The sequence below is a fragment of the Pseudofrankia coriaricola genome (genome assembly GCF_032027725.1).
Lineage (GTDB): Bacteria > Actinomycetota > Actinomycetes > Frankiales > Frankiaceae > Pseudofrankia.
In genome coordinates this window covers 56110-112835 of the sequence record NZ_JASNFO010000048.1, presented here as the reverse complement: position 1 = coordinate 112835, position 56726 = coordinate 56110, and the positions used below count along the sequence as shown (strand labels likewise).

Below are 56726 nucleotides of genomic sequence, written 5' to 3'. Positions count from 1 at the left end.
CATCGGCTGTCGCCGGCAGGGCCCGGCGCACGATCCTCGCCGGCCCGATCAGGAAACCCGGCCTCCGGCGCGGGCGGTACCGTCCACGGCCCGTCCAATGGCAACCAGCCGATGACGGAAGGTAGCGGCCTCCGATAGCCTCATCCTGGGGGTTTGAGTCATCCGCAGTCTGATCAGTCCGGAGGGGTTGCGTGCCGATCAGATCGGTGTTCTTCGACGTGGGCGAGACGATCGTGGATGAGTCCCGGGAGTACGGGACGTGGGCGGATTGGCTAGGGGTGCCTCGGCACACGTTCTCGGCGGTGTTCGGTGCCGTGATCGCGCGTGGGCTGGACTACCGGGAGGTATTCCAGGTGTTCCGGCCCGGGTTTGACCTTGGGTTGGAGCGGGAGCGGCGCGCGGCGGCCGGGCAGCCGGAGTCGTTCGGTGAGGAGAACCTGTACACCGATGCGCGGCCCTGCCTGGCAGCGCTGCGCGCGGAGGGTCTGCTGGTCGGCTTGGCGGGCAATCAGACCGCCCGCGCTGAGGGCATCCTGCGGGCATTGGATCTCTCCGTCGATGTGATCGGCACGTCGGACGGCTGGGGTGTGGAGAAGCCATCGGCGGAGTTTTTTCACCGCGTCGTCGTCGAAGCGGGTTGCCTGGCTGGGGAGGTGCTCTATGTCGGTGACCGGCTCGACAATGACATCCGCCCCGCGCAGGCCGTTGGTATGGCGACCGCTCTCATCCGTCGGGGCCCGTGGGGCCACATCCTTGAGGACCCCGCAGTCGCCGACCGCTGCCTGTTTCACCTCGACTCTCTGACCGACCTACCGGATCTGGTGCGCAAGCACAACGAGGCGAACTGACGCTCCGCAGACGGGAGGTCACGATGCTGGTGACAGTGCTCTGATCTGTCCGTCGATGTGTCGACCGTGCTTGCTGTCTCCCAGCAGTGGCCGGACCGCGCGTACGCGGTCCATCCCGGTCGCGTACCAGTCGGTGGCGAGCGTTTCGACCGCTTGGCCAAGATAGTCAGCGACGCGGTCGCCATCCCGGCCGTGTGCTCCGGCAAGATCGGCGAGGATGACGCTGCGCTGCTTGCTTCCCCGAGCGCCGAGTTGGTCAGCCGCTGCGGCCAGTCGGCGGGCAGCTTCCCGATGATCACCTGTTGTGAGGGCGGCGTAGCCGGCGAAGGAATCGAGACGGGTCGCGTCGTAGAAGTCGAACCATGCGAGATCGCCGGCGTCGTCGGGCAGCGATGCTTCGGCGAGGTCGATCTGGTGGCGGCTGGTTGCCGGGGCGCCGTTTCTGGCTTCGATCTCGGAGGACACGCAGTGCAGCCAGGATCGGACGATGGGGTGGACGCCGTGCCAGCAGTGCTGGAGCGCGGCGGTGATCAGGTTTCGCGCGCCGTCAGGGTCCTGGGTGAAGCCGGGGATGAAGGCCATGTGGCCGAGGACTGTGGCGGCGAGCGCGTGGTCGCCGGTCTCCTTGCTGGCGGCGAGGGCGACTTCGTAGCAGCGGGTGGCGACGGCGGGCTGGCCGAGGTCAAAGAAGGCGAGGCGTCCGGCGAGCAGCGCCGACTGGACCAGCCCGGCGGCGAGAGCAGCGCGTTGCGTGCCGCGAGTGCCGCGTACCAGTGCGACGCCCAAGTGGGTGTGCGCGAAGGACGCCTCGAAGAGCGGACGCGGAGGGCTGTTCCAGTAGAGCTCTCGCTGACCGTTCGCGATTTTCGTGTAGGTCTCGGGGTCCACCTGGGAAGATCCAGCGTGCGGGTCGCCCTCGGCCGATGTTACGGACAGCAACGGGCTAAGCAGGGGTAGCGCCCCCGCTCCGAGCAGCGCGCGAAGGACGGTGGCCCGGTCCCAGTTCACGTCGCCGGCCGCGCCAGACGGCATACCATCCACCCTCCCCATCGTGACGTCAGGGCGCATCGTTAGCTCGGCTGGCGTGAGCAGGCCGAGTTCGCTCGCGGGCTTTCCGAACACGGTCACCAGGTGTTTGCGGTAACGAGGCTCTGGGCGTCGCTCGCCGGTCTCCCATCGCCTGACCGTGTTGGCGCACAGACCGGTGTACGTCTCACCGGCGTGATCCATCTCTATGCCGACACGGCGGGCGACCTCGTCGTGTGACCAGCCACGTTGGAGTCGTTCCCAGGCCAGATTCCGATTCGGGGGATGACGGTTACTCGCCACGCCGCACCTCCAACGCCTTATCGGGCAGGTGTCGTCGACCAGGATGAAGCTATCGGACGCTGCTACCTTCCGTCATCGGCTGGTTGCCATTGGACGGGCTGTGGCTGGTACCGCCCGCGCCGGTGGCCGGGTTTCCTGATCGGGCCGGCGAGGATCGTGCGCCGGGCCCTGCCGGCGACAGCCGATGCGGGCCACAGCGACCAGGGATGTGTGGTGTACACGTCGAGCAAGAACGGTGGCACGCCAAGCGACAGCGCTGACGGCGATGAACAGGGCTTCCGGCCCGCTGGGCCTGCGGCGGCAGTCCGATGAACCGGGCGATGGTCACCGGCGCGGCCGGCTTCATTGGATCCCATCTCGTCGAGAACCTGGTTGCCCGAGGAGTCACGACCGTCGCCGTCGACTGCTGCAAGGTGGCACGGTCGCGTTTTCCGGTCGAGTCCGTCAGACCTGGCTGTGGCTGGAAGCAATGTGGTGCGGCTGTGGGGCGGTCGCTGACCGGCCTCCTGCCCAGTCTCGGCGTACGTCCGCCTGAGATAGGGAGCACGATGGCTACGGACACCCGAAGAGGACGTCCGTCGCCGGTTCTAGTTGCGGGCAGAAGGTGGCCTGGTCAGAGAGGGGACGGAGTCATCCCCCCCAGGGGGAAATTGATGTCCCCCCTATCATCAGTCACCTGCGGCGTGTGTCATACATCGAGCTCTCCTCCCACGGCTCCCTGACAGAGAAGCTTCCCAGGAGCTGCCATGATCCGTGGACCGGTGTTTCCGACGTTCCAGAGTGCCTATCTGGCGGTGCTCGCTGAGGTTCGGAACAATCCCGAGTATTCGACGAGCACACGTGGGAAGACGGCGGTGGAGTTCGCGAACGTCAGTTTCACGATCGCTGATCCGGTCGATCGCACACCCTACCTTGCGGCCCGCAGGACCAATGTGGTCTTCAATCACGCGGAGACGCTGTGGTATCTCACCGGCCGCGAAGACCTCGAGATGGTCGCGCACTACGCGCCCGCGCTAGAGAAGGTGTCCGGCGACGGCCGTACCCTCACCGGCACGGCGTACGGGCCGCGTCTGTTCCGTCCGGGCGGTCCGGACAGGCGGAGCCAGTTCGAGCGGGTGCTCGACCTGCTGCACGCGGATCCCGACAGCAAACGCGCCGCGATGCCGATCATGCGTCCGGACGAACTCGTCGACCCCGACAACCCTGACGTGGCCTGCACCATCGCGCTGCAGTTCATGCTTCGGGACGACCGGCTCCACCTGACGGCCTACATGCGGGGCAACGACGCGGTCATCGGCCTGCTCGGCGACACCTTCGCGTTTACCCTCATCCAGGAGCTCGCCGCACGGCGGCTGGGCGTAGGCGTGGGCACCTACACCCATCACGTCGGCTCGATGCATATCAACGTCCGTTCAACGTCCGTGATCTGCCTCGGGTCGACGCGATGCTGGCCGAGCCGTCGAGTCCGACGTTCGAGGCCGCGGCGATGCCGCCCACGAGCGACGCGGCGCTCGGTCAGGTCGCCCGCTGGGAGCAACGCCTCCGCACGAACGAAGCCGCGTTCACCCCAGGCGACGGCGGCGAGATGGATCTCTACTGGCGTCAGGTGGTGGCGCTGTTCGAGGTCCACCGGCAGATCACCTATGGCGAAGGTCGGGCGATCGCCGCCGAGACGTTGGCCATGCTGCGGCCTGGGCATCGGTGGCTGGTCGAACAGCGCTGGCCCTCGCTGGTTCCGTCCTCGGCCGACCGGTGACCGCCGTCGACTGGACGGCCTGGTCGGTTGTCCTGCTCAAGCCGGACTGTGTGGCCCGGGACCTCGTGGAGGAGGTGCTGGGCTGGATTGCCGCCGAGGCGACGATCGTCGACCAGCGGATCGTCCTCCCGTCCGAAGATCAGATATTCGCGCACTACGCCGACCTGCTCACGACCCGCCGTGCCTACTTCACCTGGGTCGACGTGCCGGCCGACCTGCGCCGCACCTACGTAGGCCAGAGCGTCGGCATCGCGCTCGCGCATGGGCCCGACGTCGCGCGCCGGCTTCGCGAGCTGATCGGCTCCTTCGACCCGTCCCGCGCCGGCGACCAGACCGTCCGCGGCTACTTCGGAACCGACTCGTTCCGCCAGGCCAAGTCCGAAGGCCGCCTGATCGCGAACATCATTCACACCTCCGACGACCCCGCCGGCGCCGAACGCGAGTTCCAGATCTGGTACGGCGCCACCAACGTCCACCTGCTGGACCCCACCGCGCTGGAAGGAAGGACCCAGCCATGACCCTCGGGCCGCTAGACCTCGCCGCTGGACCTCGCCACCTGCCCCACATGCCGGACGCCGACCGGGCATCCCTCGATCCGTACATGGCACTGATCGTCGGCTACCGAAAGTCAGGCCTGTCGCTCAACCACATCATCGGGTGCCCGCTCGACTGCGGGTACTGCGTCCGCCACTTCTGGGGCAACTTCGAGGCCAAGACGCCCCAGCTGCTCTGCTCCACCGACGAGGCCATCGAGCAGCTGGTCGGCCACCCGGCCTTCCGACCGGGCGTCACACCCCTGCAGCTGTTCAACAAGGCGACCGACCCGTTCCTACCTGGCGTCAAGCCTCACCTGTTCTAGGTCCTGGAGGCGCTCGACGACCTCGGCTACACCAACCACGTCCTCGTCATCACCCGGTTCCACGTCGGCGAAGACGACATGGCCAGGTTGGAGAACCTGAAGCATGCCCGGGTCACGCTGCTATTCACGTACTCCGGCATCACCGACGGCCGCGTCGAACCGATCTCCAAGAGCGACATCACCGTCCGCTCCATCCGGATCGCCGCCGAGCACAAGCGCCGTACCGGCGTCCTCCTCTACTGGCGGCCCATCGTGCCTGGCTGGAACGACAGCCCCGACACCATGGCCCAGGTCCTCGACGTCGCCCGCGACGTGGACGCCATCGTGTTCACCGGCTACTACCACAAAGAGCAGAACGCCCACTACCTCCGCGAACTCGGCGTCGACGTGCCATACGCCGACGGCTACGCGCGCCGCAAGGTCATGCCCGACGGGCTTGACGCCCGCGTCGTCGCGGCCTGGCAAGCTAGCGGGACGACCACGCCGCTGTTCCGTAAGACCTCCTGCGGGGTCGCCTACGCTCACAGCGCCCCGGACTACAACGGTCACCGGGGCGTCCGGGAGCTGTGTGACATCTGCCCGGCAGCCCAGGTGCGGCGCTGTGTCGAGGACTACTCCGAGCCCACCGTCGAGCAGGTCGACACCGTGCTCGCGCAGCTCGGGTACGAGTCTGACTACGTGATCGAACCGGGACACATGTGGACCCACGGCCTTGGAGAACAGCGGCGTTACGCTGTGCAGCACACCTTGCGCCATCAGATCTGGGAACTCGACCAGCCGCACCACCTGCACGCCCACGGCCGGTCGCTGCTCGGGCATACCGTCGACCCGGCCCAGAGCGAGGCTTTCCGGACCGTTCGGGCTCAGTTCGAACGAGCCGCACGGTACGAGGATGACTAGCCACCCCCGGAGAGGTCCGGCCCGATGACCGCCCAGCCCTGGCACCAGACGCTCCTCGTCGCGCTCGACCTTGAGGGCACCGGAGCCCAGGACCGCGACGACGAGGCGATCCTTGAGGTGGCAGCGGTGCCGCTGCACGACGGCCATCCAGCTCTCCCGGAAGCGTTCGCGACGCTGGTCAACCCCGGGCGCCCGGTTCCGCGGCGGCCGTGGATCTCCCCCGGGATCAACGACGAGACCCTGCGTACCGCGCCACCCTTCGACCGCATCGCGGCCGAGCTAGCCGCGCGGATCGACGGCCGGTGGATCGTCGGCCACAACGTCGGCGTCGACTGGCGGCTCCTCCGCCGGTACCTCCCGAGTGTCCGGCCGGCGGGACTGCTGGACACGCTCGCGCTCGCCCGGGCCGCCGGCATCGACGGCGGCAGATCACTTACCGCTCTGATCAACCAGGCGGGCCTCGACGGCGGGCTGCGCCTCGCGCTGCCTACCGGACAGCCGCACCGGGCGCTCTGGGACGCGACCGCCGCGGCGTGCCTCCTGGCTTGGCTCGTGGCGAGGTGCTGGCCGCAGCGCTGCCCCACGGTCGACGACCTGCGCATGCTCGCCGGGATCGAGGTCGCTCCGCCGTCGGAGCAGACCAGCCTGTTCTGAGCCCTCGGGACCGCTGAACGACTCGATGACGCATCCCCTCGGACGCGGTACCCGCTCAGTTCGAGCGGGCCGTCAGGCAGCCTTGGGTTCGGGGCCTGGATGGGGGACGCCGGCCACGCGACCCCATGTGTCCAGCATCCGGACGATCTGCCCAGTGACTAGGTCGATGTCCCAGCCAACGTGGGGAACAACGACTCGACCATGCAGACCGCGGCGAGCGGCGCCGCCATCAGCCGCTGCGCCGCACCCTCGGCCCTGAGACCCGGCAGCACCTCCGTCATGTTCCCGTCTCCGGGGCGGGTGTCGACGAGGTGCTGGGCCAGGCCGTGGGGGCGGCTGTGGGCAACGGCCGACAGCGACTTGTAGTACACGTCACCCATGGCCGAGTTGTCCCGTCCCAGCGCATGTGGGGTGCAATTGGACGGTCAGGGGCGCTGAGCTGCGCGGACGAGCACGTCGGGGATCATGACGGGCATGGTGTCGACCGTGGTGTTCTTGCTGGTGCGCAGGCTTCTCGGCGTCGTCGGGCTGGGTTTCCGGCCTGACGAGAAGGACGTCGAGATCGCCGTCCTGCGCCACCAACTGACCGTGCTGGGTCGTCAGGTCGCTCGGCCGCGGTACACCCCGTCCGATCGGATGCTGCTGGCCACCCTCGCCCGGCTCTTGCCCCGCCCGTGCTGGTCGGCCTTCCTGGTCACACCCGTAGCCCTGCTGCGCTGGCATCGAGACCTCGTCCGGCGCCACTGGACATACCCGCAGCGCCGTCGTGGTCGCTGTCTCGAGGATGCGACCGTGCACCTGGTGCTCCGGCTCGCCCGGGAGAATCCTCGGTGGGGCTATCTGCGGATCGTCGGGGAGTGCCGCAAGCTCCAGGTCCGGGTCTCGGCTACCTCCGTGCGCAACATCCTGCGCCGTCACGGCCTTGGCCCGGCCCTCGCCGCGGCGGCGGTCCGAGCTGGTCGCAGTTCCTGCGCGCCCAAGCCCGAGGCGTGTTGGCCTGCGACTTCCTCGTTCTTTAGGTTGGTGGTGGTCCGGCCATGTCTGGCTGGTAGATGACCAGTCTGCCCGCCCGCTCCTGCTTTGCCGCATACATGGCCAGGTCGGCTTGGTGGAGCAGGAGGTCCGGGCTGGCCGGCGCGGCGGCGGGGTCGAGGGTGGCCAGGCCGAGGCTGGCTCGGGGCGTGTAGGGCCGCCCTGCCAGCAGGCAGGGCGCCTGGACCGCGGCTGCGAGCCGTTCACCGACCCCGCGGGGACTGCCGGGGCCGCCGCCGCCGTCGAGGATGACGGCGAACTCGTCCCCCCCGAGCCGGGCGACGGTATCCGCCAGCCGCGTGCCCGCCCGTAGCCGCTCTGCACTGATCTTGAGAAGCTCGTCCCCGGCGGCGTGCCCGAAGGTGTCGTTCACCTGCTTGAACTCATCCAGGTCCAGGAACAGGACGGACAGCGGCTGGGCGTCGCCGACGTAGCCCGTGTCATGAACATCGTGCCCGAGTGCCTGCTGCAACTGCCGGGTGAACAGCGCCCGGTTCGCCAGTCCGGTCAACGAATCATGGAAGGCCTGGTGATTCAGCTGCCGTTCCCGTTCCCGGACCGTGGCCAGCAGCCGGGTGTTCTCGGCCAACGTGAGCATCTGCCGGACCAGCGCCAGCAGCAGCAGCCCGGTCATGCCGTACGTTTCGAGCCGGTCGAGCCGGTCGCCGGTTACCAGCTTGGCGAGAACCAGCAGCCCAGCCGCGCCGAGCACGGCATAGGGCAGGGCCGCGTGTACCCACATCGCCCGCGGGCCCGGCGAAGCAGCAGGGGGGTCGAGCCGCGCGGAGGGCCGGATCGGAACGAGTGCGGCAAGGAAGATCAGCAACCAGGCGGCGAGGAACCCGATCAGGATCCCCGGCGGAAGATCGAGCCTGCCCTGCGCGACGTGGTAGACGTGGGCGTTGCTGGTGAGCGCATAGGCCAGCAGGCCCCCGCTGAGCAACGCCAACACCGCCGGGGAGCGCGGCTGGCGGAAGCTCGCGATCAGCAGGACCGCCGCGGCCAGGATCAGACTGGCGACGAGGTGGGCTAGTGCGAGCAGGAACTGCATGAGGTTAAGTCCGCCGGTGTGGACAAGCACGCCGAGCACCGTTCCCCACTCCAGCAGGACGATCGAACCGACGATCAGGAGGCAGTCCAGCAGGGTGATCGCATGCCCGCGGTACGGCCTGCCCACACTCCCACCCCGGCCCTCCACCGGGTGGGTGGGCAAGGACAGCAGACCCGCCAGCGCCGCCGCATAGGTAGCGAAGAGGACGGCATACCCCGAGGACGCTTGGGAAGCGGGAGAGCCACCGTCCAGCAATATCACCGCCGTTCCGGCGCTGGCGAGCATCGCGCCGCCAGCGGTCAAGCCAATGAGCACCCGCCAGCAGCGCTCCGCCCCGCGAACCCGCCGAACGGTCCAGAAGCAGGCGACCGCGGCGGCGCCTTGGACGGCGGCGTTGACGAGAACGACGGCGATTCGGGCAGGCTGCGCGTCCAGCAGCACCACGAACGCGCTGCCCAGCCCAAGGAGCACCAAAGAGGCGCCGACGGCACACCGGAACAACCGTGGCGTCAACCCCACGGCGGTCGAACGCCACGGACTCGACAAAGCGCTGACGACACTGCGGAGTCCGAACATCACTCGAATCCCCTGGCAAGAGCTTAGCGCAGCCATCCGGACTCGCGCAGTGAGAGCCGGGTGCGAAGGCTGAGGTCGGCTCAGGCCACGGGGTCAGGGTGGCCCGGCCGGTTCAGGCGGTTTGGGTAGAGCCCTCCCGGGAGAACAAGTCGACGATGCGGTCATCGATGCCGGGTAGCTCGGCGAGCAGGTGCCGTTCGTGGTCGGGATCGTGCTGCGTCGCGGCGCGCAGCGGGCGTAGGTCACCCTGTGAAGGCCCGGCGGGCTGGCCTTGAGTCGGCGGGGGAGGAGCTGGGCGAGGCTGGCCAGCAGCATCCGGTCGGACGGCAAAGCCGAACAGTCGACAGTGGCGATGCGCGGCGAGCCAGCCGGGCGGAGGTGGCCAGACCCACGAGTCCCAACCCATGAGCGGTCGTAGTCAGCGCACTAGCCTGCGTCTATGCAACTACAAGGCGCGGACGCCGAGGACGACCTCTCCGTCGCCCGCACTGGGGGGGCCACGCGCCAGGCGTTGCTGGTGACGGCGGAGCGGATGTTCGGCGATCTCGGTATCGACGCCGTGTCTCTGCTGGCCATCGTCAGAGAGGCCGGACTGGGTAACAAGAACGCGATCCAGTACCACTTCGGCAGCAAGGAAGGGTTGATCAAGGCGATCATCCGCTCCAGGGCCGAGCGGATCGAGCAGCGCAGGGCCGAGCTCTTGGTGGACGCCGCGGCGGCGGGACGGCTGTCTGATGTCGGGACGCTCGTCGAAGCGATGTTCCTGCCGGTCGCCGACCAGGTCGACGCGGCCGGCCAGTACACGTTTGCCCGGTTCCTGCTGCAGTTCCTCAACCATCCTGGTTTCCCGGAGGCGATCCCCGGGCCGATGGAGGTTCTCGAGAACCAGCCGGTCACCAGCCAGCTGAAGGTGCTGCTGCATCGGGTCCTGCCGCATCTGACTCCGGAGTTGATCGACTGGCGGGTGATGATGGAGCTTCGCCTGCTCGTCAGCTGCCTGGTCGGGCACGAGAAGGCGAACGAACAGCTGGGCGTGTCGTTCACCCGAGAGCAGCTCGTCCAGGAAAGCCTGAACATGGTGGCGGCCGGACTTGCCGCCCCCGCCTACGCCGACGGCGCCGACCTCGCTCGCGCCCGATCGGGTGCGGCCGGGTCCTAACGACGGAATCGCCGCGGAGCGAGGCGGCGTACCCGACGGATGACGACTTGTCGGCGTGGACGGCTCCGCGCACTTTGAAGTCTGCCCGTCGCGTTCTCCGGCCCGTCGCGGTCCTCGCCACGCTGGTGATCGGCCTCGGCGTGACAGCTCCCGCCAACCCCCGCCGGAGGCCCTGCTCGGCGCGCGGCGACCGACCTGAGTCTGGTCGACGTCTGAGCCGTCGCGACCTCCGAGCGCGAGCGGCGAGCCGAAGCGACTGGCGGTCCATGGCTGGACGCCCAAAGGGCCAGATCAGCGGGCCAGCTCGACAGGTTTCCCTTGATGAGTCGAGCAACCCTATGTTTAAGTAGCACGACTGACCAAAACGGTCGTTCTACTGAAAACCTGGGGAGATCGTCTTCATGGCTACACGCTTCACCACGCCCTTCGGCCGCGAGAGCACCAGCGACGATGTCCTCGCGGGCGTCGATCTGTCCGGTCAGCGGGCGGTCGTGACGGGGGCTACGTCCGGCATCGGCACGGAGACCGCGCGGGCTCTGGCCGCGGCCGGTGCCGAGGTAACCGTGGCGGTGCGAAACGTCGAAGCCGGCAAGCAGGTCGCCGCCCAGATCGCGGCCTCGACCGGAGGCGCCACGGTGAACGTCGCTCCGCTGGATCTCGCCGACCGCTCGACCATCGACGAGTTCACGAGCAGCTGGCGGGGCCCGCTGCACATGCTCGTCAACAACGCCGGCGTGATGATGCTGCCCACCCGGCAGCTCACGCGAGAAGGCGTGGAGTACCACTTCGGCGCCAACCACCTTGGCCATGTGGCGTTGACGCTCGGGCTCTATGCTCCGCTCGCCGCCGCCGGGGGCCGGGTAGTCAGCGTCACTTCCGACGCGCACGCGCACGCCCGCGGCGTCGTGGACTTCGACGACATCAACTTCGACCGCCGCGACTACAACGGCGGTCTCGCCTACGCCCAGTCGAAGACGGCCAACGTGCTGTTCGCCGTCGAGCTGAACCGCCGTTGGGCCGAGGACGGCGTGACCGCCAACGCCGTGCATCCCGGCCAGATCCGGACCAAGCTGCAGCGCCACGTCGAGGCCATGGACCTCCCCGCCGAGGTCAGGGCCGGCATGGACCGGCTGCCCTGGCGCAGCACCGAGCAGGGCGCGGCCACGTCGGTGCTGCTCGCGGCCTCGCCGCTGCTCGAGGGCATCGGCGGTCTGTACTTCGAGAACTGCAACCAGGCGATCGACTTTGACACCGAGAACCCGCCCGCCGAGTTCGACGCTCCCGGCGTCGGGAGCTGGGCGATCGACCCCGAGACCGCGACACGCCTGTGGCGGGTGTCGCTCAAGCTGCTCGCCGGCTGAGCCGCGCCTCCAACGATCCCGAGCAGGTACTCATGCAGCCGCTTTTCTCCGTCAACTCCCACATCGTCGACCCGCCTGATCTCTTCGAGGGGCGGATGCCGGCGAAGTTCGCCGACCAGGCTCCGCGCTACCAGGACAGCGACTTCGGCGGGTTCTGGAAGTTCGAAGACCACATGTCGTTCCTGCACCGGACGTGCTGCATGGCGGGCGCCAAGGACGAGGCGAGCTGGCGCGCCGACGTCGAGGGCTTCAACACCCTAGCCAGGCGCGATCAGCTCCGGCCTGGCTGCTACGACGCCACCCAGCGGGTCGCGGACATGGACATCGACGGCGTGGCCGTCGCGGCCAGCACCTCCGACCCGGCGGGGATGGGGTTCGGCGGCGACCTGTTCGCCAAGACCACGGACCAGGAACTGGGCTTCGCGGCCCTGCAGGCCTGGAACGACTGGTACCACGAGGAGTGGATCTCGGCCGCGCCCGATCGGCTCGTCCCGGTGGGCTACACCTGGTACCGCGACCCGGAACTCGCCGCCCGCGAAGTCGAACGCAACGCCGCGCGCGGGTTCCGGGCGGTCGCCATCCGCAACCCGGCCGATCTCGACGAGCCATGGTTCGGCACCGGCCACTGGGATCCGCTGTTCCGCGCGTGCGAGGAGACCGGGACGGTCGTCGTGCACCACACCGACTCGTTGCCGTGGTGGCCGAAGCGGGGCGGGCCGGCCGGGAACGCCTACCCGTACGGCATGGGCCTGACCATCTACCAGTCAGGTGCGACCGACTTCTGCGCCCAGATCCTCTGGGGTGGTGTGGCCACCCGGTTCCCGGGCCTGAAGATCCTGGTCGCCGAGTCCGGCGGGTCGTGGCTGCCGCACTTCGTTCGCCGGCTCGACTGGAACCTCGGCCACTCGCCGCTCACCCGCGCCGGCTGGCCCGACCCGAACGCGACGCCACTGGAGCTCGTGGCGCGGTCGTTCGCGTTCGGCACTCAGGAGTACGACCTCATCGGTCCGTACACCGAGGAGTTCGGCCTGTCCCGGTGGCTCTTCGAGGACGACTACCCACACATCGAGTCGGTGTGGCCCAACACGCGGGCTGACTTCGCCGCCGGCACCGCCTACCTCGACGAAGCGGTCCGCCAGCAGGTCGCCTGGAAGCAGGCGGCCGAGCTGTTCCGGTTCCCACTACCGGCGAAGCTCCTCGCCGACACGACCGCACGGGGAGCCTGATGAGCGAGGCCGGGCGGCTGAAAACCGTGGGAGTCGTGACGGGAGCCGGCCGGGGCATCGGGCTGGCGTGCGCCGAGCGCATGCTCGACACGGTCGACTTACTTCTGCTCGTCGACATCGACGAACAGAACGTGACAGCCGCGGCGGCGGCTCTGTCGGCCCGAGGGGGGAGCGCGGTCGAGGCGTTCGCGCTTGACGTCACGGACGTCACGGGCCTCGATCGGCTGGCCGCTCGCGCGGCCGAGTCCGGTGAGCTCCGGGCCGTCGTGTCCGCGGCGGGGATCTCGCCGGTGATGGGGGACTGGAAGCGCGTGCTCGACGTCAACCTGGTGGCGAGCGCGCAGCTCAACCGGGTGCTGAGCCGTCATGCCACCCGTCGCACGGTGTTCGTGCACTTTGCCTCGTTGATCCCGTGGATCGGGATCGCGGCGTCCGACCCGGCGACCGACGCGGCGCTCGACGCCGCGATCGAGGACGACTTCCTCGAACGCATCCGCGCCGCACTCGGGCCCGACATCGAAAACGCCGGCCTCGCCTACGCCTGGGCGAAGCGAGGCATTGTCCGCCTGGTCAGACGCGAGGCGGTCCGGCTGGGTCCGGTCGGCGCCCGGGTCTGCTCGGTGTCGCCCGGCACGATCGAGACCCCGATGGTGGCCGCCGAGGAGGCCCAGGACATCAAGGTCGACGCCTTGGTCGAACGCACGCCGCTGGGCCGGCGGGGCCGGCCCGAGGAGGTGGCCGCGGTGGTGGCGTTCCTCGTCTCGGACGAGGCCAGCTTCGTCAACGGGACCGACGTGCTGATCGACGGCGGGATCTGCGCCTCTTACGCCGAGCCTTCCCTGTTCGCCCGGGCAGTGAAGCAGCATTAGGGGGGAGGAGAGTAATGAAGGCGGTTCGAGGGCATGAGGGCCGGCCGGTGGTCGTCGACGTCGACGATGCGCCCGGCTGGGACGACGACGAGCTGCTGACCATGGCCGTGGCCGGGATCTGCGCCTCCGACCTCAACTACCTGCGGCTCGGGACCCGGTTCATCCTCGGCCACGAACTCGCTGGGCGGAAGGCGGACGGGACGCCCGTGCTGGTGGAGGGCCTGTTCGGCTGTGGGGAGTGCGGCTTCTGCCGGGAGGGCCGGAACAACCTCTGCGACCAGTCCACCAGGAAGGCGCTCGGCATCATGCAGAACGGCGGCATGGTGGAGCAGTTCCGGGTGCCGGCCCACAAGGTCCTCGACCTGCCCAAGGGGCTCGACGTCTCGAACGCGTCGCTGGCCGAGCCCGACGTCACCAACGCACCCACGTAAACCGGCTGGCGAGTGACCGCCGGTAGTTCGGCCATGGTTGGGCGAACTCGGCGTCCTGCCCGACGCCATCCCGACGGAAATATCCTTCTGAATATCGTGACGTCACGGTGATGGTTCGACCGAATGTCCTGACCCATTCACGTCCCATCGGTTTATCGTGCGCACATTTCATCGTAACCACATCCCGTCGAATCGAGTCGGGTTCGGTGAATGTGTCGGCCGAATTGCCGACCGTCGTGTCCTTGCGTGGCATTGTTCTTGAGCTGCGCCGTCGGCAGGAACAGGACCAGCATTTCCACGGAGCCGGGCCGTCGCCCGGCAGCTCACCTTTCTACGAAACATGACCATGAGATGAGGGAACATGCAGCATCTGATGACCCCGTCAGGCAGAGCGACGGGGAGTCGGTGGCCGCGGCGGCAGATCGGCGCGTTCTTAGCCATTCCGCTGGCCCTGCTCGTTTTTGTCGCCGCGTGCGGGTCCGACGATTCCGACACCCCCGCGACCGGGGACACGGGCGCGAACGCAGACGTGCTCGGGCCGGTGCACAGGGCGGCCGGCGAACCGGTGAAGATCGGGATCATCTCGGACGGTAAGTCGGCCGCGGTCGACAACTCGGTCCAGTTCGACGTGGCCGCCGCCACGGCCAAATGGCTGAACGAGCGCAAGGGCGGTATCGGCGGCCGGCCGATCGAGCTGGTCAAGTGCGAGACCCAGTCGGACCCCGGCAAGGGCGCCGACTGCGGCAACCAGATGATCGAGGCCGACGTGGTGGCCGTGGCCATCGCGGAGTCGTCGGTCGCCGAGAGCGTCGCGCGGCCGCTCGCCGATGCGAACATCCCCGCGATGTTCTTCGGCGTCGGAAACCCGTCGATCCTGCAGGACACCGAGTCGATGTACACCCTGGGCGACCCGACCTACACGACGCTGCAGCTTCCGATCAACCTCGCGAAGGAACAGGGCACGGACAAGGTCGCGTCGGTCGTCATCGACGTGCCCGCCGCGCTGGACCAGCAGAAGATCGCGCCGGGGGTGTACGCGGACGCGGGACTCGGCTACCAGCTCGTGACCGTGCCGCCGGGCACGGCCGACATGACACCGCAGATGCAGCGGATCGTGGACGGCAAGGCGGGCCTCGTGTTCGTCGTGGGTAACGACTCGTTCTGCATCAGCGCGTTCAACGGGCTGAAGGCCGTCGGGTACGACGGAACGGTCAGCGCGATCTCACAGTGCATCACCGACGCCACCCGCAAGGCGGTGCCGGCCGACGTCCTGCGCGGGATGGTCGTCGCGGCCGTCACACCAGCCGGTGGGAACGACCCGACCAGCGTCCTGTTCACCACCGTCATGAAGGCCTACGGCAAGGACATCGACCTCACCGCGACCAGCCCCAGGACCATGTTCATCACACTCTCGGGCCTCCAGACGGCGCTGGAAGGAATCTCCGGCGATATCACCCCGGCAACCGTCAACGCCACCATCAAGGCGATGCCGGAAAAGGCGCTCCCGGGCGCCGCCGGGCTGCGATTCCGCTGCAACGGCAAGGCCGTCGCCGGCTCACCGGCCGCCTGCGTGCGCGGCGGGCTGTCCACGACCCTGGACACCCAGGGAAAGCCCACCACGTACCAGGTCCTCGGATACTCCCCGATCACGGACTGACCAGCGGCGACCGAACGGCCGAGCTCCCGATCGTATAAGCGGCTCCTCTTCTGACCAGATGGCCCGGCGGACGGCCGACGCGACCGCGTCTCGACGAGGTCGCGTCGTGCCCGTTCTCCCCTAAGACGCCGCCATACAACAGCAAGGAGAGCGTTGATGAGCGCACCAGCGGGACCCAAAGGCCCGCTCGACGGTTTACGCGTCATCGACTGGACGGTCTGGCAGCAGGGGCCGGTCGCCGCCATGATGCTCGGCGACCTCGGTGCCGACGTCATCAAGATCGAGGAACGGCGGGTCGGCGACGGTGGGCGGTCAATCTACGCCCTGGCCGGAACCGCGACCAGTTCCTACTTCGAGACCAACAACCGCAACAAGCGCAGCGTCGCGGTCGATCTGAAGACACCGCGAGGCGTCGAGATCGTCCGCTCCCTGGTCGCGGACGCCGACGTGTTCCTGCACAACTTCCGGCCCGGCGTGCCCGAGAAGCTCGGCCTCGACTACGACGCCCTGCGCGCCGTGAACCCACGCCTCATCTACGGGGAGGCCAGCGCCTTCGGCTCGGCGGGGCCCGACCTGTCCGTGAGGCGGGCCGTCAGCTTGGTGTGTGGAGTCGCGGCGCGGTTTGGAGGGGAACTTCCGGGGCGATGCGGCCGGTGAAGGTGTGGGTACCTGCCCCGACGGTGGCCTCCTTGGCGCCGGGGACGCGGACCAGTGCAGTGGTTCCGGGTGGCACCGTGGCGTCAAGGGTGAGGTCGTTGCCGTCTCGCCGCCAGTGCACGGACGCGCGGCCGTGGGGGGTGTCGAGTTCGGTCTTTGCCCAGGTGAGCCCGCCGCCGGGCTGTGGGGCGATGAGGAGTGTGCGATAGCCGGGCTCGAGTGCCGAGATGCCTCCGACGACGCGGTGCATCCAGTCGCCCACGGCTCCGAACGCGTAGTGGTTGAAGCTGGTCATCTCGCCGGGATTGATCGAGCCGTCCGGCAGCATCGAATCCCACCGCTCCCAGATGGTGGTGGCGCCCATCGTCACGGGGTAGAGCCAGGACGGGCACTCGCGTTGCAGGAGTAATTGGTAGGCGTCGTCGAGATGGCCGGTCCGGGACAGCGCGTGAGTGAGGAAGGGCGTGCCGGCGAAGCCGGTGGTCACGTGGTGGCCGGCCTCGGTGACGAGCTCGGCGAGGCGGGCACCGGCGCGGGCTTCGTCCTCAGGCGTGAGGAGGCCGAAGGCGATGGCCAGGGCGTAGACGGCGCTGGCGTCGCTCTGTAGGCGGCCGTCCGCGCTCACATAGTGCCGGTTGAAGGCCGTCCCCAGGTCGGCCGCCATCGTCTCGAACTCCTGCTCCTCGGCGGGCAGCCCGAGTGCCGCGGCGGCTCGCGAGACGAGGACGGCACTGCGGTAGGCGCAGGCGGTGGCGACGACGTAGGGATCGGACTTCCCCTGCAGGGGATTGTCCGGCGGCGCTGTCGGATCCAGCCAGTCCCCGAGCTGCAGGCCGCCCTCGAGCAGGCCGCGTTCGGACAGCTGGGAGCGCACCAGTCTGGCGTGGGCGGTCATCGACTCGAACTGGTCGGCCAGTACGCGGCGATCCCCGTAGGCCTCCCACACCGCCCAGGGCACCCAGACAGCGGCGTCGCTCCACAGCGCGAGGACGGTGATCGCGGGACAACCGTCCGCTGCTGGCGGTTCGGCCAGACTGGCGAGGTTCTCGTACTTGAAGTTGTCAGGCACGACGATGGGGACCTGTCCGGCGGCTGCCTGTTCGACGGCGAGGTCGGCCAGCCAGTCGCGCAGGAAGTCGTTGACGTCGAAGAGGTAGGTGGCGGTCGGGGCGAAGGCGGCCAGGTCGCCGGTCCAGCCGAGGCGTTCGTCGCGCTGCGGGCAGTCGGTGGGTACGTCGACGAAGTTGCCGCGCATCGACCAGACGATGTTGTCGTGCAGCTGGTTGAGCAGCGGTTCGGAGCATGCGAAGTGTCCGGTGCGCCGTAGCCGCGAGCCGACCACCACTGCGGTGATGTTCGCGGCGAGGTCGTCGGTGGTTCCCGGCCAGTCGGCGACCTCGGCGTACCGGAAGCCGTGGAAGGTGAAGGTCGGCTCGAAGAGGTCGTCGCCGCCGCTGCACACGAACCGGTCGGTGGCCTGCGCGGTCCGCAGCGGGCGGGTTCCGAGCTCGTCGTGTTCGAGCACCTCGGCGTGGCGGATCGTGATGCGCCGTCCGGCGGCGCCGGTGACCCGCAGCCGCGTCCAGCCGACGAGGTTCTGGCCGAAGTCGACCAGCGTTCTTCCGCTGGGTGAGATCCAGACCCGCTTCGGTGCGCATTCCTGCTGGCGGCGGATCGGGGGGCCGATGTAGGGGACGAGTCGTTTCTCGTCGAATCCTTCCAGGACGCGGACGCCGCCCCAGCCGTCTGATCCGGCCTCCGGTGTCGACCAGGCGGGGTCGAGCCGGCGGGTGTCGATGGTCTGGCCGTCGTACAGGTCGTCGTCGAGGATCGCGCTCGGCCCGGACTGCCATCGGGTGTCGGTGGCCACGGTCTGGGTGAATCCGTCGGCATAGGAGAGGTGGAGTTCGGCGAGCGCGCCCCGCTGGTCGCCGTACAGAGCCCGGCCGCCGGCGAATCCAAGCCTGCCGCGGTACCAGCCGTTGCCCAGCGCTATCCCGAGGACGCAGGACGGCGCGACGAGCCTGGTGACATCCCATTCGGCGTACCGCAGGCGCCACTCGTAGGCGCTCCAGCCGGGGGTCAGCACGTCCTCGGAAGCGCGGACGCCGTTGATCCATGCCTCGCACACGCCGAGCGCCGTGATGCGCAGGACCGCCGAGGTCAGGCCCCCATGGCCTGTTTCCAGAGTGAAGGTTCGGCGTAAGAGCGGCGCGCTGGCCAGCTCTCGGTCTGGCGTGATCATTTTCGCGGTCCACCCGCGGGTGATGCTCATCGTGGTTCCTGTCCTCCTGGCCCGACGACGGGGACCGGCTCACCGCGCGTGATGCCGCTCCCGTTGAAGGCGTCGACGGCCACCCAGTAGTCCTCGCCAGCCGTGAGTGCGGAGAGATCGAGTTCGGTGCGGCCGTGAACCTGCCAGCAGTGGTACAGCCGCTTGGAGCTAGGCCCGAACCGGACGTTCGCGCCGTCGGCGTCATCCGCGCCGGTCCAGACGACGCGCGCGTCGCGGTCGGTCATCCGGGTCGCGCGCGCGATCGCGGGACAGGGCGGCGGGCCGTCGCGGTGCCCGAACACCCGCAGGCCGCTGACCGCGATCGGGCCGTCCCACGGCTGGGCGTGCGAGGTGAGCCGGAGGTAGCGGGCCTGGGTCGGCCGATCGGTCACGACGAACGCGTGCGGGCTGTCCAGCTCCTCGCCGCGGCGGTCCGTGAGCAGGGTCCAGAAGGATCTGTCGGTGGAGCACTCGAGGACGAACTGATTGGGCTGGGGGCGGATCTCGATCGCCCGGGAGATGCCCATGGTGGTGGTCGACTGGCCGCGCCTGGGCCGCGGCTTGTGCCGGCCGGCTTCGTGGTCGGCGAAGTTGACCTGGACGGCGTGGACGGTGGCGCCGTCGCCCAGGTCGACGGTCAGCCGGTGGCCGGGGGCCCGGTCGGCGGCGACCCACCAGGTCCGCACGTTCTCGTCGACCGCGAGCTCAGGGCCGTGGCCGGGCAGCGCGGACGTGGCCGTTACGGGCCTGCCGTTGGACAGCAGCATCCAGCCGGGTGACGCCTCGGTCCAGGGGTCGAACGGTCGGTCGTGGACCAGGATCGGGTGGTCGGCCAGTTCCTGGTTCGTGAACAGGGTGCCGTCCTCGTCGAACCCGGCGGGGAACAGGCCGATCCGCCGCTCGAACGCGTGGTTGACCGACACGCGCATCGTCGAGGCGTGCCACCAGTTTCCGTGCCTGTCCTGGAACGTGCTTCCGTGGCCCGCTCCGGTGATGAAGCCTCCGGGCTTGAACGAGAAGGGACTGTCCGGGGCGTAGGCGAACGGACCGAGCGGCGACGAGGACGTGTAGTAGCCGTCGGCGTAGGTGTTCGCCTCCGTGGCGGGGGCCGCGTACTGGAGGTAGTAGATATCCTGGTGCCTCGTCATCCACGCGCCCTCGATGAAAGGCGCGGGGCCGATCAGCTTCGCCCGCGGGCCGGTACGGGTCCGCGGGTCGTGGTTCTCGCCCGTGCGCTCCCAGCCGTGTCGCCCGGGGTCGCCGCCGAAAAGCCGGACGGGTTCACTGACCGGGGTCAGCGTACGGCGGTCGAGTTCGACTCCCCGCAGCGGCGCCCGGTTGGAGCAGCCCCAGTACAGGTAGACGCGCCCGTCGTCGTCCTGGAACAGGTTCGGGTCCCAGAAGGCGAACGTTCCCGGCACCTCCTCGAAATGTCCGGACAGCGGGTCGTCGGTGCGCCAGAAGGAACACCGGCCGCGCATCCGCGAGGCCGTGAACACCAGTTTCCCGTCGATCTCCCGCACGTCGGGGGCGTAGTCGTGGACCGGGAGGCCGGCGGTCTCCTGGAACTGCCAGGCGGTGAGATCGTCGGAGTGCCAGAACCCGCCCGACATGGATGCGAACAGGTAGAAACGGTCGCGGAAGAGCACGATTCTGGGATCCGCGGCCTCTCGAAAGACCTTCCGGCCGAAGCCGGCCGTTCGTACGTCCTGATAACGGTAGGGCAGATCGATCGGGTTGCAGATCGCTGTGGTCATGCGCGTTCTCCCGGGACACCGGCGGCCGCGGCCGTGGCCGGCCCGTCCGTGGCCGGCCCGCCCGTGATGCCGACGCCTGTCATCGTGGGCGGGCGGTTCGTCGGGCCGGTTTGAGACCGCGTGACCTGCTCGGCCAGGCGCCGGCGGGCGGCGCGTCGCTCGGCCTGCAGCCGCGGGTCGGGAACTGGCGCGGCGAGCAGGAGGCGCTGCGTGTAGAGGTGCGTGGGCTCGGTGGTGACCTGGCGGGCGTCGCCGATCTCGACGATGTCCCCCCGGCGCAGCACGGCCACCCGGTGGCTGATGCGGCGCACCACGGCGAGGTCGTGGGTGATGAACAGGTAGGCGACGCCGGTGCGTTCCTGGATCTCGATGAACAGGTCCAGCACGCGGGTCTGGTTGGTCAGGTCGAGAGCGCTGACGGGCTCGTCGCAGACGACGAGACGGGGGGAGCGGGACAGCGCCCTGGCGATGGCGATGCGCTGGCGCTGACCGCCGGAGAACTCGCGCGGCAGCCGTCGGGCGGCGTCGGCCGGCAGGTGGACCTGGTCGAGCAGGTCGCGGATCCGCTGGTCTGCCTGGCTTCTGCTCACCCCGGCGACCAGGAGCGGCTCGGTGAGGATGTCGCCGACGGTCCGTGCCGGGTTGAGGGAGCTGTACGGGTCCTGGAAGACGACCTGGATGGCGGCGGAGAGGTCTCTGCGTTCCTGGCGGCCGAGGCGCGTGATGTCCCGTCCGGCGAAGACGACGGTGCCCCCGCTGACCGGGACGAGGCCGAGGATCGCGCGGCCGAGGGTGGTCTTGCCGGAGCCGGACTCGCCCACCAGGCCGAGCGTCTCCCCCTGCCGTACCGACAGCGAGACCTCGTGCAGGACACGCTGGGGCCTGGCGCGGAACCCGGTCCCGGGATACTCGACGACGACGTCCCGGCAGGACAGCAGCGGCTCGGTCATGGCGCGCTTCCGTCGACGGCCGCGGCGGCGGGGTAGGGCCCGCGCGGGGGAGCGTTCTCGAGGGTGGAGCCCAGCAGCGACCTGGTGTACAGGTGCCGCGGACTGGCGAACAGCTCGGTCGCGGCCGCGGTCTCGACGATCCGGCCCTGGTGCATGACGGCGACGGTGTCGCAGATGTCGGCGACGACGCCGAAGTTGTGGGTCACCAGGACCACTCCCATGTTCCGCTCCTTCTGCAGGGAGCGGATGAGGTCGAGCACCTCCGCCTGGATGGTCACGTCGAGGGCGGTGGTGGGCTCGTCGGCGATGAGCAGGTCGGGATTGCAGGAGACCGCGCCGGCGATGAGCACGCGCTGGGCCATTCCGCCGGAGATCTGGTGGGGGTAGGCGTCGAGGACGCGCCGCGGGTCGACGATGCCCACCCGGTCGAGCAGGTCCAGCGCGGTCCGCGTCGCCGCCCTGCGGGACAGGCCGAGGTGGCGACGCAACGGCTCGGCGAGCTGGCTGCCGACGCGGAACGACGGGTCGAGGTTGCTCATCGGCTCCTGCGGGACGTAGGCGATGCGCCGGCCGCGCAGGTCGTTGAGGTGCCGCTCGTCCAGCGCCCGCAGGTCGGTGCCGTCGAAGTGGATGCCGGTGGCGGTGACGATGGCCGTGGTGGGCAGCAGTCCGAGCACGGCGAACGCCGTCTGTGTCTTGCCGGACCCGGACTCGCCGACCAGGCCGAGCACCTCACCCCGGCGCACCGACAGGGTGACCCCGTCCACGACCGTCGACGTCCCGGCCGGTGCCGGGTAGGCGACCCGAAGGTCCCGCACGACGAGAAGCCGGCCGCCTTCCGGTTCCGGCGCGGGGGCCCGCGTGGCCGTGGCCACGGCGCCGCTCTCGCCGCCGGTGGCGCCGTCGCCGGCCCGGCCGTCGCCCGTGGCCGGCCCGCCCGTGGCGCGACGGCCGGTGAGCGTCGCGCGGGACGGGTCGAGGGCGTCGCGCAGGGCGTTGCCGAGCATGGCGAACGCCGCGGTCGTTACGGCGAGCGCGACACCCGGCCAGAGGATGAGCGCGGGCCTGTCGTAGATGCGGGTGAACGCGTCGTTGAGCATCGCGCCCCAGCTGGGCTGGGTGGGCGAGCCCAGGCCGAGGAACTCCAGGCCGGCCTGCAGGGCGATGCCCACGCCGAGCATGTAGGCGGCTTGGATGATCGTCGGTGCCTGTACCACCGGAAGGATGTGCCTGCGGATGATCCGGGCGTCCGAGAGCCCGGCCACCCGGGCCGCGTCGACGTAGGCCTCCGTGCGGACGGCGCTCGTCGAGGCCCGGACGAGATGGAACACCCCGGGGGCCAGGAGCACGCCGAAGATCGCCATCGCGAGGTAGGTGTTGGGCCCGGCGACGGCCAGGACGACGAGCAGGATGATGATCGCCGGCAGGGCCATGACCAGGTTGACCAGCCAGCTGGCAACGCTGTCGAACCAGCCCGCGAGGTAACCGGCCGTCAGGCCGGTCGGGACGCCCACGGTCAGCGCCACGGCGGTGGCCAGGAGTGTGCCGAGCAGGCTCGTCCGTCCGCCGTACAGCAGGCGGGCGAGTACGTCCCGCCCCACCCCGTCACCGCCGAGCGGGTGCTTGGCGCTGATCGGCGCCAGCGTGTCGGCGATGTCCGCGGACGACGGGTCGGCCGAGGTGAGCAGGGGAGCCGCCGCGCTGGCGACGACCACCAGCCCGAGCACGACGAGGCAGACGACCGCCGTGCGGTCCCGCAGGAGCCGGCGCCACAGTCCCACCCGCGCCGCCGGCCCGTCGGGGGCGGCAGGGGCCGGCGTCGGCGTCGGAACGACGGGTTCGACGCTGGACACGCTCATCGCACACGCACCTTCGGGTCGAGCAGCCCGCGCGCGATGTCGAGAAGGATATTGACGACCACGACCAGCACAACCGTCACCACGACGACACCCAGCACGATGGGCTGGTCCCCCTGGGAGGCCGCCGTCGTGGCCTGGCTGCCCAGGCCGGACAGGCCGAACACCCGCTCGACCACGACGGAGCCGCCCAGCAGGCCGATGAACAGCAGCGCCAGCACGGTCAGGGCCGGCGGTGCGGCGTTGCGCAGCGCATGTCGAAACAGCAGGCTGCGCGAGCTCAGGCCGCGGCTGCGCAGCGTGCGGATGAAGTCCTTCTCCAGCACGTCGAGCATCGAGCCGCGGATCTGCAGGGCCATCGAGGCGGTCGCCAGGATCGCCAGGGCCACCGCCGGCATGGTGACCGAGCGCAGCCAGTCGAGCGGCGCCTCGGTGAGGGGCACGTAGCCCGTCGCCGGGAGCAGCTTCCACCTGACACCGACGAACAGGGCCAGCACCAGCGCCACGAGGAAGCTCGGTATCGCCGCGCCCACGACCGCCGTCAGCTGCACGGCCTTGTCGAGCCAGCCACCCCGGACCGCCGCGGCGACCCCTGCCACGGCGCTCACCACCGCGGCGAGGACGAGGCCCACGAGGACCACCGACAGGGTGACCGGCAGCTCGTTGCCGAGCAGCGTGCCGACCTGGTCCCCCGTAAACCACGAGGTGCCGAAGTCCCCCCGCACCGCATGGGACAGCCAGTCGCCGTACTGGGTGACCAGCGGCCGGTCCAGGCCGAGCTCCCGCGACTTCTCGGCGACCTGTTCGGCGGTGGCCTGCTGGCCTGCGGCGGCGCGGGCAGGGTCACTGCCGGTGATCCGCAGCAACAGGAAGGTCACCGTCACGACGACGAGGACCAGCACGATGCCGGCGACCGCGCGGCGGATCAGAAAGGACAGCATCGTTCCTCCTCGCGGCCAGGGAGGGCGGCACGGGATGCGGTCGCTCGTCGATCCCGTGCCGCGCCGCGGTTCCTTCTCATCCCGCCGGGGAGATGCGGTACAGGGGCGGGTTGGACATGAACGCCTCCGGCGTCACGGACAGGGACTTCTTGAGCGCGTAGGCGGTCTGCGGAACGCTCCAGGTGGCGCTCCAGGCCTGGTCGACGAGGTATTTGTTCAGGCTCTTGAACGCCTTGTCCTGCTCACCGCCGGTCAGCCGCTGGGTGTCGGCGATCAGGCGGTCCACCTCCGGGTCGCTGTAGTGGTACGGATTCCACGCCGCGTCCTTGGCGATGGTGGACCGGACGGTGTCCCACGGCCGTCGCGCGCTCAGCCGGAAGTAGCTGAGCGGGACCTCGGCGCTCTGCAGGGACGTGAGGATCTGGGCGACCGGGATGCTCTTGGGGGTGAGGGTGATCCCTACCGCGGACAGGTACTGGGTGATCGCGGCCTGGGCCGCCGGGAACAGGGTGGAGAAGTCGAGCTCGTCGCAGCTGAAACCGTTCGCGTACCCGGCCTGCGCCAGCAACTGCTTCGCCTTCGCCGGGTCGTACGGGTACCTCTTGTCCAGGGACTTGTCGTAGGCCGAGCTGTCGGGGTGGAACAGCTGCTCCGTGGGGGTGGAGAAACCTCCGCCGAGCTGCTTGGCGATCGTGGCCCGGTCGAAGGCGTAGTTGATGGCCTGCCGGACCCGGACATCACCGAGCGGCTTGCAGACCGTGCCTCCGCGGTCCCACAGGTAGAGGCCCTCGATGTCCCCGGTGAGGACCGGCGAGGCGTTGAAGCCCGCGCCGCGGAGGCTTTCCATCCGGCCTGGCGCGACCTCGGCGGCGTCCACCTGCCCGCTGCGCAGCGCGTTCTCCCGGGCGGTCTGGTCGGCCAGGACCTTGATGACGACCTTGTCGAACGGGAATGCCTTGGCGTTCCAGTACTTGGGATTGCGTATGAAGGTGTACTGACTGCCCACGGTGGTACCAGGCCCGCTGAGCGTGTACGGGCCGGACCCGACAGGCTTCGTCTTGATCGACCCGTCGGAGATCGCCCTGGGACTCGCGATCATTCCAGGGCTCTGTCCCAGGTTCCCGAGGAAGGACGGGTCGGGCTCGGAGAGCGTGATTCGCACCGTGCCGGCATCGACGGCCTCGGCCTTCCGCACGTCCCGCAGCGCCGCGGCGGCCTCGCCCGTGCCGTCCTTGGTATGCAGGAGGTTTGTCACCACCGCCGCGGCGTCGAGCGGGGAGCCGTCGGTGAAGGTCACTCCCGAGCGCAGCGACAAGGTGAGCACCGTGTTGGTGGCGTCCCATTCCCAGCGCGTGGCCAGGTTGGCCGTCGGGTTCGCGTTCGGGTCCAGCCGGATGAGCGAATCGTAGACAGCCTCGTAGTACTGGAGTTCGGCGCCGTTGAGACCGGCGCCCCGCAGATCCCACGGATTCGGGGCGATCGTCGCCCCGAGAGTGAGCGTGCCACCGGACGCCCTGCCGCCCGATGACGTGCCGCCGCCGCTGCTGCCGCCGCCGCCGCAGGCGCCGGCCGTCAGCGCCAGCGCCGCGACCAGTGCCACCGGTAAGAGTCTCAGCCTTCGCATGTGATCTCCCTCGAAGAGTCTCGGTGCCGTGCGACGTGGGTGGGCGATGCGGGGCCGCGGTCCCGGCGGGGCGGTGGGGCTGGGCCCCCGCCCCAGCAGGGAGCCGACGGGTTCACCCCGGCACCGCCGTCAGGTGGCCCTGCGCGATGCGGCGGATGTTCTCGACGTTGCTTGCCGGCAGAACGGAGCCGAGCGTCTCGATGAACTGGCGCAGCGGCATTCCGTGCAGGCCCTTCGATCCCTCGGCCTGCGCGGTCATGCCCATCTCGGCCAGCAGCGGCGCGAGCGCTGTCGCCAGCGCTTCGTCGAGCTGTGGGCCGACGTCGGGATGCGCCGCCCATTCCCCGATCAGCGAGTCGATGGACAGGTCGGGGACGAACCGGTCGCCCTCGAGCGTGATGCGGCGTTCCACCAGCACGTTCTCCGCGTCCCGGCAGACCTGGATCCAGTGGTCGCCGGGGGCCACCACCCACTGGCCGTGCCGCACGTCCCAGTAGGCGAAGGCGCGTCGGTCCAGCTCGAACGAGACGACGCCGCTCTCGCCAGGGGCCAGCCCGATCCGGCGGAAGGCACGCAGCTCACGGGTAGGGCGGCGGACCGGTCCGGCCTGCGTGGCGACGTAGACCTGGACGACGTGGGAGGTTTGCCGCTCGCCGGTGTTGCGCACCTGGACCTCGACGCGGGCCCCGTCGATGGCCAGCGGTTCGACGGTGAGGCCGATCGTCTCGACCCGTCCATACCCCAGCCCGTGGCCGAACGGATAGCGGGCTGGAACGTCGGCGGTGGTGTGGTAGCGGTAGCCGACCATGACACCCTCGCCGTAGCGGACAGCCCCCTGTTCCCCGGGATAGTTGAGGAACGCCGCGGTGTCCTGGACCCGCCGCGGAACGGACTCGGCGAGCCGGCCCGACGGCTCGGCCACGCCCACTAGGACGTCCGCGATCGCCCCGCCGCCGGCCTGTCCCAGCAGGAACGCGTCGAGGATCGCGTCGACGTCGTCGTGCCAGCCCTCCAGGCTCACCACACCACCGTGCGAGAGCACGACCACCGTCCGCGGGGCGGCCGCGGCGACGGCCCGGATGAGTTCCACCTGCTCCGCCGGAAGGTCCAGGGTCTTCCGGTCGAACCCCTCCGACTCCGCGCCCTCGGTGAGCCCGGCCATGACCACCGCGACATCCGCGCCGCCCGCCACCGCGACGGCTTCGGCGCGCAGCGCCTCGGCTCCGGTGGTGTCGTTCCGCGACGCGAACCCCCGCGCATGGAGCACCTGACCACCCCGGGCTGACACCGCCGCGGTGATCTCGTCCAGCGGCACGTCCACCCGGGACGGGTTGACCTTGGAACTGCCGCCGCCCTGAAGCCGCGGCTCGGTCGCGAACGCGCCGACGACGGCGACGGTCAGCCCGCCGGCCAGGGGGAGCACGGCACCGTCGTTCTTCACCAGCACCATGCATCGGGGGCCCAGCCTGCGCGCGAGGTCGTGGTGGGCGTCCAGGCCCGCCGTCACCTCGCGCCGGTCGCCCTGAGCGGGCCGCCGCCGCAGGCCGGGCCGGCCTGGCCTGCGCACCAGTCTCAGCAGGCGGGTGATCGCCGTGTCCACCAGCGCCTCGTCGCAGTCGCCGCGGCGCACCGCGTCGAGCACCGCCTCGTCGCCTCGCCCGCCGTCGTAGGGCATCTGCAGGTCGAGCCCGGCGGCCAGGGCGGCCACTCGGTCGTGCACTGCACCCCAGTCCGAGATGACGACGCCCTCGAACCCCCACTCCTGCCGCAGCACCTGCGTGAGCAGCCAGCGGTTCTCGGAGGCGTAGACGCCGTTGACCCTGTTGTAGGCGCACATGACCGTGGAAGGCCGGCCCTGTTTCACCACCTGTTCGAAGGCGGGCAGGTAGATCTCGCGCAGTGTCCGTTCGTCGACCTCGGCGCTCACCTGCATCCGGTCGGTCTCCTGGTTGTTCACCGCGAAGTGCTTGACCGACGCGCCGACGCCGTTGTCCTCGAGCCCTCGCACATGGGCCGTGCCGAGCTCGCCGGACACCAGCGGATCCTCGGAGTAGTACTCGAAGTTCCGTCCGCACAGCGGGCTGCGCTTGATGTTCACGCCAGGACCGAGGACCACGTCGACGCCCTGCACGGACGCCTCAGCCGCCAGCGCGGCACCGACCGCCCGAGCGACCTGCGGGTCCCAACTCGCACCGACCGCCACCGCCGGGGGAAAACAGGTCGCGGGGACCGAGTAGAGCAGCCCCAGATGATCCCCGTCGTCGCCCTGGTGGCGCAGCCCGTGCGGGCCGTCCGCCACCGTGACGGGGGCGAGGCCCGCCGCTGGCAGTGCCTTCGTCTGCCACAGGCCCTCACCGGACAGCAGCGACACCTTGTCCGCGAGGGGGAGAACCGGCGGACCGGCTTCCTCCACCACGTCTTCCGTCAACACGCCCTCCGTCTTTCTCCACGAACGGTCCAAGGCCCACCCCGCGACAGCGACCGACAGCCGGTGGTCGACGTCGTTGTCCGCTCTCGTCGGGACGGTGATCTCACGGTCCTGGTGGTCCTCAAATCCCCTTCCTCGCGCCTGCTCGCCGCGGTCGAGAGGCGCGACGCGCCTACGGTCAACAAGATCATCATTGCTCGCATCTGCCGTGAGTTCGGCTGGCGCGTGCGTCCAGTCGGGTCGGCGCGCAGGGGCGACGGCGGCCGGAATGTCGGGTGTGACCCTGACGGCTCGACGCGCGCCGCGCCCGGAGGGTCAATTACGATCAAGCTAGTTTCTGTCGGCCGTCAGAAAATATGGCAGGTTCAGGGGATGGTCAAGCGCGTAACCTTCAGGCGGAGGCGTAAGGGGTGGGATGAGCGCAGGGGACGGCAAGGCTGGCCAGCGAAGACGGCCCGGCCGGCCGGCCCGGATCGGCCGGGCGCAGATCGTCGCCGTGGCCCGGAGCCTCGATCCGGCCAAGCTGACCATTCAGGCGGTGGCCGACCAGCTCCAGGTCGAGCGGTCGGCCGTGCACTACCACGTCAGCGACCGCGAGCAGTTGCTGGCGCTCGTGGCCAGCGACATCTTCCAGTCGGAGGTGGAGCTGCACGAGCTCCCGGTCTCCGACAACTGGAGGACCGTGCTGCGGGACCTCGCGTTCGCGACACGAGACGCCGTGGTCAAGGTGGGCGTCCTGCTCCCCTACTTCCACATGCAGCGGGTCGACGGGAACACGATCATCCGGTCGCTGGAGCAGACGCTCGGCGTGCTGCGAGAGGCCGGGCTCACGGAGGTGGAGTCCGTGCGGGCCATGGTGTTCGTGAGCCAGATCGCCTTCGCCTCCGCGCGTGACACGCTCCTGATGTCACCAGACGCCACGCATCCACAGATCCAGGAGCTCAAAGACGTGCTGGCTGAAATGGAGCCGGCCGAGGCTCCCCACGTCGCCAACCTGCTGCAGATCTGGGACGCACAGTCCGACACGCAACTCGATTTCAGCCTCGCCGTCTTCATCGAGGGCATGGAGGCGCGGCTGGCATCACGAGACATCGGAGTGGCGGACGGGGACGCTGCTCTGCCACCTGACTAGGGACCGAAGCGGACAGCATGTCTTCCGCGGCCCACCGACCGCGCGGTCACTACGCCCGGACGGCCACCCGGCGGCCGGCTCGTAGGCCCGGCGCCTGGGGACAGGCTTCCGAGGGGTTATGCGCGGGTCGAAGCGGCGGCGGCGGCATATCGCTGGGTCTCCCGCTGACGTTTCGCGGGCCGGTTCGGAAATGGCCTTCGGGCCGGCCTTTGACGCGTCGCCGCCCCTACTTTGACGGAACCTCGCACACGCGTTGTGACGGAAGTGGCCTCCTGCTCGGACAATGAAAGCGCCAACCCACATTGTCCAAAAAAAACAGAAGGCCACCGCGTGCCATCATGCCAGCCTGCCCCCGGCGTGTCCACCGCCCTGTTCGACTGCGAGCAGTGTGACATCTCCAGCCTGCTCGCGATGCTGGGTCAGCTTCCTCATCCCCGAGACCAGCGTGGACAGATCTACAGCATGTCGTTCGTGCTGGCTGCGACGCTCGTTGCGACGCTGACGGGCGCGAAATGCCTGCGCGAACTCGGCAGCAGAATCGCCGACCTGTCGCAACCGCTGCTCGCCCGCCTCGGCGCACCACACGACCATTTCCGCGGGATCTACCGGACGCCCTCCGAAAAGACAGTCCGCATGCTCCTGAAGACGATCGACAGACGAGTCCAGTATGTGCCGCAATGTCGGCGTGCCACATGCTTTGTGCCGCAAGTGGCGCACCTGACACTGAGTTCCTATCGACGAAGTCCCTGGCGACCGCGAGCCAGGTCCGTTCGGGCACCGGCTCCGGCTGGGGCAGGGCACGCCGCTCGGAGACCGGCAGTCCGGTTTCGATGTCGAACGCCTCGCCCTTGCGCACGGCTGTGAGGATCTCGGCGCGACGTGACTCGGCGGCCGCCTTCGACGGGAAGCTGCGGGTGTTGGAGCTGGGCCGGCCCGCGACCTGCCAGCGGCCTGCCAGCTGGAACCGTTCTTCAGGCGCATCTCGCGGACGGACCAGACTCGCACGTCGAACGTGGTTGGCCGTTCCTCCCCCTCCGGCGGGTGCGAGTGGTGCGAGTGGCAACCGGGGAGCCGACAATCTCACCTCGCTGCTCGGCGGGCTGAGCGCTCGAGGCCCTGCTCCGTTAGCGGCACAGCCAGAGCGCCCTCTGGGGCATACGGAAGGCCGGCCCGGTGGAAAGGAGTCGCTCACACGTCGCCTTCGCCGGCTACCAGAACGAGGTCTGGTCTGCGCACTGGAGACAGCCGCGGCTGCATGGCCGGTGTCTGGCGGACCACGCCAGCGATCCGGTGGTCCGCGCGGGTCTGGAGCACGGCCCGGAGGCGGCTTGCTGGCTGCGTGGCGGACGGACGTCAGGCGGGCTCGGTTACGCCTGCGCGGTGCGGATGGCTTCGGCCAGCGGGGTGCTCGGGCGGCCGAGGAGGGTTTCGAGGTCCATGGAAGGGAGGTCCAGCTCGCCGCGGGCGATGGCCGCGTCCAAGCCGGCGACGAACGCGGCGAGACCCTCGTCGAGGCCCGCGTGCTCGTGGAGCGTCGCGGCGAAATCTACCTCGGACATGTCCTGGTAGAGGACGGTCGTGCCAGTCACATCGGTGATCGTCGCAGCGAGCTCGGCCATCGTGAACGCGGTGCCGCCGAGCTCGTAGACGTTGCCAACGTGGCCGTCCGCGGTGAGGACGGCCACCGCGGCCGCGGCGTAGTCAGCGATCGTCGCGGCGGCGATCTTCCCGCCGGCAGCGGCACCGACGATCACTCCTGTCGCCAGGTAGCGGGCCAGGTCGCGCGTGTAGTTCTCGGTGTACCAGCTGTTGCGCAGGAAGGTGTACGGCAGGCCGGACTCCTTGATCACGGCCTCGGTGGCCTTGTGCTCGACCGCGAGGCTGATCGTGCTCGTGTCGGCCCGGGCGATGCTGGTGTAGGCGATCCGGGAGACCCCGGCGGCTTTGGCGGCTTCGACGACGTTCGTGTGCTGGGCGGTCCGCTTGCCGACTTCGCTGCCCGAGACGAGGAGCAGCGCATCGACGCCGGTGAGGGCGGCTACCAGCGTCTCCGGCCGGTCGTAGTCGCCAAGCCGGATCTCTACCTCGCGCGCGGCGATCCCGGCGGCGCGCTCGGGGGAGCGAGCGAGACCGACGACGTCGGACGGCTTGACGCCAGCGGCTAGCAGCCCGTCGATGACCTGCAGGCCGAGGTGGCCGGTGATCCCGGTGACTGCGATCGATCCCATGGTGACTCCAGCGTCTGTGGTTGGGGCTTGGCGGTGGCGCTCGTTCTCCCAGGCCACGGTCCGGCGTCTGCCGTCGGGGCGACCTAGGGTTAGTGCTTGCAACGCCACAGCGCTAACTATTTCATAGTGCTATCGATCCTAAAGGAGCGGGGTCGTATCCTGGAAACCATGGCAACCGTGGGGACCTCGGCTGACGACGCGACGCGGGACGCCGTCGATCAGGTGGCCCGATCAAGCGTCCACGTTGGTGAGCCCGCGATCAGCGACGAGCTCGTCAGCGACGTGTTCAACCGCGCGTGCCCATCCCGGCGGGCCATGGAGGACGTGGCCGGCAAGTGGGGGATCCTCGCGATGCTCGCGCTCGGCGAGGGCTCCTACCGCTTCAACGCGCTGCGTCGGCGGGTTGACGGCGTCAGCGAGAAGATGCTCTCCCAGACGCTGCAGGTGCTGGAACGTAATGGCATGGTCGTGCGGTCGGTGGTGACGACGATCCCGCCGCGGGTCGAGTACACGCTGACCCCCCTCGGCACCCAGGTCGCCGAGCGGCTGCGCGCTCTCGCCGACCTCTTCGAGGGCTCCCTGGACGAGATCAAGCGCGCCCGCGCCACGTACGACACCGTCCGCGCCACCTGACACCCCCAACCACTCTGAGCTCCGGTCGCTGCAGGTCACGGGCGTGGCCAGGCTTCCTGAGTCGGAGACCTTGGGCTGAGCACTCCCTCTGATTGGTCCCGATCGCAGGCTGGGCCGTGGCGGTGTTGTTCACCCGACACCGTGAACCGGAGCTGGCGGGTCGGGGAATGTCGCGCGGCGGAGGGGTCATTGGCGTGGGCATGACGACGATCGGACTGATCGGAAGCGGGAACATCGGCTTGACGGTGGCCCGGCTGGCGGTGGCGGCGGGCTACGACGTGGTGGTGAGCAACTCCCACGGTCCCGAGACGTTGGCCGGGCTGCCGCGAAGGCCACGATCACCGCGTTCCTCGACGACCTCGGCTACGACACGGTGGACGCCGGCCCGCTTGCCGAGGGCTGGCGGTTCCAGCGCGACACCGCCGCCTACGCCGGGCTCTACTTCGGACCTGGCGGCAGCGGCGGCGACGCGGGAGTACCCGTCGATGCCGCCACCCTGCACGCCGCGCTCGCCACCGCCCGCCGCTACATCGCCGGAACGGCCGGCTGAACCCGCCGCGCCGGGCCTCCGCTGCGTCAGGCCGCGGGCGACGCGGCCGACGACGCCGTCCAGTGGCTCATCACCGGACGGAGGCTAGGTGAGCGCGCAAGCCTTCGCCGTAGGCGGTCGGCGTGCCCGAGTAGTCCTTGATCAACGCTGGGAAACGTCCGCAGTCGAAGGTGTTCCAGGCCCACCCCAGGTAGCTGTCGCCGTGGCTGTCGAGCCAGTTCATCGTCTGGTCGCTGAAATCGTGGTTGCAGTCGGTATCCCCGAACTCACCAGCGACTAGCGGGACGGTCGCCGACACTGGCGCGATCTGGGTGTCGAAACAGGACAGCGTCGCGCACCCGCCGAAGTCGTACATGTGCCAGCCGGCGGCCAGGTTGCCGGTCGGGTCCGCGGGCTTGTTCGCCAACCAGCCGGTGAGGTCGCCACCCCATCCGTTGCCGGTCGCGAGGACGATGTTCGTCGCTCCCGTGCCACGCACCGCATCGATCAGGTCCTGCATCCCGGCCACCTGGTAACCGGTGCCGCAGTCGCCGCCGTCGCGCCAACAGGCCCACGAAATGTCGTGCGGCTCGTTGTAAAGGTCGAACAGGACGGACGAGTTGCCCTTGAACGTGGTGGCGACCGACCGCCAGAAGTCGGGTGCGTGGTCGGCGTCGGCCATCTGCTGCTGGCCGGTGGCCTTCGCCGTTCCCGGAGCGGACCAGTGCAGGTCGAGGACCGCGGCCATGCCGTGCGCGTTCAGCCGGCCGACATAGTCGACGATCGCCTGCCGGTACACCCGGCCGGAGTACTGCGCGGGCGCGCCGTTGATCCCAAGCCAGCACGTCTCGTTCAGCGGGACCCGCACGACGTCGGCCTTCCAGGAGGCGATGGCCGCCACCGAGGCGTCGTCGCTAGGCCCGTCGAACAGCCCCCAACCCTGGATGCAGGCGTACTCGGTACCGGACCGGTCCACCCCGAGCAGCCGAACCGGCGACCCTGAGGTGTCGACGATGGAAGTGCCGGAGACCCGCAACCCGCTTACGGTCCCGGTGTCCGCGGCGGAAGCCGAGGGCGTGGCGGTCGAGGTGGACGGGGGCGCGGTAGGTGACGGACTGCTGGAGAAGGTCGTCGAGGTAGGGACGCCCGGTGTCGTCGGCACCGCGGAGGTGACGGTCGGGTTCGGCGTGATGACGGGCCCGGATGAGCCAGGTGCGACCGGCTCGCAGCCGGCGACCGCCACCACGGCGGCGCACGCGATTCCGAGCACCCAGGCTGGCCGGACCGACGGGCGGCGGCGCACCGCCCGGTGATCTTGGGTGCGCGCGGCCGACGTTCGTCTCATCTGTCGCTCCTGGGAGTCCTGTCAGTTTCGACGGATACGGGCCCCCCAGCCACGAGTCCCACAGAGCCGGTCGCTAGGCCGGACAAAATTTTTACCAATCGTATAAAACACCCAAAGCGACGTCCAGTCCACCCCTCCGTCGGATCGATCCACCGGACACGTGTAGCGTGCCAGAACTCGATCAAGGGCCGTGACCTGCGGTTTCGCTGGTCGGTCAGGCGGCGCGGTGGTATTGTTGATCACGCCTCCGAGGACCTTGTGGCGGCGGATCGGCCCGTCGGGTGGCGTGACGGTGGTAGGTCCAGCGTCGACGGACCAGGCGGCGATGCCAGGCCAGCAGCGTCGCCGGGGTCACCAGCCGGTGTGACCGGACCTCGCGGGGCAACAACCGGGCCAGCGCGGCCAGGAGGGCGCGGTCGGACCAGGTGAACCGAGGCCGACCGACCTGGCGGCGCAGCACCGCCAACTCCTGGCGCAGCACCAGCAGCTCCGCGGTCCGCGCCGCATCGCTGCGCGTCAGCAGGATGAGCCAGCCGAACACTCGGACCATGAACAGGTACATCAGCCGCACCACCATGAGCCACGATCCTGTATCGAGCTCCGCGGCAGCGAAGTTGCAGGTCAACGACCGAAATCGAGTTCTGGCACGGTACAGGGCATAGATTCAGGCTGTGCCAATACGCGATCTTGCCTACACCGTGTACGCCCGTCGGCTCCGCGCGTCGCTCAAGGGAGCCGAGCTACCGAGGCACGTCGGCCTGATCATGGACGGCAACCGCCGCTGGGCCCGCCAGATGGGGATGGCCAATCCCAGTCTCGGCCACAAGTTCGGCGCCGACCATGTCGAGGACGTGCTGTCGTGGTGCGAGGCGGCCGGGATCAAGCACGTGACCGTCTTCGTCTGCTCCACCGAGAACCTGGCCCACCGCGAGGATGCCGAGATCGCGTTCCTCATGCGGGTCATCGAGCAGGTTGTCTCCGACAAGATCGCGACTCCCGATCCGGCGTGGCAGATGCACATCGCGGGGCTGCTCGACGCGCTGCCGGACAGCACGGCCCGCGCGCTCAAGAACGCCGAGGAGGTCACCCGATCCTGCTCGACGGGGGCGCACGTCACCCTCGCCGTGGGGTACGGCGGCCGGCAGGAGGTCGTCGACGCGTTCCGGGCCCTCCTGCACGAGCAGGCCGAGACGGGCGGCTCGCTGGCCGACCTGGCCGAGACCGTCACCGCCGAGGACGTCGCCCGCCACCTCTACACGGCCGGCCAGCCCGACCCCGACCTGGTCATCCGCACCAGCGGCGAGCAGCGCATGTCGAACTTCCTGCTCTGGCAGAGCGCGTACTCCGAGCTGTACTTCTGCGAGGCGTACTGGCCCGCGTTCCGCGAGATCGACTTCCTGCGGGCGCTGCGCAGCTACGCCGCCCGTGGCCGTCGCCACGGCGCCTGACCTGGTGGCTTTCCGGCGGCCTGCCGGCTCTGCCGACGGCTCGCCGTCCGGTGCCACCGCCGGCGCGCGAAACCTCCAGGTGGACGACGCGCTGCGCGAGCAGCTCATCGTCGCGTGGGTCGACGGGCATGACGGGCCGGACGGTCTACCAGTTCCGCCCCATCGAACTGCAACGCCTGTAGGACTCTGTTGTCTTATTGCTGGGCGCTGAGGTCGCGTCTCCCGCGTGGTGATCGTGGAGGATGGCGCGGTGCGGCTGTCCCTGACCCTGGCCGCAGGAGGAGTCGGCCGATGTCGATGCAGCCGCGTCCGTGGCCGCGGGTTCCTGGTCCTCCGCTACGCACGTCGCGGGCCGTGAGCTGCGCCGTCGTCAGGACTGCATGCCGACATCGCAGCGCCTCGGTAGTGGGAGCTGCCCGGGGTGGCCGAGGTAGAAGCCCTGGACCTGGTCGACGCCGAGGTCGGCGAGAACGGCGAGTTCGGCGGCGGTTTCCACCCCCTCGGCCAGGACCTGCGCGTCGATCTCGCGCGCAAACTGGACCAGGGCGCTGGCGAGGGCGCGGCGGGTGGGATCCGTGTCGATCTTCCAGGTCAGTTCCCGGTCCATCTTGAGGATGTCGGGAGCCAACTGCAGCAGCCGGTTCAGCTCGGCGTTGGCGACACCGACGTCGTCGACCGCGATCCGCGCTCCCAGCCGTCGCAGATCGTCGAGCGCGGCGCGCATCGCCGGGTAGTCCTGGATGCGCTCGTGTTCGGTGACCTCGATGACGACCCGGTGGGCCGGCACGTCGGCCACGGCGTCGCGGACCCGGCCGGAGGCAACCACCGTCGGGGAGGCGTTCACGGCCAGCCACAGGTGGTCCGGTAGGAGAGGCAACGCGGCGAACGCCTTTGCGATCGCGGCGAGTTCGAGGTCGGTGCGCAGGCCGACGGAGGCGGCGGCGGTGAACCACGCCTCCGGGCCGCCGGACCCGGGCGGGAACCGCGCCAGCGCCTCCGCCCCGGTGACCTCCCGGGTGGGGACGGCGACAATCGGCTGGAAGAGCATGGTTGGGCGGTCGTGGATCGCCCTGCTGATCCGCTGGACCAGCAGGTCACGGTCCTCGCGCTCGCGGGTGAGGTAGGAGACGAACCGGGCGAGCACCTCGGCCAGCAGCGTCAGGAAACGCCCGTCGCGGTTGGACAGGCCCGGTTCGGCGTGGTGGCTCAGGCAGCACAGCATGCCGTAGACGCGCCCGTCCTCGAGCACGACCGGAGCGCCGACATAGGCCCCGATGTCGAACTCGTGGGTCAGCAAAAGAGCAGCGGTGCGCTCGTCCGCCCGCGCGTTGGGGATGACCGGTGGGAGGCGTCCGTCCAGAACCCGCGAACAGTACGAGTCGGCGTAGCAAGTGGTGGAACCGGGGCCGAGTCCGAAGGACTCCGCGTCGCCGTGCAGAGCTTCGATGATCTGGAGGTCGGGGGTGAACCGGGACAGCCAGGACAGATCCATCTGAAGATGGCGCCGCGCCAGCGACAGCAGCCAGGACACCGCCTCGTCCGGATCGAGGACAGCCCTGCGGCCACTGCGCTCCCCGTTCACACGAGCATCAGCCTCGGCCACAGCAGATCCCTCCGCACCCCGCTCGCGTCTAGTGTTCCCCGCCTACCCCGACCGACCCGGATGTCCGACCACGAACCTGGGCGGATACGCCGACCTTGGCCCGGACCCGGGTCCGTGCCACCAGCCTGAGGGTGCTGTCAGCGGGGGCGTACCTCCAGCGGCAGTCTGGCGACGCCGACCATCGTCCAGGGGTCGCGGTGGCGGACCGGCGGGTCCGTGGCGACGGCGATGTCGCGATAGCGGTCCAGCAGGATGCCGAGGGCGATGTTCGCCTCGAGCCGGGCCAGCGGGGCGCCCAGGCAGAAGTGAATGCCGTGTCCAAAGGTGAGGTGCGGGTTCGGCCGGCGGTGAAGGTCGAACCGCTCCGGGTCGGCGAACACCCGCTCGTCCCGGTTCGCCGCCGTGAGCCAGGCGACAACCAGCTCTCCCGCCGGGATGACGGTCCCACCGACGGCCGCGTCGATGGCAGCCCGCCGGGCCAGCCGGGGGAACGGCGTGCGCAGCCGCAGCGTCTCCTCGACCGCCGCGGGCAGCAGCGTGCGGTCGGCGCGTACCTGGGCCGCGGCGTCGGGATGCTCGTCGAGGCACAGGACGGTGTTACCGAGCGTCGCGGTGGTGGTGATGTGCCCGGCGATCAGCAGCAGCCCGACGAAGCCGACGATCTCCTCGTCCGCCAGCCGCTCGCCGTCCACCTCCGCCGCCACCAGCCGGCTGGTGAGGTCGTCGGCCGGGCGGGACCGGGCCGCTCGGATGCGGTCGAGCAGGTAGGTGTTCATCTCCCGGACCGTCGGCGCGGCCTCGCGCACCGTCTGTTCGGCGAGCCGGGGCAGGGACTTGTCCGGCCCGGTGTCCACCCGGTCGAACAGATCGTCGACCCAGCGGCGGAACATCGGCCGGTCGGCGGCCGGGAGGCCGAGCAGCTCCGCGATCACGATCACCGGCAGCGGGTACGCAAGCTCGTCGATCAGGTCGAGCCGGTCGCCGTCGCGCTCATCGGCCGCGTCGAGCAGCTCGGCCGTCACCGCGGCGATCCGCGGCGCCAGCCCGGCGACCGTCCGGGAGGTGAACACCCGGCTCACCAGGCCGCGCAGCCGGTCGTGCCGGGGCGGGTCCATCCGCACGAAGTTCCCGCGCGCGAACAGGTCCAGGTCCTGCTGCCGGGGCATGAGGTCACCGAGGTCGGAGGAGAACGTCAGGTGATCGGCCAGGACCGCGCTGACCTCCGGGTGCCCGAGCACCTGCCAGCACCGCTGCCGGTCGTCGTGATGCACCTGCCCCTGCTGCCGCGACCGTTCCAGCCAGGCCACCAGACCCGGCAGGGACCGCTCCAGCACCTCGGTTCCGGCCACACGATCACCACCCACCCACGGCCGCGGTCGCCCCGCCGAGACCGCATCGCTCGCCACCTCCAGGCGGGCCACGTCCTCGTCGTCCCCCGCCGGGCCGCCGCCCAACCCGCGGCAGCGAGCCACGCCCCGCGGCAGGACAGGGTGCCGGCGCAAGCCGGCATGATCACTGATCTGGTGTTTTGCGGTGGTGTGATCGTCGTCAGACCACCACCCGAGGAACGCCCCCATACTCACAGTTACGTCTGCGGAGACGGTGCATGCCGGTCGCCTCGAGGAGCCGCGGTTAGACGGCGGCGGCGAGCTCCGTGAACGTGGCTCAGCCGAATGACGGACACCGGCGACGATCAGCGTTCAGCTCGTCGCGGTGAAGACGTCCAGCGTGGGCAGCTGGGCGCGGCGGACGTCGGTGAACCGTGCGCGCAGGGCCCTCTCGACGCGCGCCAGGACGCTGGACGGAAGGATGAGTGGGCGTGCGTGCCGGGGTGGGGTGGTGCCGCCGTGCCAGGCGATGGTCACGGTGCCGCCGGGCCGCACGACGCGGTGCAGCTCGGTCACGCCGGCGTCGAGGTCGGGCCAGATCGCGACGTTGTTGACCGTGACGACCCGGTCGACGGCGCGGTCGGGCAGACCGGTCCGGTCCGCCCGGCCGAGCCGTAGGTCGACCCGGCCGGCGCGGACGGCGACACGGTTGCGGCGGGTCGCGGCGGCGCGCATGCCGGCGCTCGGGTCGACACCGATGATCTTCGCTGCCTCCGTGCGCTCGGCGAGGAGCCGGATGAGGCCACCGGGACCGTATCCGACCTCGAGTACGGTCTGGCCGGACCTGACGTCGATGTGATCCGCCACCTCGTCCTGCCGATTCATCCAGATCATCAACCGGCCCGCGAGCCGACCGCGCCATCCGGCGGGACGGGCGAAGACCGACTCGGACGGGCCACCGAGCACCCAGGAGTAGTCGTCCGGCGGCGGCCCGGCCGAGGGGCTAATACCTGTGGTGGTGGTCGTGGGGGCGGTGGTGTTGGTGTTCCGCATGAGATCGAGGCTGGCGGTTCAAGCTGGGTTGAAGTCAAATACCGTCATGGAGATGATGTCCATCGGCGAGACCGCGGCCCGGTTCGGGCTAAACGCCTCGGCGCTACGCTACTGGGACGAGCGCGGGCTGGTCCGGCCAGCCGCCAGGCGAGACGGCCGCCGGATGTATGGGCCGGCGGAGCTGCGCCGGATCGCGCTGATCCAGATCCTGCAGCAGGTGGGCGTCGGGCTCACCACCGCCGCGGCCGTGTTGGACGAGCCCGGCGGGGAGTGGCGCCAGGTGGTCCGGGACCAGATCGCCGAGCTGGACCGGCTCATCGAGCGGGCGACGCTGGCCAAGGAGCTGCTTGCCCACGCGCTCGCCTGCCCCACCGAGCGCCCCACCCGCGAGTGCGCGACGATGCTCGGCCTGCTTGACAAGCGCGTCGCCGGTGCCTCGTTCGAGCAACTCGTCGCCGACCACGGCCACCAGCCAGCATGCGCCCCATAGGCAGCCCGCTGGATCCCCGAATGGCTCTGACGCCCCTGTGTTGCCAGATGGCCGGGACGACCGGTGGGCCTGTGCGCGGGATGGCGTTCTAGGGCACTAATGCATCGAGCCAAGTCAGGTGATCTTGATCGTAGACTTTCTTGCAGCCTGTCCGCGCAGTACAAACGGATCAGCGCGGCCTGCAACAGTGCCACGGCTGGCCGAGTGCGTTAATGCGACGGACCCGCCTCGTCGGCCGGCACCGCCGAGGGCAGCCTCGTCTCGGTGTCGGTCGTCGGGGCCGGTTATCGTTGCCGGTCAGCCGCGGTGAACTGCGTCGTTCCGAGGACGGTGAGTAGTTCCAGCTGTTGTGCCGCCTGGCCGCCGACGCGGGGTGTACCAGACGAGGCGGTGGCGACCGTCTTCGCTGAGCATTCCGGTGCATTGCAGGTCGATGAGCCCGAGGGTGGGGTGCAGCACCTGGTGTGGACCGGGTGGTCGGGAGCGAGCGCGCGGAACAGCGCGTTCGCCCGCGCCTTGGACTCGTACCGGCCGACGGCCGCCAGCACTCCGGGCGGGGCCGGGACGATCGCCTCGAACGCCGGCGTGCGGCCCCACGGCAGGACGAGCTCCTCCCCGGCGACGATGCGGGCAAGCAGCTCCGGACGGTTCTGGATCGCCGTCGACATTCGGCCGCCCGGCGCGAGCCCGGTGAGGCACTCGACCTGGTCGTCCCAGCCGAGCACGGCGGCGACCTCGCGCAACCACCAGTCCCCGACTGCGTGGGGCAGCAGAACCATCGCGGGACTTGAACCGCAGAATGTGGCCAGGCACGAATAGTGGTCGGGCTCGACACTGCCGCGTGTCCCGGTGAACTGGCTGTTGAACTCGGCGACGTTGCCGACCTGGACGGTGCGCCTGCCGCCGCTCCAGGCCACCGACCACGACGGCTCCGGCCGGATCGGCCAGGCGAGGAACACAGGCAGAGCATCCCCCGGCTCGCCATCGGTGCCCCATGAGCGCCCTGGTTGCGTGGGCTCCGCTCCCATGGCTAGGTAGAAGCCACCGGCGTGCGGATCGGACCTGATCGTCACCTGGGCGAATCCCACCTGGCCGGCCTGCGCCAGAACCTCCTGCCACAGCAGGCGTCCCACCCCGGTGCCGATCACCCGGGGTTCGACGAAGAGCAGGCCCAGCTCGCCGTGTGGCGGCTCGCCTTCCAGCGTTGCCACGCCCAGCAGCGAGCCATCTCGTTCCGCGACGACCGTCCGCCGGGCTATCACATCCTCGGGCGCGATCCGTAACTCGTTCCGGCAGGCAGCCAGGAACGCCTCGTCGTATCCCCACGACGCCTTGGACCGCATTACCAGGTCGCTCAGAACGCCGGCCTCGCCCGGGCGCGCCGCCCGCAGCCGGATGCCTCCGTCTGGTCTCATCATCCGACAACGCGTCTCAGGTCAGCAAACCGGCTTTGGCCGCCCATGCGGCGAAGCCTCCCGGCCGGAAGGGGAGGTGGTACTCGCCAGAGATCAGGTCGCCGGCGAGCATGGAAACCAGTGTCGCCGACCACCACACCGGAGCTGCCAGGCGATCCACTGCGCCCACGCCTCGTCCTCGGGCGCGTACGACACGAACACGTCCCAGCCCGGCTCGACCCGTGCGCGCGGCCCACCCCCGTCGGCCATACGATGATCCTCCCACCGCGAGTCAGCTTGTCCAGCCTTCGTTGGAGAAGATCGAGATATTCTTGGGATACCACAATTTCACGCGCCTCGAACCCGCGACATGATCAGCCAGTTCGACGGTCAGGCCGCGACTGCGATGCCCTCTGGTATCCGGATGGCGGCTTCACGCTGCCGAGATAATCCAGGACCGCCAAGCGGCTGCAGTCAAACCAAAGGAAGCGCGCCAGCATTTGGACTCGCGGGAATCCGAGCGTTCACCGAATCCGAATCCGAATCCGAAGCGGATGGCGATTGGCCCGAACGATCGTTACCGGCGCCTCGGCGAGCGCCCGCGGTGCGAAACCATGGCCGGCGCTCCGACCCGGTCCCGCCAACCTGGAGAAACTGAGGACAGGACAACCACGCATACCGAGCCCCCCGATAAGCCGTCACGTGATCTTCACGGTGGCCACATAGTAGCTCAAGATCCACGCGGATGCGACGGCTTCACCGCATTCGGTGACATCGCTGGCGGGATACTGACGCACGGAGCGGCCAGGAACGCGACGGCTGCATCCCTCACGCGCAGGACTCGTCGTCTATGACGTGGACCGGACCTGCCCGCGACACACCCCAGCCAAGTTCACCGCCAGGGTACATGATCGTCGCGCATCTTCTGCATCCCTTCAGGGCGGTCGACGTTATAGGTCTGTATTTTGGGCCCGCCGCGCGCCGTCTGGCGGAAGTGAACCAAAGAAGAATTTCTCCTGGACATAGGCTACGGGCGTGTCATTTCGGCACAACAACGCCTGCGTGGCGATCGCGTGGCCATGGGAAGTGTGGCCATACCCGCCGTCGTTCGAAATCGTCATTGCGAGCATCCGACGCTGGATTCCCTCCGCCTGTAGAGCCCGACCAAGAGACACGTCCGTGGCGGTGAGCGTGGCGCGCTCCCGCGTGGTCACCCGGTCGAGCAGCACGGTCGAGAATGCGAAGCCTACGCTCTCACCCTCGACATGCATCCGGATCCTGCGGTGCTGGACACATGCGTTGTCGACGCAACGAAGTAGTACCGCGAGTCCAGGCGAATGGTGTTCTCGACCGAGTGCCCTTACCGGGTACGACGAGTCCTCCTGTATCAATCGAACCGCGCGATCCATGATCTCAACGGTGATCTCCCGTCCATACCATTGCGCCAGGATCTCCGTTGCCAGCAGCGCTGAATCCCGCAGTAGATCCGCCGGCCGTGGCGCGTGACGGCAACCGGCTGCCGTGTCCTGCCGAGTCTCCCGTCGGGCCGCCTCGTCATCCCCAACGGTGTTGATCACCTTTTCGAGCGGGTCGACATGCACACGATCAATCACGGGCAGCTTTCTTCCGCTTGATCTTCCAGCTCACATCGAAGTCACTCTGCGTGACATGACGGCCCGGATCGCGTTGGCGGCATTTCGGTGCATCCGGGCTTAGCCTGGGCGAGCTCGCCCATAATTTCTCGCCGGAATGCGTGATAGTCGACTTCGATCGCGTGCCGGGGCGACGGATCGGGCCGAGAATGCGCGTGCGCGACTTCGCGGCGGATGCGCGTATCGATGTCGGACGGGCGTCTCACCCGCCCGCTGATCTGCAGCGCCGCGAGGCGTGCCTGGTAGTCGGCGAGCTGCCAGATGCAGCCGATCGGCTGGAACAGGCCGATGAAGAAAAGGCTGGGTATCGTCGGATGCATCATCTTCAGATAGAGTGGCGGCGTCTTGGCCCTGTCCCAGCCGGCGATCCGCTCGGACAGGAACGGGAAGCTCGTGCGAAAGCCGGTTCCCATGATGATGGCGTCGAATTCTTCCTGCGTGCCGTCGGTGAAGTGGACAATGTTTCCGTCATAGCGCTCGATGCCGCGGCGCGCGACGAGCCGGCCATCGCGTAGCGCGTCGAGTACGCTGGAATTCAAGGTCGGGTGTTTCGCGAGCGGCGCTTTGGTCGGGGTCTGTAGACCGTATTCTTCCCATCTGCCGATCACGAGCCGCAGCCAAAGCTTCAGTGCCGACTGGAGTAGCGGTTTTGGAATCTTGCCGTGCCAGAACTCATAGAGGACGTCCATCGGCTTCCCGGACATGAGTTTCGGAATGAAGTAGGTCCCCTCGCGCATGCTGAGCGCGGCCCGCGAGGCGAGGTGGGCGACGTCGACGGCAATATCAGCGGCCGAGTTTCCTGCGCCGACCACGAGCACGCGCTGGCCGCGGAACGGCTCGGGGCGCTTGTAGGCCGAGGAGTGAACGATCTTGCCTGTGAACGTGCCCGGGTATTCAGGCACGAGCGCTTCGCGGTGGTGGCCGGAGCAGACCAGCAAGCTGTCGAAAAGTTCAACCCTTGTTTCGCCGTTCGTGATGACACGCACCGCCCATCGGCCGTCGGCGCCGAGCGTGCATTGCTCGACATACGAACCGAGGCGGATGTGCGGCTCGAGCTGAAACGCTCTTGCATATTCGGTGAAGTAGGCAAGCAGCTGCCGGTGCGAAGGAAAGTCCGGGTATTCTTCCGGCATCGGAAAATCGGCGAACGATGACATGCGCCGGGACGAGATGATGTGCGAGCACTCGTAGACGCTGGCCCGATGGGGATCGTCGGTGTACGCCCAGTTGCCCCCTATGCCGCTGCTCTCGTCGTAGCAGACGACGTTGCGGCAGCCGACCTGAAGTAGGTTCTTCAGCGCGGTCAGACCGCAGGGGCCTGCGCCGATCACACAGATCCGCGTTTCGCCAGATGAATTCACGGCCTCGTGCGGGGTGCCGTCCTCAATCAGGTTCCGCTCGCGTGCCGCCGGGATCGCGCTCGCCGTCACCATTCCACTCGACGTCTCCAGCGGACACCAGTGGCGGCAACGGCGGCAACGGCGACAACGGCGGCAACGGCCAAAACCGTAGGTCGAACGGCAGCTCGCAAGGCGAGGCGCCGCGGCACTCGCCCGAGAACCGCCGCTCCTCCGCCGTGCACGCTGACAGAGACCCGCGGGCATTCGGGGAACATTGCGAGATACGCGGCCGTCCTTCTTGGTCCGCAGCCTGCTCCGCGGCGCCGCGGATCGCGCGACGGGCCGAGGCGACGATCTCGTTCAACCCGCGCGGACCGCGCGCGACCGGGGGAGCCCAACGTAGCGCGCGGCCAGGAGAATGTGCGCGAGGAGCGGCACGCGGCCATGGTGGTGGCCGATCAGATGCGGACGGCGACAAGGGTCGCGGCCAGCACGGCGGTCGCGAGCGAGAGGAGCCGCAGTCCGGTCTCGGCAGGAGCGGTGAGCCGCCTGGCGTCGAGCGGCTCCTTGCTCCCGTCGGCGAGCTCGAGCTCGCCGCGGACGGCGATCACCCGGCGTCGCACGTACCGCACGTGGTGCGAGAGCACGCGCTGGGCGAGCGAGAGCAGCACCGCAAAGACCGCGGCGAGCACAGTCACGGCTCGGATGTCGCCCGCGACGGCCGCGTAGCCGCAGAGCACGGGGAAGCCTCCCCACGCGAGCCCGAACCAGAGGTCGGAATGGAAGCGCCCGCCGGCGAGCTCGAGGTTGTACGCCAGCACCAGGAAGATCCCGAGGGGGATGAGGAGCGCGAGCCAGGCCTCGAAGGTATACGCGCCCAAGAGGCCGATCGTGCAGGCGCCCACGGTCGAGACGCCGGCGAGCGCGACGAGAACCCGATCAGGGATGTTGGTCCGTAGCGGTCGCCCGTTCAGCTCGTCGAGGGCGTGCGCGCCGACACCGACGGCGAGCGCGAACGCGGCGACGACGGCACCGAGCCTGTCCCAGGCAACGACGGGCGCGAGACAGCCGCCGATGACGACGTACGACAGGTGCCACGCCGTGTAAGGGGGATGGAGCAGCGTCACGTAGTCCCGCCAGCCGCCGTGCTCGAGCGCGTACCAGGCGGGACGGGAGACCGGCTGAACCTCCCGCGTCATGACGCCTTCGGCCGCACGATCGGGAGGGCTCACGTCTTCCGTCCCCAGATGACGGCGGCGCCGCCGAGGCTCAGCCGTTTCACCTCGACCCCGTGGAGGCCCGCCGCGTGCCACCACTCGAGCTGGTGCTCGAGCGGGTGGCGCTCCCAGAAGTCGCGGATCGAGCCACCGAGGAAGTCGCCGACCTCCCGCCAGCCGTTCCGGAGAAGGCGGCCGGCGAGCGGTAGCACCGCACGGACGTACAGATCCCACAGCGGGCGGGCGGCACCACTCGGGACGCCGAAGTCGAGCGAGGCGACGAAGCCACCCGGACGCACCACGCGCGCGAGCTCGGCCAGCGTCGCCGCGGGATCGGCGACGTAGCGAAGGAGGTACGTAACCGTGACGTGGTCGAAGCACTCGGAACCGAGCGGGAGCGCATCCGCCGAGGCATGGATCAGCTCGACCTCGTCGTCGAAGCGACGGCGCGCGACCGCGAGCATCTCGGGACTCTGATCGACTCCGGTCACTCCGAATCCCTGCCGCAGGAGTTCCGCCGCGACCAGCCCCGTCCCTGTCGCTACGTCGAGAACGTGACCGCCGCGCGGAAGGCACGAAACGAGGTAGCGGCGCCAGCGCGGGTCCTGTCCCAGCGAGAGCGTGGCGCCGACGCGGTCGTACGTCGGCCCGAGCGGTGCAAAAAGCGCGCGAGCTTGCTCTTCCAGGCTCCGTCCTGACATCCGTTCAATCACACCTTTTCGATCGTCGTGTCGGCTACCTGCCGGCAAACCTGCAATTTTGATCGGGTCACTGACTGAAGGCTGTCTACGTCGCAACCGCGCAACGCCTCGAGAGACGACTGAAAGCTGTTGCTGACCAAACAGCGCAGGACCGGACCGTCGATATCCACCTCGCTGAACCCTACGCACGCTTGGCCAGCGGGGGCACGGGCGCAGACGAAACTGACCTCGACTCGTTGTATCGGTGGCTCCGCGGTCACACTCGTCAGCCTAGGTGGCACACCGGGGCCGCCGACATCAGTGGAATTCGTGATGAGGTAGCTACTGTGGCCGGCCCGCGACGGTGTCCATTCAGGGGTGCACTCCTGAATGATGTTGGTTTAGGCGGTGATGGCGACGGGTTCGACGCTGGCGACCTCGTGCTCGAGGTCCGCGACCCGCTGGTGCGCCCGGTCCCGCTCGGCCCGCACCGCACCGCGCCCCGCTCCGCCTCGTGATGTACGGCCGTGTCCTCCACGACTCGCCGCAGCCGCTCATTCGTGGCAGCCAGCCGCTCGTTCACCACCCGGGTCTCGGCCTGCTCGGCCGCAAGCTCCTCGATCCGCGCCTCGGCCGCCGCGAGACGCGGCTCCCATGACGCGGACGGGTCAGCCGCGACCCTTGACCCTCCACGGCCAGCCACCGGGATCAAGCAACGAACGCGACGTGTCCCCGCAACGCAAACCCCAAGGCCAGCGGGCTACCGCCCCACCTCTGAATGGACACCCGCGACCGTGTTCCAGCGGTAAAATCCTTTCCACCATGGCCAGACCCTCGCGCCGTCCAGGTAACCTGCCGGCCGAAGCGACCAGCTTCATCGGCCGCCGCCGGGAGCTCGCCGAACTCAGGAAGAAACTCACCGAGGCCCGGCTGGTCAGCCTCATCGGGCCGGGCGGGGTCGGCAAGACCCGCCTGGCGATCCGGGCGGCGACCGACCTCGGACGGGGGTTCCCCGGCGGCGCCTGGTTGGTCGAGCTCGCTGAAGTCCGGGACCCCGCACTCGTCGGCAACGCCGTCATGGCGGCGCTGGACCTGCGGGACCAGGCCGCGTCCGAGCCGGTGGCCCTGCTGCTGTCATACCTGCGGGACAAGCAGCTGTTGCTGGTCGTGGACAACTGCGAGCACCTAATTGAAGCGGCCGCTCGGCTCGTGACCGAGGTCATGAGAGCCGCACCAGGCGTGCGGGTGATCGCCACCAGCCGGGAGCCGGTATCGATACCGGGTGAGCACGTGGTCCCCGTGCCGCCGCTGGACCTGCCGTCGGCTCACCCGCGGGTGTCTCTCCCGCAACTGCGACAGAACGAGGCGGTCATGCTGTTCGCCGAACGGGCGGCGGCTGGATCGGGCAGTTTCGAGTTGACCGCCGCGAACCAAACGGCCGTAGTCGATCTGTGCCGCCGGCTTGACGGGCTGCCGTTGGCGATCGAGCTGGCGGCGGTCCGGACCCGGGTCCTCACCGCGCAGCAGATCCTCGATCGCTTGACCGACCGGTTCGGCCTGCTCACCGGCGGCGGCCGGGCCGCCTTGCCGCGTCACCAGACGCTGCGGACCACCATCGACTGGAGCCACGACCTGTTGACGGCCGGCGAGCAGATCCTGCTGAGGCGGCTATGGGTGTTCGCGGGAAGGTTCACCCTCGACGACGTCGAGTCGGTTTGCACGTCCGACGACGTGCCGGCCGCACAGGTACTTGATTTGCTGTCGTCGCTTGTCGACAAATCCCTGGTGCTGAAGGAGGACGTCAAGGACATCGCGTGCTACCGGCTACACGAGACGATGCGCGAATATGCCGACCTCAAGGCAGGAGAAGCGGGTGAGGTGGCGGCCGTCGAACTACGCTGCGCCGACTACTACCGGTCGAGGTGCCTGCGCTCGCGGGCGGAAGCCCGGTACCGGCTCGTCGAATGGCTCGACTGGATGGACCTGGAGATCGACAACATCCGCTCTGTCCTTCAGCGATGCGTGGCCCACCAAGACAGCGAACGCGGACTGGATCTAGCCAGCTTGATAGGGTGGTACTGGATTACCCGTGCGACCAGCGAAGGCGTCTGGTGGCTCGATGAGCTGCTCGAGGCGGGAAGTGGCAGCCCGCAGGCCCCCGCCCTGGCCCACTTCCTCCGCGGATTCCTCGCCGTACTGCAGTCCGATCCGACGGCCGCCACGCCGGCGCTGGAACGAGCGGCGACAGCGGCTCAGGACGCAGGGCAGGTCAGCCTGCAGTCACAATCACTGTCCTTGGCATCCATCGCCCACCATATGGCCGGTAATCATGCATCGGCTAGCCGCTTGCTCGACGCGGCTCAAGCCATCACGACGACCCTTGGCGATTATCCCGCGACGATCGCGTTGCTGCAGGCTCGAGCGCTCGACGGTCTCATTGCGGGCAATCTCGACACGGTCAGATCGGCGTCCTCAGAAGGCGCGCATAGCAGCCGCCGAGCGGGCGACCTCTACAGTCACGAGATGATGCTTCTGAACCTCGGCCTCGCCGCTCTGATCGGCGGAGATCTCGACGAGTCAAAGCCGCTGTTCACAGAAGCGCTACGGATCGCCAGCCAGATCGATGACCGCGTGGCGCAGTACTGCCTACTCGACGCATTGGGCTGCCACGCTGCGGGTTCCGGCCAACCACGGCTCGCAGCCCGGCTGCTCGGGGCCGCCGAAACCGTGCAAACGGGCGTCGGCGCAACCGTCTTGCCATACCTAGCTCCATTGTTGGCCCATGCCAAAGAATCGGCCAGAGCCGCACTCGGAATACACACGTTCCAGACAGAGTTCGAGGCCGGACAACGCCTGAGCCGAGAAGACCCGATCCGCCTAGCGCTCGGCGAACCCACTCACGTTACCGCCGCGGCATCAGGTGATACCCGGACGCCGCCGCTCGGGAAACGGGAAGCCGAGGTCGCACACCTGGTCGTCGACGGACTGAGTAACAAACAGATCGGAGCGCGCCTGCTCATCTCCGAACACACCGTCGACAGCCACATCCGCAACATCCTGAACAAACTTGGATTCAACTCGCGCGCCCAGATCGCCGCCTGGATTGCGTCACCCGACCAGTAGCGGATGCTCGACCCCACTACATGAACGTCCGCTCATCGGCATGAGCGGTTGTGGGCGAACGAGTTTGTACGCGAAGGATCGCGTCGGCCTGAGAGCGCAGGAAGTCAGCCCAGGTGGTCGCTCCGGTCGGGCGCGGGGTCGATGCCTGCGGCGCGCAGGATCTCCCAAACGGTCGACGGAGCGACCTTGACAGTGGTCCCAGCTGTTCGGCGCGATGATTACAAGATCGATGTCGCTGGCCGCGCTGACCGCGGCCCAGGTGGGTGAGGGCGATGCGGCTCTACGAGCCCGAGGGTTCGTCCTCGACGATCAACACACGCATGCTCCCGCATGTTACCGGCCGGTAGCATATCGTCGGCATATCAAAAACCACATACGTGCTGGCAACACCACGCTGCCTTGACTGGAGGCATGACCCACAGCGAGCCAGCACGAACAGCGGCCCGCCGCACCCGATCGCCGGCGTCCCCGTCCTGCGCGGCCGCGCCAGAAATGGGAATCACAATCTATGGGTGCGGGCAGGACGAGGCCGTTTTGTTCCGGGAGCTGGCGCCTCGCTTCGGTGTTATGCCGACCCTCACGGAGGCGGCGGTATCCGAAGCAAACATTGACCTGGCGTTCGGAAACCGATGCATCAGCGTTGGTCATAAGACTCCGATCGCGAAGTCAATTCTTCGTGCGCTGAGTCGGGCCGGTGTAATGTATATCTCTACACGAAGCGTCGGATGCGACCATATCGATATGAAATACGCGGAGAGCGTCGGCGTCGCTGTCGGAAATGTCGCTTATTCGCCGGACAGCGTCGCTGACTACACACTGATGCTGATGCTGATGGCGGTTCGAAATGCGAAATCCATCATCCGCCGCGCGGATACCCGCGACTACAGGCTGAATGATGTGCGCGGGAAAGAACTGCGCGATCTGACGATCGGGGTGATCGGAACGGGACGCATTGGCACGGCGGTCATCGACAGGCTGCGGGGCTTTGCCTGCCGAATACTTACCTATGACAGTCATCCGAAAGCCTCTGGCCACCACGTTCCTCTCGCTGAATTGCTGCAGCAGAGCGACATCGTCACGCTCCATACCCCACTCAACGTGGACACACACCATCTCCTAAACCGTCGACGTATCGAGCAGATGAAGCGCGGCGCGTTCATCATCAATACTGGACGCGGTTCACTTCTCGATACCGAGGCTCTTATCGCAGCGTTGGAAAGCGGCAGATTGGGCGGCGCGGCGTTGGACGTCCTCGAAGGAGAAGAAGGAATATTCTACGCCGACTGCCGAGACAAACCCATTGAAGGCAAGTCGCTGTTGCGGCTACAACAACTGCCAAACGTGCTCATCAGTCCCCACACCGCCTATTACACAGACCATGCCCTGAGTGACACCGTCGAAAACAGCCTCATCAATTGCCTCGAGTTTGAGAAGGGGAAATCGGCATGGATAGGCTGAGGGTCGGGATCATATTTGGCGGCTGTTCTGAAGAACATCCCATCTCCGTCAAATCCGCACAAGAAGTCGCAAAGAACCTCGATGTCGAAAAGTATGAGCCGTTCTATATCGGGATTACGAAGAGCGGTGCCTGGAAGCTGTGTGACGGCCCTGACGCGGCCTGGGAAAACGGCAGTTGCCGTCCGGTTGTGCTGTCGCCGGACAGAAGCGTACACGGCTTGCTTGTCCTGGAGCAGGACCGATACAAGATGATCCGTCTGGATGTGGTGTTTCCCGTTCTGCATGGCAAATTTGGCGAGGACGGTGCGATGCAGGGTTTGTTGGAGCTCTCCGGCATTCCCTACGCAGGCTGCGATGTCCAAAGTTCGGCGCTGTGTATGGACAAATCCCTTGCCTACATCGTCGCCGGAAGCGCGGGAATTGCCACGCCGAAGTACTGGGCTGTCACGGCGAACGAAAAGATCGATCCCGATCGGCCTGCCTATCCCGTCTTTGTGAAGCCGGCCCGTTCGGGGTCTTCTTTCGGCGTCAGTAGGGTAGCCCGAAAAGAAGAACTGTTGAGTGCGGTGGAAACCGCGAGACAGTACGACTCGAAGGTGTTGATCGAAGAGGCCGTCGTCGGCAGCGAGGTGGGATGTGCGATACTAGGGGAACGATTTGGATTGGTCGCGGGCGAGGTGGACAGAATTTCTCTGTCCCATGGCTTCTTCAGAATCCATCAGGAGAGTGCGCCTGAAAGCGGTTCCGAAAACTCAACGGCCATCGTTCCCGCCGACATTTCGGCAGAGTCGCGCTCGCTCGTTCAGGAGACAGCGAAGGCCGTATATCGCGCCCTGGGATGCAGGGGGCTTGCGCGGGTGGATATGTTCCTGAAGGAAGACGGAACAGTAGTACTTAACGAGGTCAACACTCTGCCCGGTATGACCTCATACAGCCGTTACCCGAGGATGATGGCGGCCGCGGGGTTGCCACTTGCCGAAGTGATCGACCGGATTGTGTGGCTGACATTGCACGGGAAAAGACGATGAAAAACGACTTCGTCTTTGTGGACGAGTTTGTGCCCGGAATACGCTGGGATGCCAAGTACGCCACCTGGGACAACTTCACCGGCAAACCGGTGGACGGATATCAGGCAAATCGAATCGTCGGTACGAGGGCCCTGTGCGCGGCCCTGGAAAGAGCGCGAGAAAAGGCCGCATCCTCCGACTTCGGCCTGCTTCTTTGGGATGGTTATCGCCCGCAACGCGCTGTAGATTGTTTCCTGCGCTGGTCAGAACAGCCGGAGGATGGCCGGACTAAACCAAGACACTATCCGAATATTGACAGGCCCGAGATGTTCGAAAAGGGATATGTGGCCGCCAGGTCGGGCCACAGCCGGGGCGGCACAGTTGACCTGACGCTTTATCATCTGGCTACCGGTGAACTTGCTCAAATGGGCGGTGACCATGATCTGATGGATCCGATCTCACATCACGGCGCAAGAGGAATCACGCCAGTCGAAGCCAGAAATCGTCAGCACCTCCATTCCATCATGGAAGCCTGCGGATTTGATTCATACGATCACGAATGGTGGCACTACACACTGAAACACGAACCTTATCCAAACACTTATTTTGATTTTCCCATCACATAGTCGAGCCGGCCAGAGAGATTGCCAAGGCGTTGAACGCATTGATAGTGGACACAGTCATCGTCGGGGGCATGCTGACCTCCTTCCCCCGGCACGAGCCAGCCGCGGTGGGGGCGGCCCGCCGGGCGTACCGGCGGGCCCGGCCGGCGTCGGGGGCCGCGTCGACGCAGCGGGCCGGCGGTGGCCCGTGGCAGGGTGCTCCACGGCGGGGACAGGCGTGACGGCACCGCGCGTCGTTGTCGCCGGCGGCCATTCGGCCGGGCACATCGAGCCCACGATGAACTTCGCCGACGCGCTGCGCCGGCTGGAGCCCACGGCCGAGATCACGGCCCTCGGCACCGTCCGCGGCCTGGACACCACGCTCATCCCGGCCCGCGGCTACCCGCTCGAACTCATCCCGCCGGTGCCGCTGCCGCGCACACTGAACCGGGCCCTGCTGCAGACGCCGGGCAGGCTGCGCGACTCGGTGCTGGCGGCCGAGGCGGTGCTCGACCGCGTGCGGGCCGAGGTCGTGGTGGGCTTCGGCGGTTACGTGGCCGTGCCGGCCTACCTTGCCGCCCGCAGGCAGGGCCTGCCGATCGTCGTCCATGAGGCGAACGCCCGGCCCGGAGTGGCCAATCGACTGGCGGTCCGGATGACGACGCACGTGTTCACCGCCGCGCCGAGTGTCCGGCTGGCTCACGCCACCGCCATCGGGATCCCGCTGCGGCCGGCGATCACCGGGCTCGACCGACCCGCGCTGCGCGACGCGGCCCGGCAGCGGTTCGGCCTGCGACCCGACGGGCCGGTGCTGATGGTCACCGGCGGTTCGCAGGGCGCCCGGGCGATCAACGCCGCGGTGTCCGGCGCGGTCGAGGCGCTACGGGCGGCCGGCGTGCAGGTGCTGCACATCACCGGGCCGCAGTACGTGGTCGAGGTGCCGGACGGCGACCCCGCCGACCCGCCCTACGTCGTCATCCCCTACGTCGACGAGATGCAGTACGCCTACGCCGCGGCCGACTTCGCGATCTGCCGCTCGGGGGCGATGACGTGCGCCGAACTGGCCGCTGTCGGCCTGCCGGCCGCGTACGTCCCGCTGCCGCTGCGCGGCGGTGAGCAGCGGCTGAACGCCGAACCGGTCGTCGCGGCCGGCGGGGCACTGCTCGTCGACAACGCCGACCTCGACCCGGCCTGGATCGAGACCACCCTGATCCCGCTGCTCACCGATCCCGAGCGGATCGCGGCGATGTCGGCCCACGCGTCGGCGGCCGGCGCGCCCGACGCGGACGTCGTCCTGGCCCGGCACGTGCTCACCGCGGTCGCCGAGCGACGTAGGTTCGCCTCATGAGGGCCACGGCCGACCGCGCCGGCAACCGCCCGGAGGACTGGGAGGTTCCCGACCCGACCAACCAGCGGGCGGTGACACTCACGCCGCATGACACGCTGATCCAAAGGCCTTGACTATTCCCTCCCTCGGGGCCGTGCGGCAATTCCGCTGATCGTCATCTGCCAGTGTGCGATGGCGCGACGGGTAGTCGCACCGTGACGCGGAGCCCCCCAGCGGCCCGGGGGGTGAGGGTGAGAGTTCCGTCGTGTGCCTGGGTGATGCTTTTGACGATTGCCAGGCCGAGGCCGACACCTGCATGGTCACTACGTATGCGTTCGGTGCCGCGACGAAACGGCTCGACCAGCGTGGCAACTACCTGTGGGGTGAGCTTCTCGCCGGTGTTCTCGACAGTCAGCACCACACTCTTGGTGTGAACGCTGGTTGTGACGCACACGGTGCCATGTTCAGGGAGATTGTGGACGATCGCGTTGTGCACGAGGTTCGTCGTCATCTGCAGCAGTAACGCGTGTGAGCCGCTGGTGGGGGTGATGTCCCCGGACGTCTCGATGGTGACGCCGTGCTTTTCCGCGAAGGGGACGAGTGTTTCGGTGGCTTCTTCCGCTACGAGAGACAGGTCGACGTGTTCTCGGGCGAAGGATCGCTGGTTGGCGCGGCTGAGCAGGAGCAATGCCTCAGTGAGATCGATCGCTCGGGTGTTGACGACGTGGAGGCGGTCGACGAGTTCGCCGTTGTCGCGGCTCAGATCGTTGCGGGCCACGTCGAGCAGTGTCTGCATGATCGCCAGGGGGGTGCGCAGTTCGTGGGAGGCGTTGGCTGCGAATCTCTGCTGTTCGGCGACGTGTGCTTCGAGCCGCGCGAGCATCATGTCGAATGCGTCAGCGAGCTCGCGGAACTCATCTCTGTGGCCTGGTAGCCGGATTCGGTGGGAGAGCGATCCGTTCGCGGCCATGCGCGTGGCGTCTGTGATGCGAGTCAGGGGGGCGAGCATCCGGCCAGCGAGAAGCCACCCTCCCAGCAGACCGAACACCAGCAGGAACGCCATCACTGCGGCCGCCCTCGGAGCGAAAACGTGCAGGAGGCTGGACCGGATGGGAAAAACACCATGAAGGTCGGTGGTGGGGTCTGTGAGGAGCGCACGGTTGGGGACGTAGCGCAGAAGGAACAGCCACACGGCCGCGAGCAGCAAGGCACCCGCAAGCATGAGGAACCCGGCGTAGCTGAGGGTGAGTTTGAGGCGAATGCTCAAACCAGGTGCCCTATCCACGGTCTCCTCCCTCACGTCCGATGCCGGGTGCTGTGTCGATGCGATAGCCGACGCCGGCCACGGTGGCGATGACCCAGGGTTCACCCAGGCGTTTGCGTAGGGCTGAGACCGTGATGCGCACGGCGTTGGTGAACGGGTCCGCGTTCTCGTCCCACGCCCGTTCCAGTAGCTCTTCGGCGCTGACGACACCACCTTCGGCGGCGACGAGAACTTCGAGCACCGCGAACTGCTTCCTGGTCAGCGCGACATATCGGCCGTCCCGGTAGACCTCGCGGCGGAACGGATCCAGACGCAGGCCTGCGATCTCCCGCACGGGCGGCCTGCGGTGGGCGCGCCTGCGGTCGAGTGCTCTGAGCCTGAGGACGAGTTCTTGGAGTTCGAACGGTTTGGTGAGGTAGTCGTCGGCGCCAAGCTCGAACCCGGACACCTTGTCGTCAAGCCGGTCGGCCGCGGTGAGCATCAGGATCGGCATGCCGCTGCCGGACGCGACGATGCTTTCGGCGATCTCGTCACCGGAGGGCCCGGGAATGTCGCGATCGAGGACGGCGATGTCGTAGGCGTTGACGCTCAGCAGCTCCAGAGCGGTGTCACCGTCACCGGCGATGTCGGCCGCGATCGCCTCCAGGCGAAGCCCGTCGCGGATGGCTTCCGCCATGTAGGGCTCGTCCTCGACGACCAACACACGCACGTTCTGGATGCTACGACCGGCGCATATCGTCGGCATACTGAAAACCACATACGTGCTGGCAACACCGCGCCGAGCCCCGGCCCCCGGGGCCGCCACCGCGCCCGCCCCCGGCCCGCGGGCCGGCGCAGCCAGCCAGGCACCGTCCCCACCGGGCGGCCCAACCCCGCGGCGATCCGCCGCAACCCCAGCCCCCGGGCCTTCGCGACCAGCGCCGCCCCGATCACCTCGGCTTACAGGACGCGGCCGACGTAGTAGTTGCTGGTGTAGATCGGTTCGTACTTGACGACATCGCCGCTCCGGGGAGCGGCCCACATGTAGCCGTTTCCGGCGTAGATGCCCATGTGGGTGATGTTGTCGGGGGTACCGAAGAAGATCAGGTCGCCGGGTTGTTTGGCGGACTGCGGGACGTGGATCGTCGCGTTGTACTGCTGCTGGGCGGTGCGTGGCAGGTAGCGGCCCAGCTGCTTGTAGATGTACTGCGCGAAGCCGGAGCAGTCGAAGGCGCTGGGGCCGGTCGCGCCCCACACGTAGGGCTTGCCCTTCTGCAGGGATGCGAGGTAGACGGCCTTCGCGCCGATGGTGCTGCCGGGGATCGCCGTCGCGGTGCCTCCCGGCCCGGATCCCATGCCTGCCGTGGGGCTGCGGACGACGACGGTGGCGGCACCGGCCACCGACGGGCGCAGCACGGCGTCTCCGTCGAACACCGCGGTGATCGTGGTCGTGCTCAGCAGGCGGGCGCTGACGCGGGCGTCGCCGCCGTCGTCGGTCCGCAGGATGGCGCTGGTCGACCAGCGGCTGCCGGTGACGACGACGATGTTGACCTGCTCACCTGCGACGGGTGCGCCGGTCGCCGCCGCCGCGTGCACCGTGAAGGTCACCTGGTCGTTTGGCCTGATCGCCGTCTTGTCGGGCGTGATGGTCAGGGCTGTGAACTGCTGCGTCGGGTTCGCGACCTCCGCTGCCAGCGC

52 protein-coding genes and 4 pseudogenes (1 of these 56 running past the window's edge) are annotated in these 56726 nt (G+C 68.6%); 29 read left to right on the top strand and 27 right to left on the bottom strand.

The window, feature by feature from the left end; translation table 11 throughout:
• Positions 1-191 precede the first annotated feature (191 nt).
• Positions 192-848: an HAD family hydrolase gene (locus tag QOZ89_RS25555; protein ID WP_071048100.1), complete on the top strand. Its 657-nt coding sequence runs from the start codon at positions 192-194 to the stop codon at positions 846-848.
• A gap of 18 nt (positions 849-866) precedes the next feature.
• On the opposite strand, the gene QOZ89_RS25550 is transcribed toward QOZ89_RS25555, so the two are convergent.
• Complete coding sequence (locus tag QOZ89_RS25550; protein WP_491723672.1) at positions 867-2177, bottom strand: helix-turn-helix domain-containing protein; 1311 nt, start codon at positions 2175-2177, stop codon at positions 867-869.
• A 308-nt stretch (positions 2178-2485) separates the two neighbouring features.
• Here QOZ89_RS25550 and QOZ89_RS47620 point away from each other — a divergent pair, with 308 nt between their 5' ends.
• The 7 genes and pseudogenes from QOZ89_RS47620 to QOZ89_RS25520 all read left to right on the top strand — a co-directional run bounded on the left by QOZ89_RS47620 (position 2486) and on the right by QOZ89_RS25520 (position 6346).
• Positions 2486-2899, top strand: coding sequence for an NAD-dependent epimerase/dehydratase family protein (locus QOZ89_RS47620; protein ID WP_116271475.1), 414 nt, complete (start codon positions 2486-2488; stop codon positions 2897-2899).
• Positions 2900-2923: 24 nt separating this feature from the next.
• A pseudogene (locus QOZ89_RS47615) lies at positions 2924-3520 on the top strand (thymidylate synthase); the annotation flags it as partial.
• A gap of 101 nt (positions 3521-3621) precedes the next feature.
• Positions 3622-3933, top strand: a complete 312-nt coding sequence (locus tag QOZ89_RS25540; protein ID WP_198543189.1) for a hypothetical protein — start codon at positions 3622-3624, stop codon at positions 3931-3933.
• Complete coding sequence (locus QOZ89_RS25535) at positions 3930-4451, top strand: nucleoside-diphosphate kinase (RefSeq protein WP_116271476.1); 522 nt, start codon at positions 3930-3932, stop codon at positions 4449-4451. Before QOZ89_RS25540 ends, QOZ89_RS25535 begins: the two co-directional genes overlap by 4 nt.
• The gene (locus QOZ89_RS48380; RefSeq protein ID WP_198543191.1) at positions 4448-4792 is read left to right on the top strand and encodes a hypothetical protein; all 345 of its coding nucleotides are present in this window, start codon (positions 4448-4450) and stop codon (positions 4790-4792) included. Before QOZ89_RS25535 ends, QOZ89_RS48380 begins: the two co-directional genes overlap by 4 nt.
• Before the next feature lie 78 nt (positions 4793-4870).
• Entirely contained in the window at positions 4871-5692 is an 822-nt protein-coding gene (locus QOZ89_RS25525) for a hypothetical protein (RefSeq protein WP_312625771.1), read from the top strand.
• 24 nt (positions 5693-5716) lie between these two features.
• Complete coding sequence (locus tag QOZ89_RS25520; protein WP_071048101.1) at positions 5717-6346, top strand: 3'-5' exonuclease; 630 nt, start codon at positions 5717-5719, stop codon at positions 6344-6346.
• Between the two features lie 158 nt (positions 6347-6504).
• Here the strand turns inward: QOZ89_RS25520 and QOZ89_RS25515 are convergent, their stop codons facing one another.
• On the bottom strand, positions 6505-6726 hold the full coding sequence (locus QOZ89_RS25515) for a hypothetical protein (protein ID WP_071048102.1): 222 nt from the start codon (positions 6724-6726) through the stop codon (positions 6505-6507).
• A 106-nt stretch (positions 6727-6832) separates the two neighbouring features.
• Here QOZ89_RS25515 and QOZ89_RS25510 point away from each other — a divergent pair, with 106 nt between their 5' ends.
• A complete protein-coding gene (locus QOZ89_RS25510) occupies positions 6833-7402 on the top strand; it encodes a helix-turn-helix domain-containing protein (protein WP_241841632.1) in 570 nt (189 codons plus the stop codon).
• Here QOZ89_RS25510 and QOZ89_RS25505 read toward each other — a convergent pair.
• Positions 7362-9005, bottom strand: a complete 1644-nt coding sequence (locus QOZ89_RS25505; RefSeq protein ID WP_312625764.1) for a diguanylate cyclase domain-containing protein — start codon at positions 9003-9005, stop codon at positions 7362-7364. The two genes, QOZ89_RS25510 and QOZ89_RS25505, sit on opposite strands and share 41 nt — an antisense overlap.
• 439 nt (positions 9006-9444) lie before the next feature.
• Between QOZ89_RS25505 and QOZ89_RS25500 the strand changes: the two genes are divergently transcribed.
• The 7 genes from QOZ89_RS25500 to QOZ89_RS25470 all read left to right on the top strand — a co-directional run bounded on the left by QOZ89_RS25500 (position 9445) and on the right by QOZ89_RS25470 (position 16365).
• A complete protein-coding gene (locus QOZ89_RS25500; RefSeq protein WP_312625762.1) occupies positions 9445-10164 on the top strand; it encodes a TetR/AcrR family transcriptional regulator in 720 nt (239 codons plus the stop codon).
• Positions 10165-10565: 401 nt separating this feature from the next.
• Positions 10566-11525, top strand: a complete 960-nt coding sequence (locus QOZ89_RS25495) for an SDR family NAD(P)-dependent oxidoreductase (RefSeq protein ID WP_071048105.1) — start codon at positions 10566-10568, stop codon at positions 11523-11525.
• A gap of 32 nt (positions 11526-11557) precedes the next feature.
• Complete coding sequence (locus QOZ89_RS25490) at positions 11558-12751, top strand: amidohydrolase family protein (RefSeq protein ID WP_071048106.1); 1194 nt, start codon at positions 11558-11560, stop codon at positions 12749-12751.
• On the top strand, positions 12751-13620 hold the full coding sequence (locus tag QOZ89_RS25485; RefSeq protein ID WP_312625756.1) for an SDR family NAD(P)-dependent oxidoreductase: 870 nt from the start codon (positions 12751-12753) through the stop codon (positions 13618-13620). Before QOZ89_RS25490 ends, QOZ89_RS25485 begins: the two co-directional genes overlap by 1 nt.
• A 14-nt stretch (positions 13621-13634) precedes the next feature.
• Positions 13635-14051 (top strand): alcohol dehydrogenase catalytic domain-containing protein, encoded by a 417-nt coding sequence (locus QOZ89_RS25480; protein ID WP_312625755.1) that lies wholly within the window; start codon positions 13635-13637, stop codon positions 14049-14051.
• 361 nt (positions 14052-14412) lie between these two features.
• The gene (locus QOZ89_RS25475) at positions 14413-15708 is read left to right on the top strand and encodes an ABC transporter substrate-binding protein (protein ID WP_071048107.1); all 1296 of its coding nucleotides are present in this window, start codon (positions 14413-14415) and stop codon (positions 15706-15708) included.
• A 156-nt stretch (positions 15709-15864) separates the two neighbouring features.
• Positions 15865-16365 (top strand): CoA transferase, encoded by a 501-nt coding sequence (locus QOZ89_RS25470; protein ID WP_071048108.1) that lies wholly within the window; start codon positions 15865-15867, stop codon positions 16363-16365.
• Here QOZ89_RS25470 and QOZ89_RS25465 read toward each other — a convergent pair.
• From QOZ89_RS25465 to QOZ89_RS25435, 7 genes are all read right to left on the bottom strand, one after another.
• Positions 16301-18640 carry a family 78 glycoside hydrolase catalytic domain gene (locus QOZ89_RS25465; protein ID WP_312625753.1) on the bottom strand — a complete coding sequence of 780 codons (2340 nt, stop codon included), beginning with the start codon at positions 18638-18640 and terminating at the stop codon, positions 16301-16303. The two genes, QOZ89_RS25470 and QOZ89_RS25465, sit on opposite strands and share 65 nt — an antisense overlap.
• Positions 18637-20397: a family 43 glycosylhydrolase gene (locus QOZ89_RS25460; protein ID WP_312625751.1), complete on the bottom strand. Its 1761-nt coding sequence runs from the start codon at positions 20395-20397 to the stop codon at positions 18637-18639. Before QOZ89_RS25460 ends, QOZ89_RS25465 begins: the two co-directional genes overlap by 4 nt.
• The gene (locus QOZ89_RS25455; protein ID WP_083418430.1) at positions 20394-21347 is read right to left on the bottom strand and encodes an ABC transporter ATP-binding protein; all 954 of its coding nucleotides are present in this window, start codon (positions 21345-21347) and stop codon (positions 20394-20396) included. The genes QOZ89_RS25460 and QOZ89_RS25455 overlap by 4 nt, the downstream gene beginning before the upstream one ends.
• Positions 21344-23206 (bottom strand): dipeptide/oligopeptide/nickel ABC transporter permease/ATP-binding protein, encoded by a 1863-nt coding sequence (locus tag QOZ89_RS25450; RefSeq protein ID WP_083418431.1) that lies wholly within the window; start codon positions 23204-23206, stop codon positions 21344-21346. Before QOZ89_RS25450 ends, QOZ89_RS25455 begins: the two co-directional genes overlap by 4 nt.
• A complete protein-coding gene (locus QOZ89_RS25445) occupies positions 23203-24144 on the bottom strand; it encodes an ABC transporter permease (RefSeq protein ID WP_071048111.1) in 942 nt (313 codons plus the stop codon). The genes QOZ89_RS25450 and QOZ89_RS25445 overlap by 4 nt, the downstream gene beginning before the upstream one ends.
• A gap of 76 nt (positions 24145-24220) precedes the next feature.
• Positions 24221-25768: an ABC transporter substrate-binding protein gene (locus tag QOZ89_RS25440; protein WP_312625744.1), complete on the bottom strand. Its 1548-nt coding sequence runs from the start codon at positions 25766-25768 to the stop codon at positions 24221-24223.
• A 112-nt stretch (positions 25769-25880) separates the two neighbouring features.
• On the bottom strand, positions 25881-28196 hold the full coding sequence (locus QOZ89_RS25435; RefSeq protein WP_312625742.1) for a glycoside hydrolase family 3 C-terminal domain-containing protein: 2316 nt from the start codon (positions 28194-28196) through the stop codon (positions 25881-25883).
• Between the two features lie 415 nt (positions 28197-28611).
• Between QOZ89_RS25435 and QOZ89_RS25430 the strand changes: the two genes are divergently transcribed.
• Together QOZ89_RS25430 and QOZ89_RS25425 are read left to right on the top strand one after the other, a co-directional pair.
• Complete coding sequence (locus tag QOZ89_RS25430) at positions 28612-29328, top strand: TetR/AcrR family transcriptional regulator C-terminal domain-containing protein (protein WP_071048113.1); 717 nt, start codon at positions 28612-28614, stop codon at positions 29326-29328.
• Positions 29329-29739: 411 nt separating this feature from the next.
• On the top strand, positions 29740-30192 hold the full coding sequence (locus QOZ89_RS25425; protein WP_312625784.1) for a transposase family protein: 453 nt from the start codon (positions 29740-29742) through the stop codon (positions 30190-30192).
• A 503-nt stretch (positions 30193-30695) separates the two neighbouring features.
• Here the strand turns inward: QOZ89_RS25425 and QOZ89_RS25420 are convergent.
• Entirely contained in the window at positions 30696-31556 is an 861-nt protein-coding gene (locus QOZ89_RS25420; protein WP_312625735.1) for an NAD(P)H-binding protein, read from the bottom strand.
• A 168-nt stretch (positions 31557-31724) separates the two neighbouring features.
• Between QOZ89_RS25420 and QOZ89_RS25415 the strand changes: the two genes are divergently transcribed.
• The 3 genes and pseudogenes from QOZ89_RS25415 (at position 31725) to QOZ89_RS48370 (ending at position 32739) form a co-directional block, all read left to right on the top strand.
• Positions 31725-32189 carry a winged helix-turn-helix transcriptional regulator gene (locus QOZ89_RS25415; protein WP_083418577.1) on the top strand — a complete coding sequence of 155 codons (465 nt, stop codon included), beginning with the start codon at positions 31725-31727 and terminating at the stop codon, positions 32187-32189.
• Between the two features lie 167 nt (positions 32190-32356).
• Positions 32357-32458: pseudogene (locus QOZ89_RS48375) on the top strand (NADP oxidoreductase); the annotation flags it as partial.
• A 104-nt stretch (positions 32459-32562) separates the two neighbouring features.
• The gene (locus QOZ89_RS48370; RefSeq protein WP_241841701.1) at positions 32563-32739 is read left to right on the top strand and encodes a hypothetical protein; all 177 of its coding nucleotides are present in this window, start codon (positions 32563-32565) and stop codon (positions 32737-32739) included.
• Between the two features lie 70 nt (positions 32740-32809).
• On the opposite strand, the gene QOZ89_RS25400 is transcribed toward QOZ89_RS48370, so the two are convergent.
• The gene (locus tag QOZ89_RS25400; RefSeq protein WP_312625733.1) at positions 32810-33754 is read right to left on the bottom strand and encodes a glycoside hydrolase family 5 protein; all 945 of its coding nucleotides are present in this window, start codon (positions 33752-33754) and stop codon (positions 32810-32812) included.
• Here QOZ89_RS25400 and QOZ89_RS25395 point away from each other — a divergent pair.
• The gene (locus QOZ89_RS25395; RefSeq protein ID WP_131803970.1) at positions 33732-34031 is read left to right on the top strand and encodes a hypothetical protein; all 300 of its coding nucleotides are present in this window, start codon (positions 33732-33734) and stop codon (positions 34029-34031) included. The two genes, QOZ89_RS25400 and QOZ89_RS25395, sit on opposite strands and share 23 nt — an antisense overlap.
• A 294-nt stretch (positions 34032-34325) precedes the next feature.
• Here the strand turns inward: QOZ89_RS25395 and QOZ89_RS25390 are convergent.
• Positions 34326-34640: pseudogene (locus QOZ89_RS25390) on the bottom strand (integrase); the annotation flags it as partial.
• A gap of 94 nt (positions 34641-34734) precedes the next feature.
• Between QOZ89_RS25390 and uppS the strand changes: the two are divergent.
• Positions 34735-35511 carry a polyprenyl diphosphate synthase gene (uppS, locus tag QOZ89_RS25385; RefSeq protein WP_071048709.1) on the top strand — a complete coding sequence of 259 codons (777 nt, stop codon included), beginning with the start codon at positions 34735-34737 and terminating at the stop codon, positions 35509-35511.
• 370 nt (positions 35512-35881) lie between these two features.
• Here uppS and QOZ89_RS25380 read toward each other — a convergent pair whose 3' ends face one another.
• The 3 genes from QOZ89_RS25380 to QOZ89_RS25370 all read right to left on the bottom strand — a co-directional run bounded on the left by QOZ89_RS25380 (position 35882) and on the right by QOZ89_RS25370 (position 39495).
• Positions 35882-37114 (bottom strand): sensor domain-containing phosphodiesterase, encoded by a 1233-nt coding sequence (locus tag QOZ89_RS25380; RefSeq protein WP_071048710.1) that lies wholly within the window; start codon positions 37112-37114, stop codon positions 35882-35884.
• 137 nt (positions 37115-37251) lie between these two features.
• The gene (locus QOZ89_RS25375) at positions 37252-38463 is read right to left on the bottom strand and encodes a cytochrome P450 (protein WP_071048711.1); all 1212 of its coding nucleotides are present in this window, start codon (positions 38461-38463) and stop codon (positions 37252-37254) included.
• 351 nt (positions 38464-38814) lie between these two features.
• On the bottom strand, positions 38815-39495 hold the full coding sequence (locus QOZ89_RS25370) for a class I SAM-dependent methyltransferase (protein ID WP_083418579.1): 681 nt from the start codon (positions 39493-39495) through the stop codon (positions 38815-38817).
• A gap of 46 nt (positions 39496-39541) precedes the next feature.
• Between QOZ89_RS25370 and QOZ89_RS25365 the strand changes: the two genes are divergently transcribed.
• The gene (locus QOZ89_RS25365) at positions 39542-39985 is read left to right on the top strand and encodes a MerR family transcriptional regulator (protein ID WP_071048712.1); all 444 of its coding nucleotides are present in this window, start codon (positions 39542-39544) and stop codon (positions 39983-39985) included.
• Between the two features lie 284 nt (positions 39986-40269).
• Here QOZ89_RS25365 and QOZ89_RS25360 read toward each other — a convergent pair whose 3' ends face one another.
• From QOZ89_RS25360 to QOZ89_RS25330, 8 genes and pseudogenes are all read right to left on the bottom strand, one after another.
• The gene (locus QOZ89_RS25360) at positions 40270-41403 is read right to left on the bottom strand and encodes a GNAT family N-acetyltransferase (protein WP_071048713.1); all 1134 of its coding nucleotides are present in this window, start codon (positions 41401-41403) and stop codon (positions 40270-40272) included.
• 13 nt (positions 41404-41416) lie between these two features.
• On the bottom strand, positions 41417-41569 hold the full coding sequence (locus QOZ89_RS25355) for a hypothetical protein (RefSeq protein ID WP_312625726.1): 153 nt from the start codon (positions 41567-41569) through the stop codon (positions 41417-41419).
• Entirely contained in the window at positions 41494-41649 is a 156-nt protein-coding gene (locus QOZ89_RS47605) for a TIR domain-containing protein (protein ID WP_397428840.1), read from the bottom strand. The genes QOZ89_RS25355 and QOZ89_RS47605 overlap by 76 nt, the downstream gene beginning before the upstream one ends.
• Before the next feature lie 680 nt (positions 41650-42329).
• A complete protein-coding gene (locus QOZ89_RS25350; protein WP_131803972.1) occupies positions 42330-42992 on the bottom strand; it encodes a hypothetical protein in 663 nt (220 codons plus the stop codon).
• Between the two features lie 41 nt (positions 42993-43033).
• Positions 43034-44464 carry a flavin-containing monooxygenase gene (locus QOZ89_RS25345; RefSeq protein ID WP_157910492.1) on the bottom strand — a complete coding sequence of 477 codons (1431 nt, stop codon included), beginning with the start codon at positions 44462-44464 and terminating at the stop codon, positions 43034-43036.
• 365 nt (positions 44465-44829) lie between these two features.
• Positions 44830-45570, bottom strand: a complete 741-nt coding sequence (locus QOZ89_RS25340) for a UbiA family prenyltransferase (RefSeq protein WP_071048715.1) — start codon at positions 45568-45570, stop codon at positions 44830-44832.
• A 29-nt stretch (positions 45571-45599) separates the two neighbouring features.
• Positions 45600-46289, bottom strand: coding sequence for a class I SAM-dependent methyltransferase (locus QOZ89_RS25335; RefSeq protein ID WP_071048716.1), 690 nt, complete (start codon positions 46287-46289; stop codon positions 45600-45602).
• A 404-nt stretch (positions 46290-46693) separates the two neighbouring features.
• Positions 46694-46971, bottom strand: a pseudogene (locus QOZ89_RS25330) (IS66-like element ISFsp11 family transposase); the annotation flags it as partial.
• 119 nt (positions 46972-47090) lie between these two features.
• On the opposite strand from QOZ89_RS25330, the gene QOZ89_RS25325 reads away from it, so the two are divergent.
• The 5 genes from QOZ89_RS25325 (at position 47091) to QOZ89_RS25305 (ending at position 53806) form a co-directional block, all read left to right on the top strand.
• A complete protein-coding gene (locus QOZ89_RS25325; protein ID WP_071048717.1) occupies positions 47091-49391 on the top strand; it encodes a LuxR C-terminal-related transcriptional regulator in 2301 nt (766 codons plus the stop codon).
• 492 nt (positions 49392-49883) lie between these two features.
• On the top strand, positions 49884-50849 hold the full coding sequence (vanH, locus tag QOZ89_RS25320; protein WP_071048718.1) for a D-lactate dehydrogenase VanH: 966 nt from the start codon (positions 49884-49886) through the stop codon (positions 50847-50849).
• On the top strand, positions 50837-51877 hold the full coding sequence (gene vanA / locus QOZ89_RS25315) for a D-alanine--(R)-lactate ligase (RefSeq protein ID WP_071048719.1): 1041 nt from the start codon (positions 50837-50839) through the stop codon (positions 51875-51877). The genes vanH and vanA overlap by 13 nt, the downstream gene beginning before the upstream one ends.
• Complete coding sequence (vanX, locus tag QOZ89_RS25310) at positions 51874-52482, top strand: D-Ala-D-Ala dipeptidase VanX (RefSeq protein WP_071048720.1); 609 nt, start codon at positions 51874-51876, stop codon at positions 52480-52482. Before vanA ends, vanX begins: the two co-directional genes overlap by 4 nt.
• Before the next feature lie 214 nt (positions 52483-52696).
• The gene (locus QOZ89_RS25305) at positions 52697-53806 is read left to right on the top strand and encodes a UDP-N-acetylglucosamine--N-acetylmuramyl-(pentapeptide) pyrophosphoryl-undecaprenol N-acetylglucosamine transferase (protein WP_071048721.1); all 1110 of its coding nucleotides are present in this window, start codon (positions 52697-52699) and stop codon (positions 53804-53806) included.
• A gap of 154 nt (positions 53807-53960) precedes the next feature.
• Here QOZ89_RS25305 and QOZ89_RS25300 read toward each other — a convergent pair whose 3' ends face one another.
• From QOZ89_RS25300 to QOZ89_RS25290, 3 genes are all read right to left on the bottom strand, one after another.
• Positions 53961-55052: a sensor histidine kinase gene (locus QOZ89_RS25300; protein ID WP_274536523.1), complete on the bottom strand. Its 1092-nt coding sequence runs from the start codon at positions 55050-55052 to the stop codon at positions 53961-53963.
• Between the two features lie 10 nt (positions 55053-55062).
• The gene (locus QOZ89_RS25295; protein ID WP_083418582.1) at positions 55063-55758 is read right to left on the bottom strand and encodes a response regulator transcription factor; all 696 of its coding nucleotides are present in this window, start codon (positions 55756-55758) and stop codon (positions 55063-55065) included.
• A gap of 230 nt (positions 55759-55988) precedes the next feature.
• Positions 55989-56726, bottom strand: partial view of a C40 family peptidase gene (locus tag QOZ89_RS25290; protein ID WP_312625716.1) — the 3' portion only. It continues 339 nt past the right edge of the window; 738 of the gene's 1077 nt are visible here — the last part of the coding sequence; its start codon lies off the right edge, out of view — the gene reads right to left on this strand; the stop codon is at positions 55989-55991.

Bases quoted from the DNA above. Each gene is read 5' to 3' on its own strand.
- QOZ89_RS47620 (WP_116271475.1), top strand. From the start codon at position 2,486: ATGAACCGGGCGATGGTCACCGGCGCGGCCGGCTTCATTGGATCCCAT.
- QOZ89_RS25540 (WP_198543189.1), top strand. From the start codon at position 3,622: ATGCTGGCCGAGCCGTCGAGTCCGACGTTCGAGGCCGCGGCGATGCCG.
- QOZ89_RS48380 (WP_198543191.1), top strand. From the start codon at position 4,448: ATGACCCTCGGGCCGCTAGACCTCGCCGCTGGACCTCGCCACCTGCCC.
- QOZ89_RS25525 (WP_312625771.1), top strand. From the start codon at position 4,871: ATGGCCAGGTTGGAGAACCTGAAGCATGCCCGGGTCACGCTGCTATTC.
- QOZ89_RS25520 (WP_071048101.1), top strand. From the start codon at position 5,717: ATGACCGCCCAGCCCTGGCACCAGACGCTCCTCGTCGCGCTCGACCTT.
- QOZ89_RS25515 (WP_071048102.1), bottom strand. From the start codon at position 6,726: ATGGGTGACGTGTACTACAAGTCGCTGTCGGCCGTTGCCCACAGCCGC.
- QOZ89_RS25505 (WP_312625764.1), bottom strand. From the start codon at position 9,005: ATGTTCGGACTCCGCAGTGTCGTCAGCGCTTTGTCGAGTCCGTGGCGT.
- QOZ89_RS25500 (WP_312625762.1), top strand. From the start codon at position 9,445: ATGCAACTACAAGGCGCGGACGCCGAGGACGACCTCTCCGTCGCCCGC.
- QOZ89_RS25495 (WP_071048105.1), top strand. From the start codon at position 10,566: ATGGCTACACGCTTCACCACGCCCTTCGGCCGCGAGAGCACCAGCGAC.
- QOZ89_RS25490 (WP_071048106.1), top strand. From the start codon at position 11,558: ATGCAGCCGCTTTTCTCCGTCAACTCCCACATCGTCGACCCGCCTGAT.
- QOZ89_RS25485 (WP_312625756.1), top strand. From the start codon at position 12,751: ATGAGCGAGGCCGGGCGGCTGAAAACCGTGGGAGTCGTGACGGGAGCC.
- QOZ89_RS25480 (WP_312625755.1), top strand. From the start codon at position 13,635: ATGAAGGCGGTTCGAGGGCATGAGGGCCGGCCGGTGGTCGTCGACGTC.
- QOZ89_RS25475 (WP_071048107.1), top strand. From the start codon at position 14,413: ATGCAGCATCTGATGACCCCGTCAGGCAGAGCGACGGGGAGTCGGTGG.
- QOZ89_RS25470 (WP_071048108.1), top strand. From the start codon at position 15,865: ATGAGCGCACCAGCGGGACCCAAAGGCCCGCTCGACGGTTTACGCGTC.
- QOZ89_RS25465 (WP_312625753.1), bottom strand. From the start codon at position 18,640: ATGAGCATCACCCGCGGGTGGACCGCGAAAATGATCACGCCAGACCGA.
- QOZ89_RS25460 (WP_312625751.1), bottom strand. From the start codon at position 20,397: ATGACCACAGCGATCTGCAACCCGATCGATCTGCCCTACCGTTATCAG.
- QOZ89_RS25455 (WP_083418430.1), bottom strand. From the start codon at position 21,347: ATGACCGAGCCGCTGCTGTCCTGCCGGGACGTCGTCGTCGAGTATCCC.
- QOZ89_RS25450 (WP_083418431.1), bottom strand. From the start codon at position 23,206: ATGAGCGTGTCCAGCGTCGAACCCGTCGTTCCGACGCCGACGCCGGCC.
- QOZ89_RS25445 (WP_071048111.1), bottom strand. From the start codon at position 24,144: ATGCTGTCCTTTCTGATCCGCCGCGCGGTCGCCGGCATCGTGCTGGTC.
- QOZ89_RS25440 (WP_312625744.1), bottom strand. From the start codon at position 25,768: ATGCGAAGGCTGAGACTCTTACCGGTGGCACTGGTCGCGGCGCTGGCG.
- QOZ89_RS25430 (WP_071048113.1), top strand. From the start codon at position 28,612: ATGAGCGCAGGGGACGGCAAGGCTGGCCAGCGAAGACGGCCCGGCCGG.
- QOZ89_RS25425 (WP_312625784.1), top strand. From the start codon at position 29,740: ATGCTGGGTCAGCTTCCTCATCCCCGAGACCAGCGTGGACAGATCTAC.
- QOZ89_RS25420 (WP_312625735.1), bottom strand. From the start codon at position 31,556: ATGGGATCGATCGCAGTCACCGGGATCACCGGCCACCTCGGCCTGCAG.
- QOZ89_RS25415 (WP_083418577.1), top strand. From the start codon at position 31,725: ATGGCAACCGTGGGGACCTCGGCTGACGACGCGACGCGGGACGCCGTC.
- QOZ89_RS25395 (WP_131803970.1), top strand. From the start codon at position 33,732: ATGGAAGTGCCGGAGACCCGCAACCCGCTTACGGTCCCGGTGTCCGCG.
- QOZ89_RS25370 (WP_083418579.1), bottom strand. From the start codon at position 39,495: ATGCGGAACACCAACACCACCGCCCCCACGACCACCACCACAGGTATT.
- QOZ89_RS25365 (WP_071048712.1), top strand. From the start codon at position 39,542: ATGGAGATGATGTCCATCGGCGAGACCGCGGCCCGGTTCGGGCTAAAC.
- QOZ89_RS25360 (WP_071048713.1), bottom strand. From the start codon at position 41,403: ATGATGAGACCAGACGGAGGCATCCGGCTGCGGGCGGCGCGCCCGGGC.
- QOZ89_RS47605 (WP_397428840.1), bottom strand. From the start codon at position 41,649: ATGGCCGACGGGGGTGGGCCGCGCGCACGGGTCGAGCCGGGCTGGGAC.
- QOZ89_RS25345 (WP_157910492.1), bottom strand. From the start codon at position 44,464: ATGGTGACGGCGAGCGCGATCCCGGCGGCACGCGAGCGGAACCTGATT.
- QOZ89_RS25340 (WP_071048715.1), bottom strand. From the start codon at position 45,570: ATGACGCGGGAGGTTCAGCCGGTCTCCCGTCCCGCCTGGTACGCGCTC.
- QOZ89_RS25335 (WP_071048716.1), bottom strand. From the start codon at position 46,289: ATGTCAGGACGGAGCCTGGAAGAGCAAGCTCGCGCGCTTTTTGCACCG.
- QOZ89_RS25325 (WP_071048717.1), top strand. From the start codon at position 47,091: ATGGCCAGACCCTCGCGCCGTCCAGGTAACCTGCCGGCCGAAGCGACC.
- vanH (WP_071048718.1), top strand. From the start codon at position 49,884: ATGGGAATCACAATCTATGGGTGCGGGCAGGACGAGGCCGTTTTGTTC.
- vanA (WP_071048719.1), top strand. From the start codon at position 50,837: ATGGATAGGCTGAGGGTCGGGATCATATTTGGCGGCTGTTCTGAAGAA.
- vanX (WP_071048720.1), top strand. From the start codon at position 51,874: ATGAAAAACGACTTCGTCTTTGTGGACGAGTTTGTGCCCGGAATACGC.